The 53,344-nt window shown below is 71.2% G+C and carries 40 protein-coding genes and 2 pseudogenes; 16 read left to right on the top strand and 26 right to left on the bottom strand.

Going from position 1 to position 53,344, the window contains the following annotated elements:
• Window positions 1-198: 198 nt before the first annotated feature.
• The 4 genes from WBN91_RS21955 to WBN91_RS21940 form a co-directional block, all read right to left on the bottom strand.
• Complete coding sequence (locus tag WBN91_RS21955) at window positions 199-1,581, bottom strand: aminotransferase family protein (RefSeq protein ID WP_337725957.1); 1,383 nt, start codon at window positions 1,579-1,581, stop codon at window positions 199-201.
• A gap of 103 nt (window positions 1,582-1,684) precedes the next feature.
• On the bottom strand, window positions 1,685-3,298 hold the full coding sequence (locus WBN91_RS21950) for a DHA2 family efflux MFS transporter permease subunit (protein WP_337725958.1): 1,614 nt from the start codon (window positions 3,296-3,298) through the stop codon (window positions 1,685-1,687).
• Between the two features lies 1 nt (window position 3,299).
• A complete protein-coding gene (locus WBN91_RS21945; protein ID WP_337725959.1) occupies window positions 3,300-4,277 on the bottom strand; it encodes a carboxymuconolactone decarboxylase family protein in 978 nt (325 codons plus the stop codon).
• Between the two features lie 9 nt (window positions 4,278-4,286).
• Window positions 4,287-5,693 carry an MFS transporter gene (locus WBN91_RS21940; RefSeq protein ID WP_337725960.1) on the bottom strand — a complete coding sequence of 469 codons (1,407 nt, stop codon included), beginning with the start codon at window positions 5,691-5,693 and terminating at the stop codon, window positions 4,287-4,289.
• Window positions 5,694-5,891: 198 nt separating this feature from the next.
• Here WBN91_RS21940 and WBN91_RS21935 point away from each other — a divergent pair, with 198 nt between their 5' ends.
• Window positions 5,892-6,275 carry an SgcJ/EcaC family oxidoreductase gene (locus WBN91_RS21935; RefSeq protein WP_337725961.1) on the top strand — a complete coding sequence of 128 codons (384 nt, stop codon included), beginning with the start codon at window positions 5,892-5,894 and terminating at the stop codon, window positions 6,273-6,275.
• A gap of 165 nt (window positions 6,276-6,440) precedes the next feature.
• On the opposite strand, the gene WBN91_RS21930 is transcribed toward WBN91_RS21935, so the two are convergent.
• Both WBN91_RS21930 and WBN91_RS21925 read right to left on the bottom strand, forming a co-directional pair.
• Window positions 6,441-8,102, bottom strand: a complete 1,662-nt coding sequence (locus tag WBN91_RS21930; protein ID WP_337725962.1) for a GMC family oxidoreductase — start codon at window positions 8,100-8,102, stop codon at window positions 6,441-6,443.
• A gap of 71 nt (window positions 8,103-8,173) precedes the next feature.
• The gene (locus tag WBN91_RS21925) at window positions 8,174-8,704 is read right to left on the bottom strand and encodes a DUF5987 family protein (protein ID WP_337725963.1); all 531 of its coding nucleotides are present in this window, start codon (window positions 8,702-8,704) and stop codon (window positions 8,174-8,176) included.
• Window positions 8,705-9,424: 720 nt separating this feature from the next.
• On the opposite strand from WBN91_RS21925, the gene WBN91_RS21920 reads away from it, so the two are divergent.
• Entirely contained in the window at window positions 9,425-10,153 is a 729-nt protein-coding gene (locus tag WBN91_RS21920) for a helix-turn-helix transcriptional regulator (RefSeq protein ID WP_337725964.1), read from the top strand.
• 251 nt (window positions 10,154-10,404) lie between these two features.
• Here WBN91_RS21920 and WBN91_RS21915 read toward each other — a convergent pair whose 3' ends face one another.
• The 7 genes from WBN91_RS21915 to WBN91_RS21885 all read right to left on the bottom strand — a co-directional run bounded on the left by WBN91_RS21915 (window position 10,405) and on the right by WBN91_RS21885 (window position 18,759).
• The gene (locus WBN91_RS21915) at window positions 10,405-11,769 is read right to left on the bottom strand and encodes a cytochrome P450 (RefSeq protein ID WP_337725965.1); all 1,365 of its coding nucleotides are present in this window, start codon (window positions 11,767-11,769) and stop codon (window positions 10,405-10,407) included.
• A complete protein-coding gene (locus WBN91_RS21910; protein ID WP_337725966.1) occupies window positions 11,766-12,773 on the bottom strand; it encodes an enediyne biosynthesis protein in 1,008 nt (335 codons plus the stop codon). Before WBN91_RS21910 ends, WBN91_RS21915 begins: the two co-directional genes overlap by 4 nt.
• A gap of 5 nt (window positions 12,774-12,778) precedes the next feature.
• Window positions 12,779-14,704 carry a CRTAC1 family protein gene (locus WBN91_RS21905; RefSeq protein WP_337725967.1) on the bottom strand — a complete coding sequence of 642 codons (1,926 nt, stop codon included), beginning with the start codon at window positions 14,702-14,704 and terminating at the stop codon, window positions 12,779-12,781.
• On the bottom strand, window positions 14,701-15,681 hold the full coding sequence (locus tag WBN91_RS21900) for a DUF1702 family protein (RefSeq protein ID WP_337725968.1): 981 nt from the start codon (window positions 15,679-15,681) through the stop codon (window positions 14,701-14,703). The genes WBN91_RS21905 and WBN91_RS21900 overlap by 4 nt, the downstream gene beginning before the upstream one ends.
• A gap of 117 nt (window positions 15,682-15,798) precedes the next feature.
• Window positions 15,799-16,788, bottom strand: coding sequence for a DUF1702 family protein (locus WBN91_RS21895; protein ID WP_337725969.1), 990 nt, complete (start codon window positions 16,786-16,788; stop codon window positions 15,799-15,801).
• 6 nt (window positions 16,789-16,794) lie between these two features.
• The gene (locus WBN91_RS21890) at window positions 16,795-17,859 is read right to left on the bottom strand and encodes a cobalamin-independent methionine synthase II family protein (RefSeq protein ID WP_337725970.1); all 1,065 of its coding nucleotides are present in this window, start codon (window positions 17,857-17,859) and stop codon (window positions 16,795-16,797) included.
• Between the two features lie 24 nt (window positions 17,860-17,883).
• Window positions 17,884-18,759 carry a hypothetical protein gene (locus WBN91_RS21885; protein ID WP_337725993.1) on the bottom strand — a complete coding sequence of 292 codons (876 nt, stop codon included), beginning with the start codon at window positions 18,757-18,759 and terminating at the stop codon, window positions 17,884-17,886.
• A gap of 479 nt (window positions 18,760-19,238) precedes the next feature.
• Between WBN91_RS21885 and WBN91_RS21880 the strand changes: the two genes are divergently transcribed.
• The 5 genes from WBN91_RS21880 to WBN91_RS21860 all read left to right on the top strand — a co-directional run bounded on the left by WBN91_RS21880 (window position 19,239) and on the right by WBN91_RS21860 (window position 28,608).
• Window positions 19,239-24,962, top strand: coding sequence for a type I polyketide synthase (locus WBN91_RS21880; RefSeq protein WP_337725971.1), 5,724 nt, complete (start codon window positions 19,239-19,241; stop codon window positions 24,960-24,962).
• Window positions 24,963-25,421, top strand: a complete 459-nt coding sequence (locus WBN91_RS21875; protein WP_337725972.1) for an acyl-CoA thioesterase — start codon at window positions 24,963-24,965, stop codon at window positions 25,419-25,421.
• A gap of 4 nt (window positions 25,422-25,425) precedes the next feature.
• Window positions 25,426-25,923 (top strand): flavin reductase family protein, encoded by a 498-nt coding sequence (locus WBN91_RS21870; RefSeq protein WP_337725973.1) that lies wholly within the window; start codon window positions 25,426-25,428, stop codon window positions 25,921-25,923.
• Between the two features lie 88 nt (window positions 25,924-26,011).
• The gene (locus WBN91_RS21865; RefSeq protein ID WP_337725974.1) at window positions 26,012-27,019 is read left to right on the top strand and encodes an SDR family NAD(P)-dependent oxidoreductase; all 1,008 of its coding nucleotides are present in this window, start codon (window positions 26,012-26,014) and stop codon (window positions 27,017-27,019) included.
• 53 nt (window positions 27,020-27,072) lie between these two features.
• Window positions 27,073-28,608, top strand: coding sequence for an acyl-CoA carboxylase subunit beta (locus WBN91_RS21860; protein WP_337725994.1), 1,536 nt, complete (start codon window positions 27,073-27,075; stop codon window positions 28,606-28,608).
• Window positions 28,609-28,623: 15 nt separating this feature from the next.
• Here WBN91_RS21860 and WBN91_RS21855 read toward each other — a convergent pair whose 3' ends face one another.
• The 4 genes and pseudogenes from WBN91_RS21855 to WBN91_RS39200 all read right to left on the bottom strand — a co-directional run bounded on the left by WBN91_RS21855 (window position 28,624) and on the right by WBN91_RS39200 (window position 30,155).
• Entirely contained in the window at window positions 28,624-29,232 is a 609-nt protein-coding gene (locus WBN91_RS21855) for a 5-methylcytosine restriction system specificity protein McrC (protein ID WP_337725975.1), read from the bottom strand.
• On the bottom strand, window positions 29,229-29,588 hold the full coding sequence (locus tag WBN91_RS21850) for a hypothetical protein (RefSeq protein ID WP_337725976.1): 360 nt from the start codon (window positions 29,586-29,588) through the stop codon (window positions 29,229-29,231). Before WBN91_RS21850 ends, WBN91_RS21855 begins: the two co-directional genes overlap by 4 nt.
• Before the next feature lie 8 nt (window positions 29,589-29,596).
• Window positions 29,597-29,869, bottom strand: a pseudogene (locus WBN91_RS21845) (AAA family ATPase); the annotation flags it as partial.
• Between the two features lie 19 nt (window positions 29,870-29,888).
• Window positions 29,889-30,155 (bottom strand): hypothetical protein, encoded by a 267-nt coding sequence (locus WBN91_RS39200; RefSeq protein ID WP_443217768.1) that lies wholly within the window; start codon window positions 30,153-30,155, stop codon window positions 29,889-29,891.
• A gap of 499 nt (window positions 30,156-30,654) precedes the next feature.
• Between WBN91_RS39200 and WBN91_RS21835 the strand changes: the two genes are divergently transcribed.
• A complete protein-coding gene (locus WBN91_RS21835; RefSeq protein ID WP_337725977.1) occupies window positions 30,655-32,583 on the top strand; it encodes an RICIN domain-containing protein in 1,929 nt (642 codons plus the stop codon).
• Window positions 32,584-32,620: 37 nt separating this feature from the next.
• Here the strand turns inward: WBN91_RS21835 and WBN91_RS21830 are convergent, their stop codons facing one another.
• On the bottom strand, window positions 32,621-33,214 hold the full coding sequence (locus tag WBN91_RS21830) for a hypothetical protein (RefSeq protein ID WP_337725978.1): 594 nt from the start codon (window positions 33,212-33,214) through the stop codon (window positions 32,621-32,623).
• A gap of 338 nt (window positions 33,215-33,552) precedes the next feature.
• Here WBN91_RS21830 and WBN91_RS21825 point away from each other — a divergent pair.
• Window positions 33,553-33,768 (top strand): annotated as a pseudogene (locus tag WBN91_RS21825) (transposase); the annotation flags it as partial.
• Here WBN91_RS21825 and WBN91_RS21820 read toward each other — a convergent pair.
• Both WBN91_RS21820 and WBN91_RS21815 read right to left on the bottom strand, forming a co-directional pair.
• Window positions 33,754-34,173 carry a hypothetical protein gene (locus WBN91_RS21820; RefSeq protein WP_337725995.1) on the bottom strand — a complete coding sequence of 140 codons (420 nt, stop codon included), beginning with the start codon at window positions 34,171-34,173 and terminating at the stop codon, window positions 33,754-33,756. The pseudogene WBN91_RS21825 and the gene WBN91_RS21820 overlap by 15 nt on opposite strands.
• 46 nt (window positions 34,174-34,219) lie before the next feature.
• Window positions 34,220-34,876, bottom strand: coding sequence for a TetR/AcrR family transcriptional regulator (locus tag WBN91_RS21815; RefSeq protein WP_337725979.1), 657 nt, complete (start codon window positions 34,874-34,876; stop codon window positions 34,220-34,222).
• A gap of 72 nt (window positions 34,877-34,948) precedes the next feature.
• On the opposite strand from WBN91_RS21815, the gene WBN91_RS21810 reads away from it, so the two are divergent.
• A complete protein-coding gene (locus WBN91_RS21810; RefSeq protein WP_337725980.1) occupies window positions 34,949-35,935 on the top strand; it encodes a carotenoid oxygenase family protein in 987 nt (328 codons plus the stop codon).
• Between the two features lie 7 nt (window positions 35,936-35,942).
• Here the strand turns inward: WBN91_RS21810 and WBN91_RS21805 are convergent, their stop codons facing one another.
• Together WBN91_RS21805 and WBN91_RS21800 are read right to left on the bottom strand one after the other, a co-directional pair.
• Window positions 35,943-36,737 carry a TIGR03084 family metal-binding protein gene (locus WBN91_RS21805; RefSeq protein WP_337725981.1) on the bottom strand — a complete coding sequence of 265 codons (795 nt, stop codon included), beginning with the start codon at window positions 36,735-36,737 and terminating at the stop codon, window positions 35,943-35,945.
• 93 nt (window positions 36,738-36,830) lie between these two features.
• A complete protein-coding gene (locus tag WBN91_RS21800) occupies window positions 36,831-38,198 on the bottom strand; it encodes an alpha/beta hydrolase (RefSeq protein ID WP_337725982.1) in 1,368 nt (455 codons plus the stop codon).
• A gap of 110 nt (window positions 38,199-38,308) precedes the next feature.
• On the opposite strand from WBN91_RS21800, the gene WBN91_RS21795 reads away from it, so the two are divergent.
• Window positions 38,309-38,803 carry a metallophosphoesterase family protein gene (locus WBN91_RS21795; RefSeq protein WP_337725983.1) on the top strand — a complete coding sequence of 165 codons (495 nt, stop codon included), beginning with the start codon at window positions 38,309-38,311 and terminating at the stop codon, window positions 38,801-38,803.
• Between the two features lie 66 nt (window positions 38,804-38,869).
• Entirely contained in the window at window positions 38,870-40,072 is a 1,203-nt protein-coding gene (locus tag WBN91_RS21790; RefSeq protein ID WP_337725984.1) for a cytochrome P450 family protein, read from the top strand.
• A 683-nt stretch (window positions 40,073-40,755) separates the two neighbouring features.
• Here WBN91_RS21790 and WBN91_RS21785 read toward each other — a convergent pair.
• A complete protein-coding gene (locus WBN91_RS21785) occupies window positions 40,756-42,096 on the bottom strand; it encodes an endo-1,4-beta-xylanase (protein WP_337725985.1) in 1,341 nt (446 codons plus the stop codon).
• 464 nt (window positions 42,097-42,560) lie between these two features.
• Here WBN91_RS21785 and WBN91_RS21780 point away from each other — a divergent pair, with 464 nt between their 5' ends.
• Both WBN91_RS21780 and WBN91_RS21775 read left to right on the top strand, forming a co-directional pair.
• On the top strand, window positions 42,561-47,012 hold the full coding sequence (locus WBN91_RS21780; protein WP_337725986.1) for an nSTAND1 domain-containing NTPase: 4,452 nt from the start codon (window positions 42,561-42,563) through the stop codon (window positions 47,010-47,012).
• The gene (locus tag WBN91_RS21775) at window positions 47,000-47,866 is read left to right on the top strand and encodes a hypothetical protein (protein WP_337725987.1); all 867 of its coding nucleotides are present in this window, start codon (window positions 47,000-47,002) and stop codon (window positions 47,864-47,866) included. Before WBN91_RS21780 ends, WBN91_RS21775 begins: the two co-directional genes overlap by 13 nt.
• Before the next feature lie 205 nt (window positions 47,867-48,071).
• On the opposite strand, the gene WBN91_RS21770 is transcribed toward WBN91_RS21775, so the two are convergent.
• The 3 genes from WBN91_RS21770 to WBN91_RS21760 form a co-directional block, all read right to left on the bottom strand.
• The gene (locus WBN91_RS21770; RefSeq protein WP_337725988.1) at window positions 48,072-49,868 is read right to left on the bottom strand and encodes a trypsin-like peptidase domain-containing protein; all 1,797 of its coding nucleotides are present in this window, start codon (window positions 49,866-49,868) and stop codon (window positions 48,072-48,074) included.
• Window positions 49,868-50,512: a hypothetical protein gene (locus WBN91_RS21765; protein WP_337725989.1), complete on the bottom strand. Its 645-nt coding sequence runs from the start codon at window positions 50,510-50,512 to the stop codon at window positions 49,868-49,870. The genes WBN91_RS21770 and WBN91_RS21765 overlap by 1 nt, the downstream gene beginning before the upstream one ends.
• Window positions 50,513-50,622: 110 nt before the next feature.
• The gene (locus WBN91_RS21760; RefSeq protein WP_337725990.1) at window positions 50,623-51,534 is read right to left on the bottom strand and encodes a LysR substrate-binding domain-containing protein; all 912 of its coding nucleotides are present in this window, start codon (window positions 51,532-51,534) and stop codon (window positions 50,623-50,625) included.
• A 74-nt stretch (window positions 51,535-51,608) separates the two neighbouring features.
• Between WBN91_RS21760 and WBN91_RS21755 the strand changes: the two genes are divergently transcribed.
• Complete coding sequence (locus tag WBN91_RS21755) at window positions 51,609-52,511, top strand: DMT family transporter (protein WP_337725991.1); 903 nt, start codon at window positions 51,609-51,611, stop codon at window positions 52,509-52,511.
• A 97-nt stretch (window positions 52,512-52,608) separates the two neighbouring features.
• On the top strand, window positions 52,609-53,184 hold the full coding sequence (locus WBN91_RS21750; protein ID WP_337725992.1) for a dihydrofolate reductase family protein: 576 nt from the start codon (window positions 52,609-52,611) through the stop codon (window positions 53,182-53,184).
• Window positions 53,185-53,344: the final 160 nt, after the last annotated feature.

Raw genomic sequence — 53,344 nt, 5'->3', positions numbered from 1 at the left:
CCCTTCGGGCAGGCCATACGGGGATGACACAAGCAAGAAGCCCAAGTTGAGTTGTGTCCCCCTCGGCGGACTGCCACTTGCCGGCTTCGCCGGAGGGCCGTCGCTTGGGGGTGGATGTGGATGTGGGTGTGGGGGTGTGGTGAGGGCCGGTGAGGGGCCGCATCCTGTGGTGCTGGGTGAGGCCCCTCGTCGGCTGGTTCAGCGCGGGGCGACCTGGCCGTCTGCGCCCAGGCGGGACAGGACCTCGATGGTGGCCTCCGCCGTGCGGCGGACCTGGTCCTCGCCGATCACCAGTGGCGGCGACATCACGATGACGTTGCCGTACGGGCGGACGATGACGTTGTGTTCGCGGCGGACCGCGTCGGCCACGCCCTCGGCCACGATCGGGATCATCATCGGTTCCTTGGTCTCCTTCGAGACCACCAGTTCGATGCCCACCGTCGCGCCCACCACGCGGACGTCGCCCACCTGGGGCAGGTCGCGGGCCGGTGCCAGGGACGACTTGAACCAGTCGCCCACGGTCAGGGAGCGGCCGATGAGGCCTTCCTTCTCGATGATGTCCAGGTTGGCCAGGGCCACCGCCGCCGCCACCGGGTGGCCCGCGTAGGTGTAGCCGTGGAAGAAGCCCTCGTTGCTGGTCACGACCTCCGCGATGGCGTCGCTCATCAGCAGGCCGCCCATCGGGATGTAGCCACTGGTCAGGCCCTTGGCGATGGTGATCATGTCGGGCTGCATGCCGCGGGTGGCCGAGTCGAACCACGAGCCGGTGCGGCCGAAGCCGGTGACGACCTCGTCGGCGATGAGCAGGATGCCGTTGCGGCTGAGGACCTCGCGGACGCGCGGCCAGTAGTCCGCCGGGGGCTCGTGGACGCCGCCGCCCGCCATGATGGGCTCGCCGATCATGGCCGCGATGTTGCCCGCGCCGATGCGCTCGATCGTGCCTTCCAATTCGGCGATCAGCGCGTCGGTGATGTCGCCGCCGCCGTACATCTCGTGGTGGTAGGGCCACACCGGGGACAGCTTCTCGACGTTCGGCAGGTTGGGGCCGACGTAGGTCTGCATCATCTCGAAGCCGGTCGCGGTGCCGCTGCCGTAGGACGCGCCGTGGTAGCCGAAGTGCCGGGCCAGGATCCACGTGCGGTTCGGCTCGCCGCGCCGGTTGTGGTACAGGCGGGCGGACTTGATGGCCGACTCGACGCTGTCCGAGCCGCCGGAGGTCAGGAACACCCGGTCGATGCCCTCCGGGGACAGCTGGTTGAGCCGGTAGGCCAGTTCGATGGCCTTGTCGTTGGAGTAGTCGAAGAAACCGGTGTAGTACTCCAACGTCGAGATCTGCTCGGCCGCAGCCTCGGCCAGCTCGCGCCGCCCGTGGCCGACCTGGGACAGCCAGTTGCCGCCACCGGTGGCGTCGACGAGCTCGTTGCCGGCGGCGTCCCAGACCGTGGCGCCCTCGCCGCGGACGATCACCACCCGGTCGTTGCGGTCCATCCGCTGGTGCGGGTGCACCAGGAACCGCCGGTCGAGACCTGCCAGCTCGGTAGCGGACGCGGACTGCGTCGGCAACGCGGAAGAGATCGTCACAGTCTTCGTTCCTCACGTGAGAGCGGAAATTTCCGTCTGGGTTGACCAGGGAACGGCTGAAATCTAGCCACCCGCGAAGGCGGTCTCCTTCTCCGAGAATGCGCTACCGGAGGTCTTCTTCGAGGTTGCTGGATTTGTGGCGAATTGTGCCCGCGGGAGCGGTTTTCCGGGTCAGGCCCAGCGCCAGCAGGCCGCCCAGCAGGATGGCGCCCGCGGCGACGACCAAAGCGGCCCGGCTCGCGGTCAGGAACGCGGTGCCGAACGCCTCGCGGGACAGTGCCGAGAATTGCGCGGCGGTGTCGGGTGGCAGGCCGTCCGGGACGACCACGCCGCCCTGTTGGCCGGTGCCCAGGCGCAGGCCGTGGGCGGCGGCGTCCTCGAACGCGTCCAGGAACCGCGGCCGGTGTTCCGGTGGCAGCCGGGAGGCCAGGGCGGCGCTTTCCTCGCGCAGTGTCGACACCAGGCGGTTTTGCAGCACGGCCCCGATGACGGCGGCGCCCAGGGCGGCGCCGGTCTGGCGGGCGGTGTTGAGGACGCCGGAGGCCACGCCGGCGCGTTCGGCGGGGATGTCGCGCATGGCCTCGGTGGTGGCGGGCGCGAGCGCGAGCCCCATGCCGACGCCGACCAGCAGCATCGGCACGACGAACGTGCCCGGCGTGGACGTGGTGTCGGGCACGAAGGCGACGCCCAGGACGCCGGCGGCGTACAGCGCCATGCCGACGGTCAGCGGCAGTTTGCCGCCGACGCGGTCGGCCAGCCGCCCGCCCAGCGGCGCCACCGCGCTCAGCGCGATCGTCCACGGCAGCGCGGTCACGCCCGACATCAGCGGGCTCATGCCGAGCAGGGTCTGCGTTTCGATGACGAACACCAGCAGCAGCCCGTACACCGCGAACGACGAGATGAGCGTGATGCCGGTGGCGACGGAGTAGTTCCGGTCCCGGAAGAGGTCCAGCGGCACCAGGGGTTCGCGCTGCCGCCGTTCCCACCACAGGAACGCGACGCCCAGCAGCGCGCTCAACACGAGCACCGCCGGGATGCTCACCACCCCGGCGATCACGCCCCAGTCGTGCCGCTGGCCCTCGACCAGCGCGTACACCAGGGCCAGCAGCGCGCCGGTGGCCAGCACGACGCCCACCGCGTCGAACCGGTGCCGCCGCCCGGCGCGCAGGTCGGGCACGAACCGCAGCGCCAGCACCACGCCGACCAGGCCGAACGGGATGTTGAGCAGGAAAACCCACTGCCAGCCGAACTCGGTGACCACCAGCCCGCCCACGGTCGGCCCGCTCACCGCCGCGACGCCGGCCACCGCCGTGAAGATCCCGAACGCGGCACCCCGCCGCTCGGCGGGGAAGATCCCGGAGATCAACGTCAACGCCTGCGGGGTCAACGCCGCCGCGCCGACACCTTGCAGCACCCGCGCGCCGATCAGCACACCGGGCGAAGTAGACAGTCCACACAGGACGGACGCGGCGGTGAACACGGCCAGCCCGGCCACGAACACCGCCCGCGGCCCCACCAGATCGCCGACCCGGCCGAACACGATCAGCAGGGACGCGAACGCCAGCAGGTAGCCGTTGAGCACCCACAGCACCTCGTCGATGCCCGCGTCCAAGCTCGCCATGATGTCCGGCGCGGCGGTGTTGACGATCGTGGTGTCCAGCAGGATCAGGAAGTTCGCCAGGCACAGCACCGCGAGCGCGCGCCACGGCCGCTCCACCTCACACCTCCGTCGCGCGGTGCAGCAGTCCCGCCATCCGCCGGGCCGCCGCGAAGGCCGACCAGGACACCAGTTCCACCAGCCGGGCGTCGTCGCCGCCCACGGCGGCCACCACGTCGTCGTCCACCTGGTAGGAGGCCAGGGCCACCAGCAGCGCCAGGGTCGCCGCCGGGCGGTGCTCGGCGGGCAGGCCGGCCACCGCCTCGACCACCCAGGCGCGGCTCAGGCCCGGCGGGGTGCCGTCCCACGCGGCGAGCCGGTCCAGCACCAGCTCCCGCACCGGCGCGGGCAGTGCCCGGGAGCCGCCGGCGTCGAATGCCGCCGCGATCCGGGCCAGCGCCTCGCCGATCACCGGATGGTCGGACGACCACGCCAGGTCCGCCTGCGGCGTTCCCTCCGGCAGCAGCCGCAGGGACGTGCCGGGCGGTCGGTCGCCGCGCGCGCCGGCGCCCATGAACCGGCCCAGGAACTTCCGGGCCGGCGCGGGCGCGTTGGCGGGCAGCGGCGACTCGCCGAGGAAGACGTTGACCACGCGGTTGAGGTAGTGGAACGCGACCGCGACGCCGAGCAGCTCGGGCAGCTGGTCCACCGGCACCGGCCGCACCGGACTCGACCGGTCCGCCCACGCCTCGACGTCCTCGAACGTCGTCGTGGTGAGCCCCTCCAGCGTCGCGGTGTGCACGGTGACGCAGTACGGGCAGGCGTTCGAGCGCGACACCGACGCGGCGACAGCCTCCTTCACCGCCCGGGGCGCGCGTCCCGACGCGACCAGCGTCTCGCGCAGCAACGCCCAGGACGCGGCCAGCGCGACCGGCGCGGGGGAGTGCAGCGCGACCGGCGGCGCGAGCATCCCGAAATCGGCCTCCACGTCGGCGTACACGACGGCCACCAGGCCGGTCGCGGCGCCGGGCCGGACCGGCGCGACGTGGCGGACCTGGTTGAGGGAACGGCGCAGCGCGGTGCGGACGATCCTGCCCATGACGACTCCTTAGTCGACCCGAGGTACTTCGGCCACCACCGCCGCCCGGCGGCCCGGCATCCCGAGCGCCGCGACGCAGCCCAGCAGCGCGAACGCCGCGGCGACCCCGATCGCCGGCCCGAAGCCGGCGCTGAAGGCGGCGGGCGAGCCCAGCTCGCCGAACGCCCCGAACACCGCGCCCAGCACCGCGATGCCGAACACGCCGCCCAGGATGCGCACGACGCTGAGCACGCCGGAGGCCTGCCCGACCTCGGCCGGCGCCACCGCGACCACCACGGACTTCTGCGCGGCCGGCATCGCCATCGACACGCCCACGCCGCCGAGCAGCAGCGGCGGCAGCATCTCCGCGTACCCGACGGCCGGACCGGACACCGCGGCCAGCCACGCCATCCCGACGGCTTGCAACGCCAGCCCGATCACCATGAACCGCCGCTCGCCCCACCGGTCCGCGAGCGCGCCGGCGATCGGCGCGCACACCATGAGCGTCCCGGTCCACGGCATCAGCCGCAGCCCGGCATCCAGCGGGCCGTGGCCCAGGACCTCGTGGAAGTGCTGGGCCAGCAGGAAAAGCGTGCCGTACAGCGAGGTGTACAGGGCGAAGTTCGCCGCGTTCGCGCTGGTGAACGCGCGGATACCGAAGAAGCGCATCGGCATCATGGGCGCGGCCACGCGCTGTTCGTGCCGGACGAACACCGCGAGCACCACGACACCGGCCACCAGCGACGACACGACCTCGACGCTCGCCCAGCCCACCGCGTCCGACCGCACCAGCCCCCACGCGAGCCCGAACACGCCCGCGGTGACCAGCAGCACGCCCCACGGGTCCAGCGGGCGCACCGGACCGCGACCGTCGGCGATGTGCCGGCCGACCAGCCGGATCACCACCGCGCAGATCGGGACGTTCACCCAGAAGATCCACTGCCACGCGAGCCCCTCGGCCACGACCCCGCCGACGAACGGCCCGGCGAACGTCGCGATCCCGGTGATCCCGCTGAACAGCCCCAGGGCCTTGCCCCGGCTCCCGGGCGGGAACGCGGTGCTGACGATCGTGATCGCCAACGGCAGCATCAACGCCGCCCCGACGCCCTGGACCGCCCGCGCCGCCACCAGCACGCCCACACCCGGCGCCAACGCGCACGCCGCCGACGACACGGCGAACACCGCCATGCCGACGATGAGCACCCGCTTGCGCCCGTACCGGTCACCCAGCGCCGCGCCGGTGGGCAGCAGCACCGCGAACACGAGGCTGTAGGCGTTGATCGTCCACTCCAGCGTGCCCAGGCTCGCGTCGAGGTCGCGTTGGATGGAGGTGAGCGCGGTGGCCACCACCAGCACGTCGAGCGCGACGATGAACGAGGCCGCGGAGGCCAGGCCGAGCGCCCAGCGCTGGGTGGTGTCCATGCGGGGTGCCGTCACGCGGTAGATGCTGCCGCCGGGCGGCGCGGAACTCTTCTTCCAGGCTGCTCGGACCGGTACTGGTGGCCGCCCGGATCGGTGGTGGTGGCCGCTCGGGCCGGCGGTGGTGGCGCTGCGCACGCACGAAGATGGCGGCCGGGGCGGCCCTTGCGACGATGGCTGTTGCCGAGTCGCCCGAACCACGGAAGAGGAATGCCGATGACCGTCGCAGAAGTCGTGCAGGTACCGCAGCGGATCGTCTCCGCGTGGGCGGCACAGGACCCCGACGCGTTCGCCGACGTGTTCACGGAAGGGGGCACCCTCGTCCTGCCCAACGACGTCCTCCTCAAGGGCCGCGAGGAGGTGCGCGAGTTCATGAAGAACGCGTTCGCCGGTCCGTACGCGGGCACCACGGTGACCGGCGACCCCGTGGACGTGAAGCTGCTCGGCCAGGACGCGGCCGTGCTGGTGACCCAGGGCGGCGTCCTGGCCCCGGGCGAGACGGAAGTGGCCCGCGAACGCGCGATCACCGCCACGTGGGTCCTGGCCCGCGAGGAGGGCGAGTGGAAGCTGGCGGCCTACCAGAACACGCCGCGCTTCTGACCACCCCTGACGACCGTGGCCCCCGGCACCCCTGGCCGGGGGCCACGGTCTTGCCACGGGCCGGCTGAGCGGCGGAGCTCGGAGAGCGGAGCACGGACGGAGAGGCGGAGCACGGAACCGGCCGTGCGGATCGGGGGTCCGCACGGCCGGTTCCGGGTTTGTCGATCAGTCGCGCACGAGGTTGGGCAGCAGGTGCTGCACGCCCCGCCGGCCGCTGGTCTCGCCGTCCGGGGAGGGCGCGCCGTACTTGACGTCCACCCCGCGCTCCTGCAACGCGCGCACGATGCCGGGCATCGCGCGCTCCGCCAGAGCCGCGATGGTCAGCGCCGGGTTCACCGTGAGCGCGCCGGGCACGGCCGCGCCGTCGGTCACGAAGATGCCGGGGTGGCCGCGCAGTTCGTGCCGGTCGTCCAGGGCCGAGGTCTCCGGGTCGTCGCCGATGCGGCAGGACGCCAGGGGGTGCACGGTGTAGGCGCCCACCACGTCGTTGGTCCACGGCATGACCTTCGACAGGCCGTCCTTCTCCATGATCTGCTTGACCGCCGCGTCCGCCTGCTGCCACCCGTACAGCGTGTTCTCGGTGGGGTTGTAGCGGATCGGGCCCCGGCCCAGCATCTGCTGGGAGATGCGGATGGAGTTGCCGGTGGGCGGGGGAGTGCCGAAGACGCCCTCGTTGTCGTCCTCGGTCATCGAGAAGATGGTCAGCCACGACTGCCACTTCTCGACGATCTTCTTCTTGTCCGCTCCGAACCACGTGGGCATTCCCGGCATCGCGTCCGGGGTCTGCGCGAGGATCGTGCCGAAGCCGGGCGGGAAGTACAGCTGCTCCAGGCAGAACCGGGAGAACTCCGGCAGCGAGCCGTCGAGGTTGTCCCAGCTGGCCACGCAGGGGCCCTTGCCGATCTGGTTGGCCGCGTAGGACAGGTCGTCCTCGCGGGACAGGCCCAGCAGGTCGCGCGCCTTGTCCTCGTCGATGATCGCCGTGTTGAGGCGTTCGCCGTTGCCGGAGAAGTAGCGGCCCACCGCGTGGGGCATCTTGCCCAGGGTGTCCTCCGAGCGCTGGAGGATCACCGGGGTGGCGCCCGCGCCGGCGGCCAGGATGACGATCTTCGCGTCGATCTCGCCGCTGCCCACGCTCACCCGGTAGTCGACGTCGTGGATGACGTTGTAGCTGACGCGGTAGCCGCCGTCCGCGGTGCGGACCAGCTTCTGCACCTCGTGCATCGGCCGGATCTCCGCGCCGTTCGCGATGGCCGCGGGCAGGTAGTTGAGCAGCAGGGACCGCTTGGCGTCGAACTTGCAGCCGGCCATCATCCAGTTGCAGTTGGTGCACAGCGCGGTGTCGATGGCCACCGGCACCGGGTTGGCGGTGCGGCCCGCGTGGTTGCAGGCCGCGGCGAACAGGCCGCCCGCGTAGGTGACCTCGTCCCAGTCCTGCTTGGTGATCGGCAGCGCCTCGCTGACCTTGTCGTACCAGGGGTCGAGGGTGTCGCGGTTGATCGTCGACGGCCACATGCGCCGGCCGATGCTGCCCTTGCGCTCGAAGATGAACCGCGGCGCGCGGGGCATCGCGGCGAAGTACACGACGCTGCCGCCGCCCACGCAGTTGCCGCCCAGCAGGCTCATGCCGTCGCCCACGACGAAGTCGAAGATCCGGGTGTAGGAGGAGCCCAGCAGGTAGTCGTGCTCGAAGTCCTTGCTCTCCAACCAGGGACCGCGTTCCAGCACGGTGACCTTGGCCCCGCCCGCGGCGAGGTGGTACGCGGCGATCGCGCCGCCGAACCCACTGCCGACGATGAGGACGTCGGTGCTTTCGGTGCTCGTCATCGAAACTCCAATCGCCGGGCCCGACCGGCACGGCGGACGTGCGGGGGACGTCGCCCCCGCGGGTGGGCTGGTCAGGCCGGGTTGCCGGACGGGGTGGTGTCCGGGTGGCGACGGGCGAGGGGCTTGCCGTAGGAGTAGGCGGGGAACCGCCAGAGCCCGTCGGCGTCCGGCTTGGCGAACTTCATCGCGCGCAGACCGGGGTGGCCCGCCGCGATGGCGTCGAGGGTGTGCATGTGCGCGCCGGTGTCGAAGGCCATGTTGCTGAACAGGGCCAGCGCCACCCAGCCGTCCTTCTCGGGGTGGCCGGGCGCGACCAGCTTGGCCACCAGGGCGGTCCGGTCCTTGTAGGACAGCGACACGAACGGCGGCACTTCGCCGTCCAGCTCCAGGCCGTGCTCCGCCGCGTAGGCGGTGGCGTGCCCGTTGAGCATCGTGGTCAGGCTGTCCAGGCCGTCGACGATCCCGGCGGCGGGGGTCTCCAGCAGCTCCACCGCGCCCGCGACCACCGCCCCGTCGTCGTCGGCGGCGCCGGCGATGGCGCGGTCGTCGGGTGAGCGCTTCGCCCCGGGCACGATGGTGTCCGCGAACGCCTCCAGGGTCATGGTCCGTATGGCGCGATCCGGTGCGGTATCCGATTGCACGGCTGATCCTTCCTCCGGTCGGCGAAGAATGGGCCGACCGACGCCCGCATACCCTGGGCGGTCGACTCCGTAAATACGCCGAAGGCCGTCGCCCCGACGTTCTACACATCGTCGGGCCGAGGATCTTCGCGGCGCTTCTTCGTGCTTGCCCCAATATTGTTACCCGGCCATTCGTTGGCCGTTGGTGGGCCGAAGGGTCCACTGGCCGTTCGGCTGTCGGCAGGCTGGTCGGACGTGCGGGTGGGGGACCGCCGCAACTCCGCACAATTACCGGGTGTGGAGTGGTGGGATGATCTGCCAATGGTTACGGAGGAGACTTCTGTATCCACGCTGCGTGTTGTTGTTGAAAACTGTCTCGGACGCACCCGCCGGAGCCGCCGGGAAATGATCTTGCAGGGGCCTTACAAAGCTCGTTGGCGCACCTTGCGCAGGCTGTGAGGGCCATGTAGCTTGCAAGAATCATCGAATGGGACACAACTGGGGAAGCATCTAAGAGGTACTGGGGGTTGTTTCGTGACCGGGCGCCCAACGGCGTCGGGTCGTCCACGGCCCGTTCTCCGTCGCCGGCGGGCCGGCCGTGGTCGCGTGTATCCGTTTCACCTCTGTGTGCGTCTTCTGCGAATGGGGGTCGTAGTAGTGGGTGAAGTCCTTGAGCGCGCTGTCGGCAAGGTAATCGACTTCATGCACGAGAACATCGGTGAACAATTCACGATCGACGACATGGCGCGGACCGCCAATTACAGCAAGTTCCACTTCTCACGGGCGTTCCAGCGGGTCACCGGGGTGTCCCCGGGCCGGTTTCTGGCCGCCATCCGATTACAGGAGGCCAAGCGCCTGCTGGTCTCCACGACGTTGACCGTGACCGACATCAGCCACCGGGTGGGCTACACCAGCGTCGGCACGTTCAGCTCCCGTTTCCGCTCCAGCGTCGGCGTCTCGCCGACCACCTACCGCCAACTCGGCGGCTTCGCACCGCACATCCCGATGGCCCGCCGCGGGTCGGACCCGCGGACGGCCAGCGTGCAGGGCGAGATCGCCGCGCCGATCGGGGGCGCGCGGGGCCTGATCTTCGTGGGCCTGTTCCCGGACGGCATCCCGCAGGGTTCACCCATCCGCTGCTCCGTACTGCACCGTCCGGGGCCTTACGTGCTCACCAACGTCCCACCCGGCACCTGGCACCTGTTGGCGCACTCCGTGGCGCCCGGACGCGAGACCATGCTCGGCAACGGACCGTTCGCCGACGACCTGGCGTTGTCGGTGGCTTCGTTCGGTCCGATCACCGTTCGACCCGGCGCGCCCCTGCGGCACGCCGACTTGACCCTGCGACCCATCTGCGTCCTGGACCCACCGGTCCTGTTGGCGCTGCTGGACGTGCGCACCATCGCACTGGGGGCCGACGCCGCCAGCTGAGCGACCCGTCACCACGGGCGCGGCCGGCAGGCGAGGGCGAAAAACCGAATACCACGACACCGCGGACCACGAAATCGTGCGAAGGGCCGCCCCCGGGGACGGGGGGCGGCCCTTTCGGCGTTTCCGGGATCCGGGTGATTCGCCGGTCATCCGTGTCGAGTGTTCTCGACGGACCGTCGTGCACCGCAGACACGACAGGGGCGGTGGGCCGGGTGAACGAACCCCGACCCACCGCCCCTGTCGACCGGCTGCTAAGCCACCGGGTGGACTGTCATCGGCAGCCCGCCGCGCACGCGCAGCGAGAGCATCGGCTCGGGCACGACCTCGTACCCGGGCACCGTGCGCAGGTCCAGCTCCCGCGCGATCATGGCGATCGCGAAGGTGGCCTCCATCATCCCGAGGTGGTTGCCCACGCAGAACCGCGGCCCCGCGCCGAACGGGATGTAGGCGTACCGCGGCCGGTCGTGCGTCACCGTCGGGTCGAACCGCTCCGGGTCGAAGCGGTCCGGCTGGTCCCAGAAGGCCGGGTGGCGGTGCAGGGTGTACGGGCAGATGAGCACGTCCGCCCCGCGCGGCACGAAGTAACCGCCCACCTCGTCGTCGGCCTGCGCGGCCCGGGGCAGGATCCACACCGGCGGGTACAGCCGCATGACCTCCTCGACGACCATCGCCGTGTACCGGAGGGAGTGCAGGTCCTCGTACTGCGGCAAGCGGTCGCCCAGCACTGAACGCGCCTCGGCCTGCACCCGTTGTTTGACCTCCGGGTGCCGGTCGAGCAGGTGGAACGTCCAGCCCAGCGTGCTGGCGGTCGTCTCGTGGCCGGCCAGCATCAGGGTCACCAGCTCGTCGTGCAGCCGCTGGGTGCCGAACGCCGGGTCCGACTCCTGCGCCACCGACGCCATCACGCGGGACAGCACGTCGTCGCCGTCGGCGTTGCCGTGCGCCACCCGCCGGGCCGCCAGCTCGTCGACGACCCGGCGCAACTCCTTGCGCGCCTTGCGGAACCGGAGCTGGTGGGGGAGCGGCACCCACATGGGCACCGCGCTCATCGTCACCATCTCGAACATGGCCTGGTCCTGCACGGCCTCGAATGCGTGCCCGACCTGCTCGAACTCCGAGAGGTCCTCGGAGAGCAGGGTGCGCCCCAGGACGTCCAGGGTCAGGCCGGTCATCTCCTCCATCAGGTTCAGCGGCGCCCCGCCGACGCCGGCGCGCAGCCGGTCGACGAGCCTGCCCGCCGACTCGGCCACCGCGGTCGCCTGCCGCGCGATCCGCTTGTGCTGGAACGCGGGCTGCGTGGCGCGGCGCTGCTTGCGCCACAGCTCGCCCTCGCTGGTGAGCAGCCCGTCGCCGAGCGCGCGGCGGGCGTGCACCAGGCCGATGCCCTTGTGGTAGTTGGCCGCGTTGTCGGCCAGGACGTGCTTGGCGTGGTCGGGGTGGTTGAAGAAGTACAGCGTCTTGGGGCCGATGGCCATCTTGACCGCGTCGCCGTACTGGGTCGCGGCCGACGTCATCAGCGCCAGCCGGTCGCCGGCCAGCTTCTTGAGCAGGCCCAGAGTCGCGCTGCGCGGAGGCCCCGGGGGCGTCCGCCGGACGTCGGCCGCGATCCCGGTCATGTCGGCACGACCTCCGTCGTCTTCTTCGGCGCCCCGTTGCCGTTGAGCGACACCGCGGGCTCCTCCACGGGCGCCGCCGCGGCCAGGGCCTTCTGCTGGGCCTCCCACTCGCGCCGCGAGCGGTCCACGATCTCCAGCGCCCACAGGAAGCCGCCGCGGATGAGGCACACGATCGCCGTGGCGAAGAAGATGCCGTACGGGATCGACATGCCCATCAGCACGCCGTACACCGCCGCCACGCCGCCGCCGAACGCGATCTGCGACACCGGCCGCGAGGGGCTCGTGCCCGGGTCGGTGACCATGTAGTTGGTGAACAGCACGAACGCGACACCGGTCATCATCGCCAGGCCCGCGGGTATGGAGGTGTCCAGCAGGAACCCGCGGACCACCGCCTGGAGCGCGAACCCGATGATCCAGGCCATGATCAGCCACAGCCGGCCGGTCAGCATGCCGTTGAGCATGGTGCCCGCGGTGATGATGATCAGCGGGATCAGCCAGTCCACGAACGTGCCGACGTGCTCGGTGAAGTGGTAGGGCGGCGCGATGGACGCCCACGGGAACACCAGCAGGATGACGGCGATGCCGAAGTTCGACGGGTTCATGAAGTGCCGCATCCGGCCGCGCACCGGCGCCCGCAGCACCCACTTCGCGCCCACCGCGACGGTGACGCCGAAGATCATCGCCAGCAGGTTGTCGTTGACGTAGATCAGCATGTTCATCGCGAGGCTGGTGATGTGCGCGGGGAACAGGAACTCCATGAGCCCCTTGAACCCGTTGCCCGCGAAGCGCGGCGCGCGTCCCTCGACGCGGGCGCCGATGATCTCCAGGACGATCTCCACCGTGTACCCGGTGGCCAGCGCGATGAAGGGCCACAGCCAGGGCTGCTCGAACCCGAGGACGGTGTAGCCGAAGATGTTGAAGACGGTGATGGAGATAGCGAACCGGCGGAGCGCGGTGACCACCTTGGGGTCGTGCCGCGGCGGGCTCGGTTTCGTCTCGGCCATGTGCGTCACTTCTCCTTGGCCTGGTCGCCGAGCTGGAGGTCGTGCCAGCCCGCGGACAGTGTCAGGTCCTGCTCGTGGATCTTGCCGTCGGTGTCGCGCCACTTGATGTGCGCCGTCACCGGCCCCTTGGCGTCACCGAGTCCGAAGTGGACTTCGTGGCTGCGCTTGCCGGAGTGGCCGCTGCCGCCGTCGACCCGGTTCATCTGGGTGCGCCCGTCGGAGGTCTTGATGGTGACCTGCGCGCCGATGGCGGGCGCGCCGCCGTCCTCGTTGGTCAGCCGCAGGCCGAGGAAGCCGTTCGAGGACTTGCCGGTGTTGTGGTAGAACACCGGGTCCTCCCACTGGCGGGAGACGGCCATGTCCAGCAGGCCGTCGCCGTCGACGTCGCCGGTGGCGATGCCGCGGGTCGGGACGGGGACGTCCAGGCCCAGCTCGGGGGACAGGTTGTCGTAGCGGCCCTCGCCGTTCTTGACGAACAGCCGGAACCGTTGCGCGCCACCGACGTCGTCGCCCGCGGTCACGTACGGCCACCACATCGGGTTGGCCAGCAGGGCGTCGTTCGCGGTGGCCAGCTCCTGGAGCTGGGGCCAGCGGTTGACGTCGCCCTTGACGAACCCGGTGGCCTGCGCGATCTCCAGCTCACCGCTGTTGTCGAAGTCGGACAGCTTCACGTCCCAGCCCCAGCCCGACCAGGCCAGCAGCAGGGGCGCGCTCTCGTCCTCCCAGGGCGCGTCGCCCTCCTTCAGCGCGGCCTTGACGTCCGCACCGGTGCTCAGGAAGGCGAAGTGGCTCTCCTCGATGCCGAACGACGTCGTGATGTTGCTGACGTACATGTCGTAGATGCCGTCGCCGTTGAGGTCGCCGAAGTCGACGCCCATGCCCTTGAACGAGTCCTGGCCGACGTTCTTGGACTTCGGCTCGATCGGCGAGCGCGAGCCCTCGACGAGCGCGAACTCGAACTTGCCGGGCGTGGACTTGTTGTACAGCAGGCGGTCCGGGCCGAAGTCGTGCGCCAGGTACAGCTCGGGCAGCAGGTCGCCGTCGACGTCGTTGGAGCTGGAGGCCAGCACCCAACCCTTGGACGCGTCGTTCGGGACGGCGTCGTCGTGCTGCTTGAACGTCGCCGTGGGGCTCGCGCCGCTCGTGCCGCCGGTCCACTCGAAGATGTAGTCCTCGCCGCCGTTGAGCGCGTCGGACATCGAGGCGTTCATCTCCACGCCGCCGGACTTGCTCGGGTCGAGCACCGGGCCGTGCGGGAAGTAGTTGCCGATGTAGATGTCGGCGTGCCCGTCACCGTCGAAGTCCGCGACCGTGGCCGAGTTGGAGTTCCACTGCGGGCCAGCGTAGGTGCCGCTCGTCGCGCCGGGCACCAGTTCGGTGGCCTTGAACGAGTCCGCGGTCAGCTTCTTCTGGTTCTCCTTGGCCAGGTGCAGGATCGGCGTGCGGCCCCACAGGTAGACCATGAGGTCCATCGCGCCGTCCTCGTTGAAGTCGCCGGGGACGCAGCCCATCGGCGCCATCACGTCGTTGACCGGCAGGGAGCCCGAGCTGAGCGCGAACGGCGCGTAGCGCGGCTGCTTGCCCGACTCCGGGGCGGGGGTGACGATCACCTGGTCGATGCGCACGTCGACGAAGCAGATGTCGTTGGACAGGCCGTCGCCGTCGAGGTCGTTCATCGCGATGGCCGAGCCGACCGACGAGATCCACGCGTCGATGTGCTTGTAGTCCTGGTTGACCTTGCGGATCGACTGCTGGGTGTAGCCGCCGGGCAGGGCGATCGACTCGGGCGCGAACCCGAAGCTCGACGCGAGGTCCCGCTTCTCGGTGGCCGACGACTCGGGCAGGCGGGCGACCGAGAACGTGGCGGCGACCAGCACCAGCGCGACGATCCCGGGTAGTTGCCTGCGCAGCCAGCCGGTGGTGGCGCTCACGAACCGACTCCTTCCTGGTGGACGAACTCTCGGGCGATGCGCCGGCGCCAGACCTCGAAGGCCGGCTCGGCGCCGTCGGTGATCGGCGGCGCGGGCCGCACGTCCTGGGTGACCCGGGCGGCCTTCTCCGGCGTGGTGCCGCAGAACACCTGCGTGGCCAGGCCGGTGTGCGGGACCATCAGGCCCGCCTTCACGCGCGCCTCGGCGGCGAACGCGCTGGCCTGCGCGACGACCCCGGCGTGGCGCCCGGACCGCTGCCGGAACAGCTCCAGCTCGTCCTCGGTCACACCGCCCGCGTAGGTGGCGGCCAGGCCGGCGCCCGCGTACAGGTCCTCGTGGCGGTGCTCGGCGAACCCGTCGATGAGGTCCGCGACGTACTCGGCGTCGGTGCCGCCGACGAACCACATCGCGCGGCCGATGCCCTGGTCCAGCGCGCGGTTGGTGTAGGCGCGCGGACCCTCGGCGGGCCACGGGAAGTCTCGGTCGACGTACTGCCCGTGCACGTACTGCTCGGTCTTGAAGTAGGCCTGGTGGAAGCCGTAGCCGTCCAGGACCAGCCAGCGCAGCAGCGGGTCGGTGGACGCGCTGCGGGGCCAGCGGAAGCGGGGCAGCCGGGCCATCGCCCAGCCGATGCCCACGTAGACCATGTAGATGTGGTCGGCCGCCCGACCCTCCAGGAATTGCTCGACGTGCCGGGAGTGGCCGAAAGGCATGCCGTCCAGGACCGCGAAGCCCATTCCGGCGCCTTCGTAGGCGAAACCCTTGAACCGCGTGGGGAGCTTTTCCAGTTGTTCTTCGGCGTCCCGCGGGTGGCGCGCCTCGACGGCGTAGGCGTAGCCGGCGAGGAACATCCGGCCGACCGTCTCCAGCAATTCCTTGCCGGCCTCGTCCTTCACCCGGAATCCCCGGGTCTCCATCAGCGTTTCGGTCAGGCTCGGCGTCAACAAACGGCGCCGCAAGGCGCGCAAGGCACTCACATTCGTCCCCCCAACGTCGGGCGGCCAGGAAAGCGGGCTAGGATCGGGAAAATAGTTGCAGCGCGTCGCGCGGCGCGGCTACTTCAGACGTGCGGAGCAGCGACGATCAATGCGCGCTCAGGCGGAGAGATTCTTCGTTGCTGCGGTGAAACGCGCACGAATTCGACTGCGCCACACCTCGTAGGGCGGTACCGGACCCTCGGCGTCGGGCGCGACGGCGGTGGCGTCGGCGAGTTCCGACGCGGCTTCCGGGGTGATCTCCGCGAAGGTTTCGACGGCGGTCGAACTGTGTGCCGGGACGAATCCGGCGTGAATTCGCGCCTTGACCGCGAACACGGAGCCCAGGGCGAGTTCGGCGCGGTGCTCGCCCGCCGCGGCGGGCAGGGTGGCCAGCTCGTCGGGCGTGCCGCCACCGGCGAACGTGGCCGCCAGGCCCACGCCGCTCCACAGGTCGGCGTGCCGGGCCGGGTCGAACCGCGCCACCGCCTGGGCCACCTCGGCGCACTGCGCGCCGTGGATGAACCACAGGGCGCGCCCGATGCCCTGGTCGATGGCGCGCGGGAAGTAGTCGGCGCGGCCGTGCCACGGGTAGGGCGCGGGCACGCGCTGCTCGTCCACCCACTTGCGGGTGTGGAAGTAGGCCAGGTCGAAGCCGTAGCCGTCGACGGCCAGCCAGCTCATCGTCGGGTGGTAGGGCGAGCCGACCAGTTCGGGCACCACCTTGCGCCACAGGCCCCGCGGCAGGTGGTTCATGGCGAACCCGATGCCGATGTAGGCCACGAACAGGTGCTCGGCGCCCGGCCCGGACAACAGGTCCCGGGTCCGCGTGCCGCGCCCCATGACGTCGCGGATGGTGAACGCCATCGTCGCGCCCTCGTAGGCGAAGCCGCGCAGCTCCGGCTCGACGAACCCGAGCCTGCGCACGACCTCCCACTGGTCGCGCGAGTCGATGCCCCATTCGAAGCCGCACACCACCGATTGCGGGATGGCCTCCAGCTTCGGCGCGTACTCCGACGACGCGCCGGGAAAGCCGCGCGAGCCGAAGGTCACCTCCTCCAGGGAGGGCGCCATCATCAGCCTGCGCAGCGATCCCAGCGTCGTGGACATGATCCTCTAGACCCCCAATGTGTCTTCGGCCTTCTGCGTGCCCTCGACCCGGGCGGCGATCTTGGCGAACGCGGTGTCCCGCGAGGTCGAGGTGTCGTCGGAGAACGGCGCGAAACCGCAGTCGTCGCACGTCCCCAGCTGGTCGGGCGGGATGAACTCGGCCGCCTCCAGCACCCGCTCGCGCACCTCGTCGGCGCTTTCCACGCGCGGGTCGATGGGGTCGGTGACCCCGATGAACACCCGCGCGCCGGCGGGCAGGTGGTCGCGGATGATCGACAGCACGCGGCGGCGGTCCGGCTCGGCGGCCAGGGCCACGGAGAACTGCCCGGCTCGCAGCGTGAACAGGTCGGGCAGCAGGTCGGCGTAGTCGACGTCCGCGCTGTGCGTGGCGTCCCAGTCGCCGCCGGGGCAGGTGTGCACCCCGATCCTCGTCCGCTCGTCGGCGGAGAACCGGGACAGCACCTGGTTGTTCAGCGCGATCAGGTCGCGCAGGATCGACTTGGACGGGTCGAGCTTGATCGACAGCCGGGCCTCGGTGAAGTCCAGCTGCACCGAGTGCGCGCCGGCGTCCAGCGCTTGCCGGATGTCGGCCTCGGCCTCGTCGAGCAGGTCGGCCAGGAACTGCTCCCGGCCGTAGGAGTCGATGCCGCTCGCCGGGTAGAGCAGGCTCAGCGCCGACGGCGCGATCACCGACTGCTTGACCGGCAGGTCGGTCAGCCGCTGAGCGGCCCGCAACTGGTCCACGGCGTGGGCCGCGTACCGGAACGGGCCGCTGGTCAGCGTCGGCAGCTGCCGGGTGTGGCCGTCGGAGAACGGCACCACCAGGCCACCCGGGTCGAGGTCGGGCAACCCCGCCACCGGGTAGGTCAGGAAGCTGGACTTGGCTTGCTCGCCGTCGGTGACCACCGACGAGCCGGCGGCCTCGAACCGGGCGATGGTGTCGCGCACCGCCCGGTCGGTCAGCTCGTCGATCCGCTCGGCCCCGATGCGGCCGGCGGCGAAGTCGGCGTGCGCGCCGATCAGCTCCGCCGGGCGCGGGATGCTGCCGATCGGTTCGGTCGGAATCCCCATGTGGTGTTCCCCTTTGCGCGCGGGTCAGGCCCACGGCGCGGTGGGGTACCACGGGATGATCTCCCGCCGGGCCAGGAGCCGGACGTCCCAGTACAGGAAGGTGAAGACACCGGCGACGATCAGCGCGGCGGCCGTGATCACGGTCGCGCGGGTCGGCTTCTCGGTCAGCCACCGCTGCAACCGGCCGCCGGTGAAGTGCGCCAGCGCGAGGAACAGTAGGGCCATGATCACGATGTTGCCTACCGACTGAAGGGTGAACGCGGCGGCTCCGTAGAGTGGATTCCCGCTCTCCGCGGCGTCCCGGAACATCTTGCGGAACAGGCCGAACGGCCTACCGATGAGGAACCCGCCGATCAGCACGCCCATGAACACCATCGGCGCGTTGGGCCACCGCTGGGAGATCTTGCGGAACGGGTCCTTGACCACGCCCAGCGACGCCAGGCCCAGGTAGGTCATGACCACGCCGATCACGCCGAACACCACCAGCGACTGGATGCTGCGGCCGTTGAGGGTGCCCGCCGCGGCCTGCGCGGTGGAGAACTGCGGCATCCGCGTGCCGACGATGCCGACCAGGGCGCCGTAGAGGGCGGACACGCCGATCATGCCGACCGAGAGCCACCCCAGCGGCTTGAGCGAGGCCTTCAGCCGCGTCCACCGGCTGCCGGTCGAGCCCAGCATCGGCGCGACCGCGCCGAACGCGGCGATGTTGCACGCGGTGAACGAGCCCGCGATGCCGGTGGCGAAGGCGAACGCGATGCCCGCGGCGATCCCCGTGATCGGCGAGCCCTTGGCGTCCTGGCCCAGCAGGGTGTTGGCGACGTTGTCGCCGATCACCGAGTCCACGAAGTGGGCCGACCACACCACCGTGAGGAGGAAGCCGCCCAGCGCGCTGAGCGCGATGATCAAGCCGCGCCGGCGTGGGAAATGACCGTTGACCAACGTCGAGGTCGCCCGCGGATCGCCCCCGGCGGGCTCTTGGTGGTGGAGGTGGTTGGTGCCACTGCGCGTCATGGGCTCTCCTTGAGGTTGGTCGTCGGGCCGGTCGGTCGTCTGGCGCGGTCCTTTGATCGTTCGCCTCCGCGAGCGCACACCAGCATCCGTCGTGCCCCGCGGCCGGTCCTTCTCCAAAAATGCGCAGTCTGCGCCCGCGCGGGCAGTCTTGCGCCGGTCCGACGGTTGCGTCACCGCACCGACAATGAAAATGACGCTGTTATGGAATAGTCCCTGGTCGGAGGGCACAATCGGAGAAGCAACGCCGTCGGTGCTCCGGCAGGCTAGGTCGGGCGCGCATTCTTCGAAGCATCGCCGCCATTGTCGGCACAAAGTGCGCGATGTTTCTGCCGAGGGGATCGAACCGGAGTCGCGGAGACGGTGAAAGCATGAGCAGTGAGCGGATCGCAATTGTCGGCATCGGGTTGCGCTACCCCGATGCCGGTTCCACCGGAGAACTGTGGGAAAACGTGTTGGCCGGTCGCCGTGCCTTCCGCCGACTGCCTGACGAGCGGATGAACCACGCCGACTACTACTCGCCCGACCCGAAGGCGCCCGACCGCTTCTACTCGGCCAAGGCCGCGGTCCTGCGCGACTTCGAGTTCGACCGGGTCAAGTACCGCGTGGCGGGCAGCACCTACCGGTCGACCGACCTGACGCACTGGCTCGCGCTGGACGTCGTGGCGCAGGCCCTGGCCGACGCGGGCTTCCCCGACGCCGAGGGCCTGCCCCGGCGCAGCACGGGCGTGGTCCTGGGCAACAGCCTGACCGGCGAGTTCTCCCGCGCCAACATCATGCGGCTGCGCTGGCCGTACGTGCGCCGCACGGTCGCCGCCGCGCTGACCGCCAAGGGCTGGCCGGAGGACGAGACCGCGGGTTTCCTGCGCGAGTTGGAGGTGCAGTACAAGGCCCCGTTCCCGCCCATCGACGAGGACTCGCTGGCAGGCGGCCTGGCCAACACCATCGCGGGCCGCATCTGCAACTACTTCGACCTGCACGGCGGCGGCTACACCGTGGACGGCGCCTGCTCCTCCTCGCTGCTCTCGGTCGCCACGGCGGCCAAGTCGCTGGTGGAGGGCGACCTGGACGTGGCCGTCGCGGGCGGCGTGGACCTGTCCATCGACCCGTTCGAGGTCATCGGCTTCGCCAAGACCGGCGCGCTGGCCACCGGCGAGATGAAGGTCTACGACAAGGACTCCAACGGCTTCTGGCCGGGCGAGGGCGCCGGCGCGCTGGTGCTCATGCGCGAGGAGGACGCCCTCAAGCGGGGTGCGCGGATCTACGCCAGCATCGCCGGCTGGGGCGTGTCCTCCGACGGCAAGGGCGGCATCACCCGCCCCGAGGCCAGCGGTCACCGCCTGGCCATCACCAGGGCCTACGAACGCGCCGGCTACGGCGTGGAGTCCGTGTCCTACTTCGAGGGTCACGGCACCGGCACCGCGCTGGGCGACGCCACCGAGATCGAGGCGCTGTCCACCGCCCGCCGCGCCGCCGACCCGCACGCCCGGCCCGCCGCGCTGAGCAGCGTCAAGGGCAACTTCGGGCACACCAAGGCGGCGGCGGGGGTCGCCGGTCTGATCAAAGCGACCCTCGCCGTGCACCACCAGGTCATCCCGCCGGGCACCGGGCACTTCGACCCGCACCCGAAGCTGACCGCCGACGACGCCGTGATGTACGTGCCGCGTGCGGCCGAGCTGTGGCCCGCCGACCAGCCCGTGCGGGCCGGCGTGTCCGCGATGGGTTTCGGCGGTATCAACACCCACATCGCGCTGGAGCAGGCGCCCGACGCCGCCCGCCGGTCCGGGTTGGACGACCAGACCCGCGCGCTGGTCGCCTCCCGCCAGGACGCCGAGGTCCTGCTGTTCGACGGCGTGGACCTCGCGGCGGTGCGCGAGAAGCTCACCGAGGTGGCCGCGCTCCTGCCCAAGCTGGCCCTCGCCGAGCTGGCCGACCTGGCCGGCGCGCTGGCCGCGCGGCTGACCGGCGCGCCGGTGCGCGCTGCCGTGGTGGCCACCAGCCCCGACGAGGCCGCGCGCAAGGTCGGGCGGCTGCTGGAGCTGCTGGGCGGTGGACCGGTGTTCGACGCCGCCGACGGCATCTTCCTGGACTCGCGCCCGGAGGCGCCGCGGATCGCGTTCCTGTTCCCCGGCCAGGGTTCCGGGCGGGGCGCGGTCGGCGCGATCCGGCGGCGGTTCGCCGTGGCCGAGGACGTCTTCGCGGGCCTGGGCCTGCCGACCAACGGCAACCAGGTCGCCACCGAGGTCGCCCAGCCGCGCATCGTCGCCGGCGCGCTGGCGGGTCTGAAGGTGTTGCGGGAGCTGGGGATCGAGGCGGACACCGCCGTCGGGCACAGCCTCGGCGAGCTGACCGCCGTGCACTGGGGCGGCGCGCTCAGCGCCGGCCGCGTGCTCAACCTGGCCGCCGAGCGCGGTCGCGTGATGGCGTCGGCCAGCAAGGGCGGCGGCGCGATGGCGGGCCTGGCCACCGGTCCGGAGCGGGCGCTGGAGCTGGCGGCCGGCGAGGACGTGGTGATCGCGGGCTACAACGGGCCGACGCAGACCGTGCTGTCCGGTCCGGCCGAGGCCGTGGACCGGGTGTGCGCGGTGGCGCGGGAGGCCGGCGTGCACGCCACCCGCATCAACGTCTCGCACGCCTTCCACTCGCCGCTGGTCGAGCCGGCGGCGGTGGCGATGCGGGAACGGCTGGTGGACTTCGACTTCGGTCGCCTGATCCGGCCGGTGCACTCCACGGTCACCGGTGACGTGCTGGAGCCCGGCACCGACCTGCGCGACCTGCTGCGCGACCAGGTGCTGCTGCCGGTGCGGTTCCACGAGGCCGCGGCCAAGGCGGCGGCGCGGACGGACCTGGTGGTGGAGGTCGGCCCCGGGCGGGTGCTGTCCGGGCTGATGGGCGAGATCGCGCCGGCCAAGCCGGTGCTGTCGGTGGACACCGACTCCGCCTCGCTGGTGCCGCTGCTGACCATCGTGGCCGCCGCGCACGCGCTGGGCGCCCCGGTGCGGGTCGACGCGCTGTTCGCCGACCGGGTCCTGCGGACGCTGCCGCTGGACGGGGACATGACGTTCCTGGCCAGCCCGTGCGAGACCGCCCCGGCGTGGGACGCGGGCTCGGTCGTCTTCGAGGAGCCGACGAAGGCCGAGGAGTCCACTGAGGACACTTCGGGCGAGTCCACCCTGGAGTTGCTGCGCAGGCTCGCCGCGCAGCGGGTCGAGCTGCCGCTGGAGGCGATCAGCGCGTCCACGCACCCGCTGGACGACCTGCACCTGAGCTCGATCACGGTCGGCCAGCTGGTCAACGAGGTGACCCGCACGCTGGGCCGCCCCGCGCTGGAGGCCCAGCCGAACTTCGCCACCGTGCGACTGGGCGAGCTGGCCGAGCTGATCGACCAGCTGGCGTCCACCGAGCACGCCGAGGAGAAGGCCGGCGGCGAGGTGCCGGGCGTCGCGCCGTGGGTGCGGCCGTTCCTGGTGACCCACGTCGAGCGCCCGCACCCGGTGGCCGTACCCGCCGCCGCGGGGCAGTGGACGGTGTTCGCGTCCGAGGGGCACCCGCTGGCCGAGCCGCTGCGGACGGCGCTGCCCGGTGACGGTGTCCTGCTGATCCCGGCGGAGGGTGACACCAGCCTGTTCCTGGAGGCCGCGCGGGCCGTGCTGGCCGCGCCCGCCGGGACCAGGTTCGCCGTGGTGCAGGGCAAGCTGGGCGCGTCCGGGTTGGCGCGCACGCTGCACCTGGAAGCGCCGCAGGTGCCGGTGACCGTGGTCGAACTGGCCGACGACACCGACGCCGTGGCGCGGGTGGCCGCCGAGGTCGCGGCCACGACCGGGTTCTCCCAGGTCCGCTACGACGAGAACGGCGTGCGGACGGTCCCGGTGCTGCGGGCGGTGTCCGGCGCCAAGACCGGCACTCCGCTGACCGCGGACGACGTCCTGCTGGTGACCGGTGGCGGCAAGGGCATCACCGCCGAGTGCGCGCTGGCCATCGCCCAGGACTCGGGCGCCGCGCTGGCCCTGGTCGGCCGCGCCGACCCGGCGCAGGACCCCGAACTGGCCGCGAACCTGGCCCGCATGACCGCCGCCGGCGTCCGGCACCGCTACGAGCGGGCCGACGTCACCAGGGCGGCCGAGGTCGCCGACGTGGTCGACCGGTTCCGCGCCGAACTGGGCGAGGTCACCGCCGTGCTGCACGGCGCGGGCCGCAACGAGCCGCGCGCGATCACCGGCCTGACCGACGAGGACTTCGCCAAGACCCTCGCGCCCAAGATCGACGGCCTGCGGGCCGTGCTGGACGCGGTCGACCCCGAGCGGATCAAGCTGCTGGTCACCTTCGGCAGCATCATCGGCCGGGCCGGTCTGCGCGGCGAGGCGCACTACTCGACCGCCAACGACTGGATGTCCGAGCTGACCGTGGACTTCGGCCGCAAGTACCCGCAGGCGCGGGTGCTGGCCCTGGAGTGGTCGGTCTGGTCGGGCGCGGGCATGGGCGAGCGGCTGGGCGTGGTCGAGGCGCTGATGCGCGACGGCATCACGCCGATCTCCACCGACGCCGGCATCGCCGTGCTGCGCGAGGTGCTGGCCGACCCGGAGGTCGGACCGGTGCTGGTGGTCAGCGGCCGGGCCGCGGGCCTGCCGACGCTGGAACTGGAGCGCGAGGACCTGCCGCTGACCCGGTTCGTCGACCGCGTGCTGGTGCACTACCCGGCCGTCGAGCTGGTCACCGAGGCGGAGCTGTCCGCGGGCAGCGACCCGTACCTGGGCGACCACCTGCTGGAAGGTGACCTGCTGTTCCCGGCCGTGCTGGGCATGGAGGCCATGACCCAGGTGGCGACCGCGCTGACCGGGTTCAGCGTGCCGCCGGTGCTGGAGGACGTGGAGTTCCTGCGGCCGGTGGTGGTGCGGCCCGACGGGTCGCTGACCGTGCGGCTGGCGGCGCTGGCGCAGGGCGACGTGGTGGACGTGGCGATCCGGGCCGAGGACACCGGGTTCTCCGCCGACCACTTCCGCGCCCGGCTGCGCTTCCCGCGCCCGGAGATCCCCTCCGGCGGCCCAGTCGAGGAACCCGGCCTGCCGCTGGTGCCGGTGGACCCGGTGACCGAGCTGTACGGCAGCGTGCTGTTCCAGGGCAAGCGGTTCCAGCGGTTGCAGGGCTACCGGCGGGCCTCCGCGCGGCACGCCGTGGCCGAGGTCGCGACCACGCCGGTGGCGACCTGGTTCGCCCCGTTCCTGCCGCAGGACCGGCTGCTGGCCGACCCGGGCACGCGGGACGTGATGATGCACGCCATCCAGTGCTGCGTCCCGGACGCGACGCTGCTGCCGCAGCGGGTGGAACGGCTCTACCTGGCCCACCCGAGCGAGCAGGCCGCCGAGTACGTGGTGCTCGACGCCCGCGAGCGGTCCCAGGACGGCGACAGCTACACCTACGACCTGGACGTCCGCGACCCGGCGGGCAAGGTCGTGGAGCGCTGGGAGGGCCTGGTCCTGCGGGCGGTGCGCAAGCGCGACGGCGCCGGTCCGTGGACGCCGACCATGCTCGGCTCCTACCTGGAGCGGTCGCTGGAACGGGTGCTGGGCGGCAGCCGCGCGGTGGTCGTCGAGCCCGACCCGACCGACACCCAGTCCGACCGGCGCACGCAGACCGCGCTGGCACTGGGCCGGGCGCTCAACCGGCGGGTCGAGGTGCGCTACCGGCCCGACGGCAAGCCCGAGGTCGACGGCGCGGAGGTGTCCGCCTCGCACGGCGCGGGGTTGACCCTGGCCGTGGCGGGCTCGGGTCGGCTGGGCTGCGACGTCGAGACCGCCGTGCCGCGGGCCGAACAGGACTGGGCCGACCTGCTGGGCGCGGACCTGATGGCCGTGCGCGACCTGCTCTCCCACGAGGCCGCGGAGACCGCCGCGGTCGCCGGGACGCGGGTGTGGGGCGCGCTGGAGTGCCTGCGCAAGACCGGGTCCACGACCCAGGCCCTCACCGTCGATCGGGTGCACCCCGACGGCTGGGCCGTGCTGTCCGCGGGTGACGCGAAGGTCGCCACCTGGGCCACGACCGTGAACGGGCGCACCGAGCCGGTGGTGTTCGCGGTGCTCGTCGGGAAGGAGGGCTAGATGTCGGACTACTACGAGATCCGCCACACCGTCGGCTTCGAGGAGACCAACCTCGTCGGCAACGTCTACTACGTCAACTACCTGCGCTGGCAGGGCCGGTGCCGCGAGATGTTCCTCAAGGAGAAGGCGCCGGCGGTGCTGGCCGAGGTCCAGGAGGACCTGAAGCTGTTCACGCTCAAGGTCGAGTGCGAGTTCTACGCCGAGATCACCGCGTTCGACGAGCTGTCGGTCCGGATGCGGCTGGAGGAGCTGACCCAGACCCAGGTCCAGTTCAGCTTCGACTACGTGAAGGTCACCGACGGCCAGCAGCTGCTGGTGGCCCGGGGCCGGCAGCGCATCGCGTGCATGCGCGGCCCGAACACCGACACGGTGCCCGCGCGGGTCCCGGAGGAGCTGCGGCGGGCGCTGGCGCCCTACGCGGAGACCCCGGTGCTGGCGCGTGCCGGACTGGGGGGATGACCCGATGTACGACGCGGTGCCCACGATGGAGGAGACGTCGTTGCGGGAAGCCATGTCCCGCTTCGCGACCGGCGTGACCGTGCTGACGGTCGGGGGCGAGCACGCCCACGGCATGACCGCGAACTCGTTCACCTCGGTGTCGCTGGACCCGCCGCTGGTGCTCTGCTGCGTCGCGCGGACCGCGGTCATGCACGAGGCGATCAGCGGGGCGAAGCAGTTCGCCGTCTCCGTCATGGGCGCCGACCAGGAGCGGACGGCGCGGTACTTCGCGGACAAGCGCCGTCCGCGCGGGGCGGCCCAGTTCGACGTGGTGGACTGGTTGCCCGGCGACCACACCGGCGCGCCGCTGCTGTCGGGGTCGCTGGCGTGGCTGGAGTGCGAGCTGGAGCAGTGGTACGAAGGCGGTGACCACACGATCTTCCTGGGTCGGGTGCTCAGCTGCCGGCGCGGTGCGGGCACGCAGGCGCTGCTGTTCTACGGCAGCGCGTTCCACCAGGTGTGACGTCTTGCCCCGGTCGGGTGACCCGTTGCGGTCACCCGACCGGGGTTTCGGGTGTGCCGGCCGCGCGGGCCGGCGGAGGGGAGCGCACATGCTGGTGACCGTCACCGGCGGCAGTGGTTTCGTCGGGTCCCACACGGTCGCGGAGCTGGTGCGGTCGGGACACCGGGTCCGCCTGCTGGTCCGCGCGGAGTCCGCTGTGGACACTGCTCTGCGTCCACTGGAGGTGCCTTCGGGCGCGGTGGACGTCGTGGTCGGCGACGTGACCGACGAGTTGGCCGTCACCTCGGCGGTGCGCGGCGCGGACGCCGTCGTGCACGCGGCCTCGGTGTACTCGTTCGACCGGCGGCGGCGTGCGGAGATGCTGCGCACCAACGTCCGCGGCACCGAGGTGGTGCTCGGGACCGCGCGTCGGTTGAACGTCGGGCGGATCGTGCACGTGTCGAGCATCGCCGCGTTGTTCGGGCCGGGGGTGCGGGTGATCCGCGAGTCCTCGCCGGTCGGGACGACCCGCGAGCCTTATGCGGCAACGAAAGCCGCCTCGGAGGCGGTGGCGCGCCGGTTCCAGGACGAGGGTGCGCCGGTCGTCATCAGTTACCCGCCGGCGTTGCTCGGGCCGAACGACCCGAAGGTGGGTGACCAGACCGAGCGGCTGCGCAACACCTTGCGCGGCCTGATGCCGATGTGGCCCTCCGGGGGTTTGCAGATCGGCGACGTCCGGGACACGGCCGCCCTGCACGCGGCGCTGCTCGGTCCGGACGTGACCGGTGGGCACTTCGGGCCGGGTCGCTACCTGACCACCCAGGAGTACCTGCGGACCGTGCGGGAGGTCACCGGGCGGGCGTTGCCCGCGGTGTTCCTGCCGGCGGTCACGATGGTCCCGGTGGGCAAGCTCGTGGACCTGGTCCAACCCCTGTGGCCGTGGCACATCCCGGCCGAGTACGGGGCCATCGCCACGGTCGGCGCGGCCACCCGCGTGGACGCCTCGGCCGGCACGCTGGACTTCAAGCCCCGGCCGTTCGCCGACACCGTGGCCGACACGGTCCGGTGGCTCGGCGCGTCCGGGCTGCTCACCGCGCGACAGGCGGGTCGCCGGTGACCACCTCCAACGTCGAGCACGTCGACCTGCGCCCCGAGTTGCCCCCGCGCACGATGGAGTTGCTGCGCGAACGCAACGACGACCTGCGCTCCCGGGCGGTGTCCGGCGACGGCACCCAACGCCAACACGCCCTGGGCAAGCGCACCGCCCGCGAACGCCTGGACCTCCTGCTGGACCCGGACTCGTTCGTCGAGGTGGACCTGTTCCGCCGCCACCAGGCACACGGCCTGAAGGTCTCCGACCACCGCCCGCACACCGACGGCGTGGTCGCGGGGTCCGGCACGATCGACGGCCGAAGGGTGTTCGTCTACGCCCAGGACTTCACGATCTTCGGCGGTTCCCTGGGCCAGGCGCACGCAGCCAAGATCCACAAGGTCATGGACATGGCCCTGGCGACCGGCGCCCCGATCATCGGCCTCAACGACAGCGGCGGCGCACGCATCCAGGAGGGTGTGATGGCGCTGGACGGGTATGGCGGGATCTTCCGCCGGCAGGTGGAGGCGTCCGGCGTGATACCGCAGATCTCGGTGGTGCTGGGACCTTGTGCCGGCGGTGCCGCTTACTCGCCCGCGTTGGCGGACTTCACTTTCATCGTCCGCGGCACCGGCCAGATGTACCTGACTGGTCCTGACGTCGTGGCTGCCGTGAACGGGGAGCGCGTGACCCATGAGGAGTTGGGCGGTGCTGCTGTACACAGTGGACTCTCAGGTGTGGCCTCCTTCGTGCACGACGACGAGGAGAGCTGTCTGGCCGACGTCCGCTACTTGATCTCCCTGTTGCCGTCGAACAACATGGAACCCCCGCCTGCTTACGAGCCTTGTGGTGCTAGCCAGGACATCCGGCCGGCGTTCGCTTCTCTGGTGCCCGTGGAGCCCAACAAGCCTTACGACATCCGGGACTTGATCGTCGAGCTGGTGGACGACGGGGAGTTCTTGGAGGTTCACGAGGGGTGGGCGGCGAACGTGGTGTGCGCGTTCGGTCGGGTGGATGGTGGTGTGGTTGGAGTCGTAGGCAACCAGCCGATGGTGTTGGCCGGGGTGTTGGACATCGAGGCGTCCCAGAAGGCGGCCAGGTTCGTGCGTTTCTGCGACGCTTTCGGCATCCCTTTGGTGTCTTTGGTCGATGTGCCCGGTTTCCTGCCTGGAACGGACCAGGAACACCACGGTGTCATCCGGCACGGCGCCAAGCTGCTGTACGCGTACTGCGAGGCGACCGTGCCCAGGATCCAGGTCATCGTGCGCAAGGCTTACGGCGGTGCTTACATCGTCATGGACTCGCGGTCCATCGGCACGGACTTGTCCCTGGCGTGGCCGACGAACGAGATCGCGGTGATGGGGGCGGAGGGAGCTGTCAACGTCATCTTCCGCAAGGAGCTGGCGGCATCGGCCGACCCGGTGGAGCTGCGGGCGGAGTTGCTGGCGGAGTACTCGGAACAGCTGGTGCACCCGTACTACGCGGCAGAACGAGGCCTGGTAGACGACGTCATCGACCCCTCCCACACCCGAGCCTCGGTAGCCCGAGGCTTGTCCATGCTCCGCGACAAACGCCGCACCCCAGCAGCCCGCAAACACGGCAACGTCCCGCTGTAGGGCGACCTGGCCCGCTCACGTCCAGGCGGAGCGGGCCAGGTCGGTCACCTGGGCGAGGATCTCTTCCGGTGGCGCGGTGAGGTCGAGCGAGCACTTCGTGATCGTGACCGGTGAGTTGAGCACGCGGTGGTCGGTGACGGTGACACCGTTGCCCGGGTAGACCAGCCAGGCCCGGTCGACTTGGAGTGCGGTGCAGTAGGCGAGCACTTGGTAGACGTCCGTGGTGGGCGACTTCCTACGACGCTTGTACTTCGCATCCACGACGAACCGCGGCCGGCCGTCGACGAAGTGCACGACGTCCACCTTCATCTTGATGAGGCCATCGGGGTCGAGCGCGGTCCAGAACTGCCGCTCGGTCCGACCACCGACGGTTCGCCAGGCCTCGGTCAGCGCGGCGGTCAGGAAGTCCTCGAAGACCGTCTCCATGTTGACAACGAACGACGCAATCGACAGCTTGTCCTTGCCCACCTCGAAGGACAGCGACCGCAGCACGAGGTCCGCCAGCCGGAAGCTCGAGCCCGTGCGCCGGACGCTGACCAGTTCCGACTCCTGGAGGCGGGCCACCTGGGCGGAGGTCAGCGACACGGTCTTGCCCGTGCTGTCGTTCTCGTCCAGCTCGATCACGGCAGCCGGCGGATCGCGTCGAGGCCGAACGTGTCGTGGACCTCCTGCCGGCCCATGCGGTCGTAGTAGTGCTCTTCGAGCAGCGGCAGGATGGAGTGTTCCCACACGATGTCCAGGCCGTCGTCGGCGTCCGGCTTCATCAGGTACGACGGCCCGATCTTGAACTCGCGGTCGGTCCCGATGACGCGGTTGAGCTTGGCCGGCAACCCGGCCCGACCGTCGTCCTTGCCGTTGGCCGCGGCCCACCGCGTCAACAGGCCCTGCACCGGCGGGTGGTCGGGGTGCAGTTCGACGAAGGCGAACCGGCGGCGCATCGCGGCGTCCACCAGCGCGATCGACCGGTCGGCGGTGTTCATCGTGCCGATCACGAAGATGTTGGCGGGCAGCTTGAACTGGTTGCCGGAGGGGAGTACTGGAGGTCGACCGCCTCGTCCCGGTACTCCAGCAGGAAGTACAGCTCGCCGAACACCTTCGGGAGGTTGGCGCGGTTGATCTCGTCGGTGATCAGCACGTGCGGTTGTTCCGGCTTGTCCAGGGCGTCCTGGGCCAGCCGCAGCAGCGGACCGTCCACCAGGCCGAAGCCGACGGTGTCGCCGCCGGTGACGGGCCGGAACCCCTGGAAGAAGTCCTCGTAGGTGTAAGTAGCCGTTTCCGAGCTAGGGACGTTGAGCGAGTCGGCGGCTGGTGATGCGGATCATGGACCAGCGGACCATGTCCTCGTGGTGGTGGGGTAGGCGTTCGTAGTCGCGGACGCAGCGGCGGTGTCCGGTGATCCACGCCAACGTCCGCTCCACCACCCACCTCCTCGGCAGCACGGTGAAGTACGGCACCTGTGGACGTTGGACGATCTCCACCACCAGCAGGCCGAGAACCTTACGGGCCCAGTCGATCAGCGGACCGGTGTAGCCGCCGTCGGCCCACACCAGCGCAACCCGTCTCCTGTGGGGTGCCAGAACTCTGCACTGAGCTGCTGAGCTGCGGTAATCGTGCACCATGTGCCCAAGCGCCTACGCATACCGCCTGCACCCGGACGTGACACCGACACCTCGTGGCGAGGGTTCCTGCGCGCGCAGGCCCTCGCTCGGCTGATCACCAGCCGGGACCACTGGGCCGACACCGGGGTCGTCCACTCTCCGGACGGGCCGGTCCGGGTGGCTTGGCCACCGGTTCAGCCGCAATCATCGGATCAGTGGTTGCGCCGATGCCGCCTCGTCACGCATTATTCACGCACTTTGCAGCACGCGGGCTCCGACTGGGGTAATTCATCCGACCTATCGCATGGAGGCGATACGAGCGGTTCGGGTCAGAAGGCGCCCGCTGAGTCCACCGCAACGATCCGGACCGGCGGCGCAGCGCAGGACACCACCACTGTCACCACCGCACGAACGGAACACCGTGCAACAGTCCATTCAGGAGACCTACATGTCCTCTGGTCAGCCATCACGACGTAGTTTCCTGGCGTTCACCGGGGCCGCCGCCGTGCTCGCGGCGCTGCCCGCCGGCGCGCGCACGGCATACGCCGACTCCCCCCAGGCGAACCTCGACAAGCTGGTCCAGCTGAGGTTCGGGATGTTCAACCACTTCAGCCTGGGCACCTTCACCAACCAGGAGTGGGCCGCACCCAACCAGAGCCCCACCCTCTTCGCTCCCCCGAGTGTCAACTGCGGGCAGTGGGCCGACGCGGCGGCTGCCGCGAAGATGAGCTACGGCATCCTGACCACCAAGCACCACGACGGCTTCGCCCTGTGGCCGAGCGCCTATGGCACCCAGAACGTCGCGAACAGCTCCTACAAGCACGACGTGGTGCAGGCCTACTGCGACGCCTTCCGGGCGAAGGGGCTGAAGGTCGGGTTCTACTACTCGATCTGGGACCGCACCTTCGGCGTCGAGGCGTGGGAGAGCCGGCACAAGGTCGCCGGGCTGGAGATCACCGATGCCATCCAGCCCGGCGACATGACCTTCATCCTCGGTCAGATCCGCGAGCTGCTGACCAACTACGGCACCATCGACATGTTCATGACCGATGGTTACGCGTGGCAGATGGGGCAGCAGGCCGTCTCCTACCAGAGGATTCGTTCACTGGTGAAGGAGCTCCAGCCGGACTGCGTCATGCTCGACATCGGCGGGCTGACGGAACCCTTCCTCAGCGACGCGATCTTCTTCGAGGAGCCGCTGGGCATCACGGCGCCGGCGGGCAACACCTACGCCGGCATGCAGGGACAGACCATCAGCAACGGCTGGTTCTGGCACCCCTCCACCCCGACCGAGGGCCTCATGAGCAGGGACGCGATCCTCGCGCACCTGGCCGACCTGGAACCGAAGTACACCTCGTTCATCCTCAACTGCCCGCCCAACCGCAACGGCCTGCTGGACACCAACATCGTCAACCGGCTCGCCGAGGTCGGCGCGGTGTGGAGCCCCGACACCTCCCGGCCGCCGCTGCCCACCCAACCACTGCGCGCCGAACACCCCGTCACACCGGTCAACGCGTACGCCACCGCCTTCCGCACCCGCGAGGGCCCGCTCCACGCCATCGACGGACTCAGCGACGCCCGCTACGAAACCTGCTGGTCGACTTGGGGCCTGCCGCTGCCGCAGTCGATCACCATCGACCTGGGCGGGGTGTGGAGCAACGTCTCCACCCTGGAATACCTGCCCAAGCAGTGGAACCGCACCAACTCCACCGACGGCGACATCACCTCATACACCATCCTCACCAGCACCGACGGGATCACCTTCACCCAGGTCGCCACCGGCACCTGGGCCGGCAACGGCAAGTACAAGGTGGTCGAGTGGCCCAACCGGAACGTGGGCTTCGTGCGGATCCAGGTCAACGCGGCCACCGGCGGCTACGCCAACATCGGCGGCCTGAGGATCGGCGGCCGGTCGGTCAAGCCGGCACTGGTGTCCACCACGCTGCCGGGTGACGGCACGGTCTACCGGCTGGTCGCCCGGCACAGCGGCAAGGTCGCCGACGTGCAAAGCTCGGGCACCGCCAACGGCACCAACGTCCTGCAATGGCCGTGGCGCGACCAACCGAACCAGAAGTGGACCTTCACCAACACCGGCGACGGCTACTACAAGATCAAGGGTGTGGGCAGCGGCAAGCTGCTGGAGGTCGCGGGCCTCTCCCGCGCGGACGGCGGCAACGTCGGCATCTGGTCGGACGCCAGTGCCCCCCAACAGCACTGGGCCGTCACACCCACCGGTGACGGGCACTACTTCCTCGTCAACCGCTACAGCGGGCTGTCCCTCGCCGTCGACGAGGCCGGCACCGCCAACGGAGCCAACATCGAGCAGCAGCCGTACGCGTCGCGGACCGAGCAACAGTGGCAGATCATCCCCTCCTGATCCTGACTGGAACCGCCGGATGCGCCCGCGCTGCCCGCTACAGAGATTGAATGGTCAGGATCAGGGTGGCTCTGGGGCGAGGTGAGTCCGGTCTGGGCGAGGAAGCCGGTCGAGAGGTCGGTGGGGTTGAGGTCGGGGCGTAGGCGGGTAACTGGATGACGTGCAGCCAGTCTCGGCCGGTGACCAGTCGCCGGATGGCGGTGCTGATGTGGGTGGTGAAGTCGGTCCAGGGCGCGGTTTCGGCCTTGTCGACCGGTCCGTTTCCCTGGACCGCTTCCCGCACCCGGCGTGCCCGTTTCCGGGCACCGGGCGCTCGGCAAGCCCTGTCCGAAGTCTGCGTCTGGTTCCTCAGTTCGTGATCGGCCACGGTGTCGGGATCACTGCTCCACGGTAGCGGTGTCGCGTGGCGGCTACCTTTGCCGGGTTGAACAGCGGCCTGTCCTCCGGGGCCGGCCACCAACCGGCAATCGCAGTACGGACCACCGGGTCCTCGGGCGATGTGCTCGTCCAGGACCGTCAGGGCTACGTTGCTCAGCAACGGTGAGAGGATCGAACCCTGCGGGGTTCCGGCGCGGTTCTCCCTCAGCAGGCGGTCCTCGCCGAGGATGCCCGCCTTGAGGAATGCCTTCACCAGTACCAGGACGCGCTTGTCTCCGGCTCGCGCCCGCACTCTGTCCACTAAGGACACGTGCGATCTCGTCGAAGCAGGCCGTGATGTCGCCCTCTACGATCCACTCATACGAGCGCGAGGAGAGGTAACGAACCTCGGCCACCGCGTCGTGAGCGCGGCGGTTCTGGCGGAACCCTTAGTGCCCGTTTCCGAGCTTGGCAGGTGAAGGCGCTTTGATGCGCAGACGAGGGAACTCCTGGTAGATCGGACGTTGTCGAAGCGCCGTTCTGCCAGGAGTTCCGTTGTCATCGTGCCCGATGCCCGCGGGCGGACCCACCGCGGGTGCCCTCTGCTGCCGCCTGGCCGCGTCCCACCAGCCCACCGCGCGGACGGCTCGGTATCCGACCGGCGTCACCGACGCCCAGTGGGCCGAGCTCGACCCGCTGCTGCCTGATCCGATGTGCCTGGCCGGTCGGGGCGGGCGGTGGGAGAAGCACTGCCGCCGGGTGATCGTGGACGCGATCCTGTACGTGGTCGACAACGGCATCAAGTGGCGGGCTCTACCCGCGGACTTCCGCGGCGCCGTACCCGGGGACCTGGAGCCGGAGCCGGATCTGCTTGGTGGAGTTGCCGTCCGAGGTCTGGCCGATCCTGCCCTGCGCGCGGCTGAGCTGCCGGCGGAACTGCTCGATGTCGGCCAGGTCCGCCAGTTCGACCCGCTGGTCCAGGATCGTGCGCTGCGACTCGGGCAGGCTCCGGGTCCGGCTGGAGTCGACGACCCCGTTCACCAGCGCGGCACCCAGGTCGCGGAGCCGGCCGAGCAGCAGTTCCAGCGTGCGGTTGTACTGGGGGTTGCGGCCGTTCGGGTAGCCGGTGGACTTGCCGCTCGCGCTCCTCATCACCAGCGAGAGCAGGTCACCTTCCGGTTCGACCTCGAACTCCGCGTCGAGCAGCACACCCGTGTCGTCTGTTGCCTGCACACGCCGATCGTATGCAAGACAAGCCGGGCTGCCGGGCGGAACGGGGTCAGACGGAGATCTCGGTGTCCAGGCGGGTGCGGGAGTCGGCTACCGAGCGGGTCGCGGTTTCGGGTTTGTCGCCGGCGCTGACCATCATGTTGACCAGTTGGGATTCGAAGATGCGGTCGGCGTCGTAGGGCTCGAACAAGTAGTCGCCCAGTTCCAGGGTCACCAGGCCGTGCGTGGTGATCCACATGTGGTGGGCCACCAGTTCCGGGTCGCCTGGTTCGAAGCGGCCCGAGGAGATGCAGCGGCCGGCGCAGCGGGCCACGTTGGCCAGGGTGTAGCGGCCGTGTTGGCGGTCCTCGTCGGACAGCGTGAAGCCGGCCAGGGAGAAGCCGCCGAACATCACCGCGTACAGGTCCGGGTTGGCCAGGGCGTTGCTGCGGTAGGCACGGCCCAGCAGCGCCATGTCGGCCACCGGGTCGTCGGTTTCCGTGACACCGGTCAGGTAGCGCTGCAACCGGGAGAAGCCCTCGTGGACCATCTCGCGCACGAGGCCTTGCATACCACCGAAGTGCGTGTACACCGCCATCGTCGAGGACCCGGCCTCGGCGGCGATCCGTCGGGTCGACAGCGCCTGGGGCCCCTCCTCGCCGAGGAGGCGGGCGGCGATGTCGACGAGCGTGGACCGGGCGTTGGGGTCCGATCGGCGTGGGCTCACCTTGACAGTATTCCATAACGCCGCTATAAATTGTAACCAGAACACTGTTATGGAATGCGGGAGGTGGGGGTCGTGGCCGCGCCGACACGGGAAGCCGAAGTGGGTCTCGACGTGCGGGGCGAGCTCCCCGCCGCACTGGACGGCGCCTACGTCCAGACCGCCGCGCGCGGGGTGTGCGGCATCCGGCTCGGCGGCGGTGGGGCGCGGTGGTTCCGCGGGCCCCGGCCGGTCGGGCTCGTGCCCCCGGACCCGTTGGTCGCGCGTCCGGTGTTCGACGGGAAGCGTTGGCACACCGCGATGTCGCACCCCGGGCTGGGGTACGCGGAGCACGTGGTGCGCGGCACCGGTGGCGAGCTGAAGTCCGCGACACCGTTCCCCGCAGCGGGCGTGCCCGTCCTCGCGGTGGCCGGGAGGTTCGTGGTGGTCGTCGAATCCGGCCCGTACTACAGCCGCGCGGCGGAGCTGGTCGGGGTGCGGGACCCGTACGTGCACCGCGACGACCGTCCCGTGCGCATCGGGCTGATCGACGGCGGCGAGCCGTGCTGGTTCGAGGTCGGCACGGGCGAGGTGTGGCACGCCGTCAACGCCCACACCGAGCTGGGCCGGGTCGTCGTGGACGCCGTGTGGGCGCCCGGTGTCCTCCGTCGCTGCACGCTCGACCTCGCGACCGGCGCCGTGCGCACGACCACGTTGCCGTCACTGGACATCGGCGGCGTGGACCCGCGCGTCGCCAACCGGCGACACCGGTTCGTCTTCGGCTCCGCCGGCAACTCCCTGGTGCGCTACGACGTGGCCCTCGGCCACCGCAGCGTGCGCGAGCTCCCGACCACACCGTCCCAACCGGTGTTCATCCCACGCGGCCAGGACGAGGGCGACGGCTGGCTGATGTCCCTGGTGGGCGACCGCCTGCTGGTGCTCGACGCCGAAGACCTCGCCGCCCGCCCGGTCGCCGAGGTGACGCTGCCCTTCGCCGTGCCCGCCACGCCGCGCGCGCAGTGGGTGACGGCCCTGGAACTCCACACGGCCCCGGAACTCCGCGGGGAGCACCGGGGCCGCTGAAGCAGGCTCAGTCCAGAGTGGACAGTGCGAACTGGCCGGGGCGACGACCCTCCCCGGCCGGGCCGCGGTAGGCCTGGGCGATCTCCAGCCACCTCGTGGCCAAGTCGCCCTCCGCCTTCACGTCCAGGTCGGAGTGGTGCCGCCGACGCGTCACCAGCAGGCAGAAGTCCTCCGCCGACCCGGTCACGCGCTGCGCGGCGTCCTCCGGCCCGTACTCCCACCGCGCGCCCGAGGGCGCGGTGATCTCGAACCGGAACTCCTCCGCCGGCGGCTCCTCGCCGCGCGCCAGGTAGCCGAAGTCCTTGGTGCGCACCGCGAAACCGACCAGGTAGCCCAGCCGGTCGTCCCACTCGCGGTGCACGCCCAGCGCGTCGGCGACGTCCTGACCGTGCCCGAACAGCTCCATCATCCCCGCGCTGGCCAGCACCGACGGCGGCAGCGGGTTCACCAGCCACGGCACCACGGTGTCGGCGGGCACGGCGGCCAGCGCCGCGATCGCGGTGGACTTGGTCTTCTGCCACCGGTCCACCAGCGCGGTGGTGTCCAATGCGAGGTGCGGCGCCATCGCGCCGGTCACGTTCGCGTCGAAGTCGGCGGACAGCCCCGCGATCATCGCGCGGAACCGGTCGCCGTCGGCCGCCGCGAGACCCGCCATCGCGAAGATCGCGGTCAGGTGCGCCACCTGGTGCTTCACCGTCCACCCGGGCGACGGCGTGGGCAGCGACCACGCGGTGTCGTCGAGGTCGGCGATCATCCGGTCGAAGTCGTCGCCCGTGGCCCGGAGCGCCGTGATCACGTCCATGCGCATGTCCTTCGGTCGAGTTCGCTGGGCTCCGACGATGCCTCAGCGCGCGGCCGATGTCTTCTCGCGTCGTGCTCTTAGGGACGTTGTGCTCTAAGGGCTTGGCGGCGACACCAGGTGCGCCACCTCCCGCGCCAAGGTCACGGGATCGTTGAAGTACGCGGTGTGGCCGACCCCCGACCAGGTCAGCAGCTGCGAGCCGGCGATCTGCCGGGCCAGGCCGCGTCCCCACACCATCGGCGTGGCCGGGTCGTGCTCGCCGCTGACGACCAGAACGTTCGCCACGCCACTGACGTGTTCCCGCCGCCACGGGTTCGCCGCCGGGATCGGCCACCCGGCGCACCCGGCCTGGACGTCCCAACCCTCGACGTACCCGCGGGTCACCGGTGCGATGCGCCGGATCTCCCGTTGCCGCACCGCGAGGTCGACGAAACCCCTGACGTCACTGGGGAAGTCGTGGCACGCGATCACCCGGTACGCCGGGTCGGTGGACTGGGCGGCGAAGGGGGCCGCGTCGGTTTCCGCGTCCCGCAACAACTCCGCGAGCCGGGACCAGTTGGCGGGGGAGTACAGCGCCGAGTACGTGCCGTACCCGAGCTGTTCGGCGGGAACGCCGTTCGGGATCCCTTGCGCCGGAAGTGGTGCGCGGTCCAACAGCGACCGGTAGTACGCGGTGACGTCCTTGTCATGCAAGGCGCACTTGACTTCCTCTGCGCACCACTGCGCGAACCGCGCGAACACGTCTTCTGTCACGCGTGCCTCGTCCGAGGCCATGCGCCGCGTGCCGACGGTGTGGTCGACCGCGCCGTCGAACACCGCCGCGCGGACGCGGTCCGGGAACAGGCGGGCGTAGGTGGTACCGAGCAAAGTCCCGTAGGACAGCCCCAGCCAGCTGACTTGCCGTTCTCCCAACGCCTTCCGCACCGCGTCGAAGTCGCGGGCGGCACTGATCGTGTCCACGTGGTCGATCAGCGGACCGGTGGCACGGCGGCAATCCTCGGCGACGCGCCGGTTGTGCGAGACCAGCCGCTGGTACTGCTCGGCGGTGGCCGGGAACTGCGTCACAGCAGGGTCGAACGGCGGCGTCGGGCAGGTGATCGCGGGCCGGCTCTCCCCGACACCGCGCGGGTCCACGCCGACGATGTCGAACCGGTCGCGCAGCTCGGCCGTGAACACGTCCCGCGCGTAGTCCCGCACCATCGGCACGCCGGGACCGCCCGGTCCGCCGGGGTTGATGAACAGCACACCGATCCGCCGCGCGGGATCGGCCTTCACGCGGGACACGGCCAGGGTGATCCGCTCACCCGGGCGGTCCCAGTCCAGCGGCACCCGCACGGAACCGCACTCGGCCCCCTGCTCGCCGCACGCCCGCCACGCGATGCCCGGTTCGGCCCGCGCCACGGCGGGCGCGATCGCGGCGGCCAGTCCCAGTACGACCGCCAGCGCGGTCTTTCCCCTCATGTCGTCCCCTCACTCGTCGTGCCGGACGATCATGTGGCGCTCCTCGCCGCGCGGTCGTCAGCCGGCGGGATGACGGGCGGTCATCCCGTGGTCGGGGTATCAACGTCGGTATGAGAGTCGTGGTCCTGTCCGACACGCACGCGCCCCGCCGGTGGAAGAGCTGTCCGCCGAGGGTCGCGGAGCACCTGCGTGACGCCGACCTGATCCTGCACGCCGGGGACGTGTGCGTGCCGTCCGTGCTGGACGAGCTGGCGGCGTTCGCCCCGGTGGTGGCGGTGTGCGGCAACAACGACGGGCCGGACGTGGTCGCGTGGGGAGCGCCGGAGGCGGTGGAGCTGGACGTGGACGGCCTGCCGGTGGCGATGATCCACGACAGCGGCCAGGCGAAGGGGCGCACGGCCCGGATGCGGCGGCGGTTCCCGAACGCGCGGCTGGTGGTGTTCGGGCACTCCCACATCCCGCTGGACGAGACCGGCGACGGCGTGCGCATCTTCAACCCGGGTTCGCCCACCGACCGCCGTCGTCAGCCGCACGGGACGATCGGCGTGCTGGAGGTGGCGGCGGGCGAGCTGGTGTCGGCGCGGATCGTGCCCGTCACCGATTAGCCCCTTGTACGCAGTGTCATGGTGTGGTGACTATGGGTTTCCTACCGTCGATAGTCTGGAGACCTGATGGCGTTCACCCTCGACCCCACCGGCCGCGACATCCACGGCGAGGCGGAGGTGTTGCGCGCACGGGGCCGGCTGACCCGGGTCGAGCTGCCCGGCGGGATCACCGCGTGGTCGGTCGGGGGCCTGGCGGACCTCAAACGGCTGCTCGGCGACGAACGGCTGTCCAAGGACCCGCGCCGGCACTGGCGGGCGTGGCAGGACGGCGAGGTCCCGGACGACTGGCCGCTGCACCTGTGGGTGTCGGTGCGCAACATGTTCACCGCCTACGGCGACGAACACCGCAGGCTGCGGGCGTTGGTGTCCAAGGCCTTCACCCCGCGGCGGGTCGAGGACCTGCGTCCGGGGGTCGAGCAGATCACCGCCGACCTCCTGGACGCACTGGCCGCCGGACCGGACGTGACCGACCTGCGCGAGGGTTTCGCCTACCCGCTGCCGATCGAGGTGATCTGCCGGCTGTTCGGCGTGCCCGAGGACCTGCGACCGGGGCTGCGGAGGGCGGTGGACGTCATCTTCGACACGACCGCCTCGCCGGAGGTAGCCGTCGCCAACCAGCAGGACCTGTACGCCTTGCTGCACGGGCTGATCGAGGCCAAGCGGAGCAACCCCGGCGACGACCTGGCCGACGGCCTGATCGCGGCGCGCGACGAGGACGGGACGCGGCTGACCGAGCAGGAGCTGGTGGACACGCTGATCCTGGTGCTGGCCGCCGGCCACGAGACCACGGTGAACCTGCTGGACCACGCCATCACGGCTTTGTTGACGCACCCGTCGTGGCTGGGGCGGGTTGTGGCGGGCGAGGTGTCGTGGGCGGATGTGGTCGAGGAGACCTTGCGGTGGCAGGCGCCTGTGGCGCACTTGCCGTTGCGGTATGCGGTGGAGGATGTCGAGGTTGACGGGGTGGTGATCGCGCGGGGGGAGGCTGTGCTGGCCGGGTATGCGGCGGCCGGGCGGGATCCTGAGCAGCACGGTCCGACGGCGGCGGAGTTCGATCCGGGGCGGGCGGACAAGACGCACTTGTCGTTCGGGTTCGGCGCGCACTACTGCTTGGGTGCGCCGCTGGCGCGGATGGAGGCGGAGATCGCGCTGCCGGCGTTGTTCGGGCGGTTCCCGGGGTTGGGGCTCGCGGTGCCGGCGGAGGAGTTGCACCCTTTGCCGTCGTTCATCTCCAACGGCCACGCCTCACTCCCGGTCCGACTGCGCTAGCCGGCGTCTGCGTGCTGACCGGCGGCCTCCGGCCCCCGTCTCCATTGTCCCACGGGGGACCGACAATTCCGGCCGGTGTCGCGTGCGCTGGGCTGCGGTGCTGTGGGCGGCGGCAGGCTCGTGCGGTGGGCGACGGGGGAGGGGACCGAGGGGCGCGGGCGCGGCGAGCGCGGGTGAGTGGGCGCAAGTACACGGGTTGATGCGCGGCGGCAGAGGGCGTGGCGGCAGAGGGCGTGGTGGAAGGGGGCGTGGTGGAAGGGGGCGTGGTGGAAGGGGGCGCGCGGAGAGGAGCGCGTGGGAGTGGGCGCTGCGGAGGGGCGCTGCGGAGGGGCGCTGCGGGAGGCGGGAGGGGTGCGGCAGGACGGGCGCAGGAGAAAGCGCGGCAGGGAAGCGGCCCGGGGAGGCGCGGGTGCCGCGTGGGCAGATGACGCGGCGGGGGAGTTAGTGGCGCGGGTGCTGCGTGGGCCGGGTGCGACGGCGGCGAAGGGCCGGGGTCCGAGCGCGGCTGGCGTGGGAGTGCGGCTGGCGTGGGAGTGCGGGCGGGGTGGCAGCGTAGGTGTTTGCGTGGGGTTGGCGTGGCCTCCGGCCCCCGTCTCCATTGTCCCACGGGGGACCGACAAATCTAGGCGGGCGAAGGTGGGCCGGGATGCCCAAGGGGAGGAGGGCATCCCGGCCCGGTTCACTCAGGAAGCGGTGCAGGTCGGGTTGGGGGTGCCGATGGTGCCGGTGCCCTGGAAGCCGAATTCCGTGTACTGGCCGGCTGCCACGCTGCCGTTGTAGGCGACGTTGGACCACTGGTCGCCGCTGCGCTGGACGTTCCACGAGTTGGTCACCGTCGAACCGGACGGCAGGCCCAGCGTGACGGTCCAGCCCCGGATCGCCGTCGCGCCGGCCGTGACCCTGACCGTCACCACGTAGCCGCCGTTCCACGCGTTCACCGACGTGGTCGCGGTGCAGCCGCTGGGGATCGGGTCACCGGAAGTCGTAGTGGTCGTGGTCGGGCCGACGCTGTTCAGGGCGTTCAGGACGGAGGTGTACGCGGGCTTCTTGTTGCCCGAGCCGTCGAACAGCAGCGGGGTGCCGGACGAGCGCCACGAGTCGGTGTCGCGGATGCCCCACACCGTGATGCCGGTGCACCGGGTGACGGCCAGGCAGGCCTTGGTCACGCGCTCGTAGTTGGCCGCCTGCGTGGAACCGGAGCCTTCGATGTCGAGTTCGGTGATCTGGACGTCGACGCCGAGGTTGGCGAAGTTCTGGAGGGTGGTCTGGTAGTTGGAGGGCACCGGGCTCTGCGGGTTGAAGTGGGACTGGAGGCCGACGCAGTCGATGGGGACGCCGCGGGACTTGAAGTCCTGGACCATGCGGTAGACGGCCTGGGTCTTGGCGTGGGTCCAGTCGTCGGTGTTGTAGTCGTTGTAGCAGAGCTTCGCGGCCGGGTCGGCTGCTCGCGCCGCGCGGAAGGCGGCTTCGATCCAGTCGTTGCCGGTGCGCTGGAGGTTGGAGTTGCGGCGGGCGCCGGAGGAGCCGTCCTCGAAGGCCTCGTTCACCACGTCCCAGGCGTAGATCTTGCCCTTGTAGTAGTCCGCGACCCGGGTGACGTGGTTGAGCAGCGCCGACCGCAGCGCGGAACCCTCCAGGCGCGTCATCCACGCCGGCTGCTGGGAGTGCCACGCCAGCGTGTGGCCGCGCACCCGCATGCCCTGCGCCAGCGCGTGGTTGACGATCCGGTCGGCGCTGCCGAAGGTGAACTGGTTCTGGCTCGGCTCGGTCGCGTCGATCTTCATCTCGTTCTCGGCCGTGACCATGTTGAACTCGCGGTTCAGGATGCCCACGTACGTCGAGTCGCTCAGCTTGAACCCGGCCACGGCCGTGCCGAAGTAGCGACCCGACTGGGCCGCGGACGCGCCGAGCGTGGTCGCGGCGTTCGCGGAGGTCGCCACGAGCGCGGCGGCGCTGAGCGCGACGGTGGTGAGCACCGTCGACACCAACGCGGCGCGCGACACTGACCTCGATGTCAGCTTCATGTTTTGGCACCTTCTGGGGAGCACTGGGGACAGTCGTCTCGTTCCAGGCCTGAAACTTTTAGCAGTATTGACCGAAACAGATAGCGCCGGCAAGCGCCTAATGAGACACACTTCCGGCCCTGACCAGGCGAACAAGCAGGTCGGGCCAATCGAAATGTTTCGAAAGCTATTCGACGAATTCCCCGTGTTTGCGCCGGAACGGCCAATCGTCGATACGCCGACAGGCTTTACGCCGCGAGGCGTTCGGTGGCGTGCGACGCGGTCGCCACCGCGTCCCGGACGCCCCGGGACCATCCACAGAGGACAGACGAGCGCATGCCGGCCAGGGCCGGATCCCGGCCCCGCGACCCCTCAGGAGAAGATCTCCCACGCGGGGACCGGCGCGCGCCCGGATGGCGTAGGAACCCGAGGGGGCGTCGGGGGATCTCAGTAGGGTGGACCGATCGCGAGATGGGGGAGTGGCGGTGACCGACGAGGCCGACTTCGGGCCGTACCGGATCCTGGGCATGCTCGGCCAAGGCGGCATGGGTGTGGTGTACCGGGCGCACGACACGGTGAACGACCGGGTCGTGGCGCTCAAGAAGCTGCCCGCCTCGGTGGCCGACCCCGAGTTCCGCGCCCGGTTCCAGCGCGAGGCGCGGCTGGCGGCGTCGCTGAGCCACCCGAACATCGTCCCCGTGCACGACTTCGGGGAGATCGACGGCCAGCTCTACCTGGACATGCTGCTAGTCGACGGCACCGACCTGCGGCGCATGATGGGCCAGGGCCAGGTGGACCCCGACCGCGCGCTGGCGGTGCTGCGCCAGGTCGCCCGCGCCCTGGACGCCGCCCACGAGGCCGGGCTGGTGCACCGGGACGTCAAGCCCTCCAACATCCTCGTCGACGGCTCCGGCCGCGCCTACCTCGCCGACTTCGGCATCGCCCGCGAGACCTCGGCGGACGCGACCGTGCTGACCCAGTCCGGCGACCTGATCGGCTCGTGGGACTACATGGCCCCCGAACGGCTGTCCCGCAGCGACGTCGACGGCCGCTCCGACCAGTACTCCCTGGCCTGCGTGCTGTTCGAGTGCCTGACCGGCCGCCTGCCCTACCCGGCGGTGGACATGGCGGCCAAGGTCGCGGGCCACCTGCTCCAGCCGCCGCCCGCGCCCTCGGTGTTCCTGCCGACCATCACCCCCGCGCTGGACCAGGTGGTGCTGCGCGGCCTGGCCAAGGACCCCGCCCGCCGCTTCCCGTCGGCCACGGCCCTGATCACCGCCGCCGAGGCCGCCTCCTACTCCGGCGGCACGGTCCGCTCCGCGAACCCGACCCTGCCCGGCCCGTCCAAGGAACGCGACCAGGGCCGCCTGGTGCGGGCGATCATGCGGGCCCAGGAGCGCAAGCCCGGCACCCGCCGGATGCCCTACAGCAGCAAGCCCGTCTGCCCCTACCCCGGCCTGTCCGGGTTCGACCGCGCCGACGCCGCCCTGTTCCACGGCCGCGACCACGTGGTCACCGACCTGCTGGTGCGGCTGGCCGAGCAGCTCGACGGCGGCGAGCCGGTGGTGGTGGTCGGCGCGTCCGGCTCGGGCAAGTCCTCGGTGCTGCGCGCCGGCCTGCTGACCGCGCTGGCCGGCGGCGACGGCCCCGACCTCGCCGACTGGCCCCAGATCGTGCTCACCCCCGGCCCGGACCCGATCCGCGGCCTGGCCACGGCGATGGCCGCGCACTCCGCGCTGGACGCCGAGGAGTGGGTGCGGGTGATCCGCCAGACGCCCGCCAAGTTCGGCGAGACGTGCGCGCGCTCGGTCGGCGAGACCGCGACCCGGCCGGTGATCCTGGTCGACCAGTTCGAGGAGCTGTTCACCTACGGCGCGCCCGAGGCCGACCGGATCGCCTACGCCACCGCCCTGACCTCCGCGAGCCCGGCCATCGTCGTGCTCGCCGTCCGCGCCGACCTGGTCGACCGCTGCATCGAGCTGGCGCCCCTGCGCCCAGCCCTGCAAGCGCCGATCGTGCTCGGCCCGATGGACGCCACCGAGCTGCGCCAGGCCATCGTCGTGCCGGCCCGGGACGCGGGCCTGGAGGTCGAGGCCGGCTTACCGGAACGGCTCATCGCCGACCTGGGCGTGCGCGGCGAGATCGGCTACGACCCCGGCGCCCTGCCCCGGCTCGCGCACGCCCTGCGCGAGACGTGGAACCACCGCGAGGGCAACATGCTCACCCTCGCCGCCTACCGCCGGGCGGGCGGCATCGACGGCGCGGTCGCGCGCACCGCCGACGAGATCCACGACCGCCTCGACCCGCTGGGCCGGACCCTGCTGCGCACCACCTTGCTGCGCATGGTCACGGTGTTCGACGACGGCACCGCCGTGCGCCGCCGCGTGGACCCGCGCGAACTGCCCGCCCCGGTCATCCTCGACCAGCTGATCAGCGCCCGCCTGGTCACCGTGGACGGCACCGGCGCCCGCCTGAGCCACGAGGCGCTGCTGTCCGCGTGGCCCCGGCTGCGCGGCTGGATCGACGAGGACCGCGCCGGCCTGATCCAGCACCGCCGGTTCACCGACGCGGTGCGGGTGTGGCTGGAGTCCGGGCAGCACGCCGACGACTTGTACCGGGGCGTGCGGCTGGCCTCGCTGACCGCGTGGCTGGACTCCGCGCGCGACCGCGTCCGGCTGCAACCGGCCGAGCAGGAGTTCCTGGCCCGCTCCACCGCCGCCGAGCAGGCCGGTCAGCTCGCCGCCCGCAGGCGGACCCGGCGGCTGCGCACCCTGGTCGCCGCGCTGAGCGTGCTGCTGCTGGTCGCGGCGGGCGCGATCGTCGTGGCCACCAACCTCGGGCAGGACGCCCGCGCCCAGCGCGACCGGGCGGAGGAGTCCGGGCAGCTCAACCTGTCCCGCCAACTGGCCGCCGAAGCCGCCCTGGCCCGCGGCGTGGACCCCCGGCGCAGCGCGCTGTCCGCGCTGGGCTCCTGGCAGGCGGGCGAGACCGTGGAGAGCCGCAGCGCCCTGCTCAGCGTCGCCGTGGACGGCTACCGGGGCCGGATGACCGGCCACAAGGGCGTGATCTCCGCCGTGTCGGTGTCCGGTGACGGCAAGGTCCTGGCCAGCGGCGACAACGAGGGTTCGCTGCGCCTGTGGGACGTGGAGAAGCGCGAGCAGATCGCCGAGCTGGACGGCGGTGGCGGCTGGTTCCGCACGGTGTCCATGAGCGCGGACGGCAAGCTGCTGGCCACCGCCAACACGGAGAAGAAGACCGTCTCGCTGTGGGACGTGGAGAAGCGGGAGAAGGTCCGCGACGTCCCCGGTGAGGGCATCGACACCGTGCTGTCCCGCGACGGCACCCAGGTCGTCACGTTCAACGACCGCGGCCTGGTCGTCTACGACACCCGGAACTTCGCCGAACGCGCCGTGGTGCCGATCACCTCCCCCTCGATCTTCATGGCGATGAGCCCGGACAAGAGCCTCCTGGCGTTGACCGACCGCCACAACGTGCAGATCCGCCGCATCGCGGACGGGGCGACCGTCGCGACGCTGACCGGCCACACCGACAACGTCCAGGCGATGGCGTTCGACCCGGCCGGTCCCACCCTGGCCAGCGCCTCGACCGACGGCACGGTCCGCCTGTGGGACACGAACACCTGGACCGCGCGCGACACCCTCTCCTCACCCGAGGGCGGCCTGACCTCGGTCGGCTTCAGCGCCAACGGCAACGCGATCGTCGCCAGCGGCAACGGCACCAGCGTCTACTCGTGGGACCCGAGCAGCCTCGTCCTGGTGGCCCGGCTCGCGACCCGGTCGGTGACCACGTTCGGCATCACCGTCTCCGCCGACGGCCACACCATGATCGGCGGCGACTCCTCGGGCGAGATCACCGTGTGGCAGCTCGGGCAGACCGTGATGGGCGACCGGCACGGCTCGGCGATCGGCGTCGCCATCCACCCCGACGACAAGCTCATGGCCACCACCGACGGCGCCGGGTTCCTGGAGCTGTGGGACACCACCACCGGCGACCTGGTCAAGCGGGTCAAGGCGCACGAGGGCGCGGCCTACGACGTCGACTTCACCCCGGACGGCAAGGAACTCGCCACCTCCGGCGAGGACGGCGCGGTCGTCGTGTGGCGGGTCTCCGACGTGGTCGAGCAGCGGCGGTTCAGCAGGCCCGGCACGGTCATGGCCAGCATGCGCTACAGCCCGGACGGCAAGCAGATCGCCGTCGCCGGCCGCTCGCCCGCGACCTCCACCGAGGACCGCGACGAGATCCTGCTGCTGCGCGCCGCGGACCTGTCGCTGTCGCCGCAACGCCGCTCGACCCGCGGCGAACCGCGCAACGACGAGGGCAGGGTGCTGTTCAACAACCACCCCACCGGCATCGCGTTCAGCCCGGACGGCAAGACCCTGGCCGTGCCGCTGTCGGCGGGCAAGGTGGGCCTGTGGAACCTGGTCGACCCGGGCGCGGAGCTCACGATCCTGCCCGGCCACGACGGCATCGCCATCGACTCCGACTTCAGCCCGGACGGCGCCCTGCTGGCCACCGGCGGCTCCGACCGGGTCGTGAAGCTGTGGCGGGTGCGCGACGGTCAGCTCGTCGGTGAGCTGACCGGCAGCGACTCGACCATCCGGCGGGTGGCGTTCAGCCCGGACGGCAAGTCGCTGGCCACCGCCAGCCAGGACACCGTGGTGCGCCTGTGGAACGTCGAGGACCGGCGGTTCCTGGCCCGCCTGGACCGGCACGAGGACCAGTTGAACGACCTGGAGTTCGACAGCGGGGGGAAGCGGTTGGCCAGCGTCGGCGCGGACGGCGTCGCCCGGGTGTTCCACCTCGACCCGGCGCACGGCACCGAGGTGCTGTGCGGGTTGCTGGACCGCGAGACGCTGGCCGACGAGTGGAACGCGCTGGGCCCGGACCGGGGGAAGGCGCCGACGTGCCCGGAGTGAACGGCGTGCCCGAAGGGGTCGAAGGCGTCACCATGCCCACGGTCGTCGTGCGGGCGGCCGGTGTCGGCGCGGTCGTGCTGCGGCCCGGCGAGTCGCTGGTGTTCGGCCGGGCGCCCGTCGTGGGCCGACCCGCGCCCGGCCGGGTGTCGCTGACCCTGCCCGACTGCGCGCCGCACGTGTCGCGGCTGGTCGGGGAACTGGTCGTGGGCACCGACACCGTGGCGCTGCACTGGCTGGGCGCGGGCGAGGCCCAGCTGTCCAGCCTGTTCGACGCGCCCGGCGGCGCAAGGCGGGTCATCCTGGCCCGGTCGATGTCCGCGCTGCTGGACCGGGGCGAAAACCAGTTGGTGCTCCTGCTGGGCCGCCAGGGACCGCTCGGCTTCACCGACCTCGTGCTCAACATCGACGTCTCGGCGTCGGAGACCACCTCCGAGCTCGACGCGCCGGAGGGCGAGGTCACCGGCAAGGGGCCGAGCCTGCAACGCGGCAGCCGCGACTGGTACGTGGCGCTGGCGCTGTGCGAGCCGTGGCTGGCGGGCAAGGACGACTACCCGCGCCCGCCGTCGAACAAGGAGATCTACGAACGCGTCCTGCACTGGCACGGCTACGCCTGGAACCTGCACCGGCCGCAGCGCGTGGACGACGCCATCCGGGCCATCTCGGCGGTCGCGTTCGGGGTCGCCGACGACCCCTACCTCGCCCCGCACGAGGGCCGGTTGCAGAACGTCCGGTTCGCCGTGGCGCGGCGGGCGGCGGAGACCCGCCTGGTCACCGCGGCGGACCTGCACGAGGTCGAACGGGCCGCCCGGAACCGGAAACTTCCACCCCCGGCACCCGGAACGCACGGCACGTAGTCCTGCTCAGACGTGGTGGGCCGTTGTGGTCCACCACTGTCGAGAAAGGACTGTCATGTCGCAACCGGTGGAGCGGGCGAGGAAGAGCGGCGCGACCATCGCGCTGCTCGTGCTGTTGACGCTGGCGAACGTGTTCGTGCTCATGGCCGGCCTCGTCGGGTGGGTCGACGAGGCCGAGCACGGCGGTGACTGGGACGACGGCGCGCTACCGGCCTTCGCGTTCGCCACCCTCATGAGCCTGGTCGCCCTCGTGGGGCTGGTCGGCGCCTGGATGACCCGCAGGTGGGGTCCCCGGCTGTACCTGGTCGCGGCCGGCATCGGCCTGGTCGTCGGGCTGGTCCTGGCCGGTGGGGACGTGTCGCCGTTCAGTTTCCTCGGCATCGGCCTGGCCGTGGTGCTGTGGTTGACCGCCGAGACCAACTGGTAGGACGTCGTGCCTGGTCACCTTGTCGGTGGTGGCTTCGGAGGCGGGGACGCCCGGCGCGAACCCGCCTCCTGGCGTCGCCGGCTGCGGCGACTGCTGCGGCGGGGACAGCCCGGGTCCCGAGGCGAACCCACCGGCCGGCGTCGCCGGGGCGAACCCGCCGCCGGGCGTGCCCTGGCCGGGCGTTGCCGGGTTGGGCGTTGCCGGGTTGGGCGCGCCGAACCCGCCGCCGGGTGTCACCGGGAACCCTTGGGGCGCCACCGGAATCCCGCCGCTGGGCGTTCCGCCGCTCGGGGTCGGCGTGAAGGCGGGAGCCGGTGCAGCCGCCGCCAGGCGCTTGCGGCGGGTCAGCAGGACGGCGGTGCCCGCGGTGGCCGTCGCGACGGCGATCCCCGCGCACAGGAAGGCGAACACGATCAGCAGCGTGGGCGCGCTGCCGGGCTTGCCGCCCTTGTCCGCCGCCAGCTTCCGGTACTCGGAGGCCTGCTGGTGGCCCGGCGACCCGGCGAGCACGGCGTCGAAGTACTCGACCGCCGCGTCGTAGTCGCCCTCGAAGTACTTGTCCAGCCCGGTGCGGTAGTCCTGGTCGTGGTCGCCGAGGGCGGCGGTGATCTCCTTGCCCTTCAACACGTCCGCGAGGGTCTGGGCGGAGGCGGCGAGGTTGAACGACTGCGTCTCGCCCGGCGAGCCCTGGCTGACCAGGCCGACGATCCCGCCGTCCATGTCCACCACCGGCCCGCCGCTCATGCCGTGCGTGGCGGCGGCGCTGAACTCGTAGAACGGCCGCCCCTGCTGGGTGCGCCGCGCGGAGATCTGGCCGTTCTTGCTGCTGGGCTCCAGGCTCGGGTCCACCGCGTCGCTGGTCGAACCGGGGTAGCCGATGGCCAGGATCGGCGTGCCGACCGGCGTCTGGTCGTCGCGGATCGGCACGGCGGGCAGGTGCTCGCGGGGCACCTTCAGCACGGCGATGTCGCCGTCCTCGGGCGCGACCAGGTCCACGACGGTGGCCGGCGCGATGTCGCGCACCTGCTCGGACCCCTTGACCTCCGCGCGTTCCACCTGGATCGCCCGCTCGACCGGGCTGTCCGGCGACGCGCCCTCGGCCTGGCCGTGCTCGGCGAGGTCCCGCTCCGCCTTGGCCTGGTCCTTGACCCGGCCGACCTTGGTCAGGTCCGCGACCGCCGCCGCGATCAGCGCGCCGCCGCCGCCCAGCGGTCCGGTGTGGACGCAGTGGCTGGCGGTCGCGATGTGCCCGTCGGACGTGACGATCGCGCCGGTGCACGCGGTCTTGACCTCGTAGCCCGCCGAGCCGCCGAACACCTCGCCGGTGCGCTTGTCCCGCACCCAGCCGTGCCAGGTGACGGAGATGTAGACGATCCCGGGCCGCGCCAACGCCGCCGCCCGCTCCTCGGGGCTCGACGGGGCCGCCGCCGCTGCGAGGTTCGGCGCCAGGGCGAGGAAGGCCGCGCCCAGCAGGACCACCGCGCGGCGCGTGGTCCGGCCACCCCCGCCGAGCGGGGTCGTCGCGCGGTGCGTGGTCCGAGCACTCCCGCCGAGCGGGGTCGTCGCGCGGCGCATCACCCGTACACCCCCGCCCCGTCGATGCGGACCCACACCGAGCGGTAGCCGTTGGCGGCGTTCTGCTCGGTGAACTGGTTGCCCTGGCAGGTGTAGTCGTCGACCTCGTTGACGTCCGCCTTGACCTCCTGCGGCGTGGTGCCGATGAGGCCGCGCTGGTCGTAGGAGTCGTACTTCACCGTGGTCTTGGTGCGGGCGAGGTAGGTGACCTGCTTGTCGTTGGCGGTCCAGGTGAACTCGGTGGCGCCGTTGCCCACCAGCCGCAGCTCGTTGCCCTGGTAGTTGCCGACCAGCGTCCAGTTCTCCTGGTACTCCGTCGCGGTGCCGTCCGGCCGGAACTCGTACCGGCGGCCCCCTCCGCTGAACGGGATGCGGTCGGCGTCGGTGTAGAACTTCAGCATCAGGCTGTCCTCGACCGTGCGCCACGTGCCGACGATGCACATCGGCAGGCCGGGCGCGCGGGTCGACGACGTGCGCGGGGTGGGGGAGGGGCGTTCGCCCACCGCGACCGGGTCACCCCCGGCGGGTCCGCCGTCGGCGAGGGCCACGGCCGTCAACGCGGACGCGCCGAGCAGCGCGCAGGCGGCGACGGAGAACAGGACGACGACGGCGGGTCTTCCTGGCGGCCGGGGGGAGTCGCTCACGCGCTCATCGTATTGATCTCACCGGCCCGAAGGATGCGGAACGTACCGGAAGTTTCCGCCCGCCGCGCGCCGATGGCCCGTACGGCGCAACGGATTCTGGGCTGCGCTGCTCAAGTCAGGTGCTGGAAGCGTTCCGACGCGACGGTCAGCGCGTCCACGCACGCCCGGATCGCGCCGCGCTGGTCGTCCTCGGACCGGGTGACCGCGTAGATCGTCCGGTTGAGCGCCGGCCGGGTGGCGACGACCCGCACCCCGTCGGGCACCGAGTCCCGGCCCAGCCTCGGCACGACCGCCGCGCCCACGTTGCCGGCGACCAGTGCCAGCTGGGTCGGGTAGTTGCCGATGGTGCAGCTGATCCGGGCGTTCACGCCGTGCCGCCGCAGGACGTGGGTGAGCCAGTCCAGGCAGCCCGACCCGGCGCTCCAGCCGATCCACGGCACGTCGTCCACCTCGGCCAGGTCAACGGTCTTGCGGTGCGCCAGCCGGTGGGACGCGGGCAGCACCAGGTCCGCCACGTCGTGCAGCAGGGTCGTGCGGGACGTCGTGGCGGGCACCGCGACCGGCCGGTGCTCCCAGCTCTCCAGCACGGCCACGTCCAACGCGCCCTCGACCACCCGCGGCAGCGTCTCCTCGGCCTCGCCCTCCTCCAGCGTGACCTCCAGCCCGGGGTGCCGGTCGCGCAGCAGCGCCAGCGCGGGTGGCAGCAGGGCGTGCACGGTGGTGGGGATAGCGCCGACCCGGACCGTGCCGGTGACGTCGTCGCGCAGCAGCTCCAGGTCCGTGCGCGCCTGCTCGACCTGGGCGAGGATGCGCTCGGCGTGCCGGGCCAGGACGTGCCCGGCGGTGGTCAGCCGGACGCTGCGGCCGTGCGGCTCCAGCAGCCGCTGCCCGGCCTCCCGTTCCAGCTTCGCCAGCTGCTGCGACACCCCCGAGGGCGTCACGTGCAACGCGACCGCCGCCGCCGCGACCGTGCCGTGCGTGGCCACCGCGTGCAGCGCCCGCATCCGCTCCAACCCGAACACGAAAGCGATGCTACCGATTTCCGCTCACGAACCTTCGCTTGTCCTTGACAGTCGCGCGGGCGAGGCTGGGCACCGTGACCACGACCGAAGCCCGCCCCGCCGAGGCGCGCCTTGCGCCGACGCGAGTCCACCCGGCCCTGCTGGCCGCCGCGGGCAGCTTCTGCATCGCCCTGTCGTCGGTGTTCATCAAGGTGTCCGGCACCACCGGGAGCACCAGCGCGTTCTGGCGGTGCCTGATCTCGCTGCCCGTCCTGCTGGTGCTGGTGTGGTTCGAACGCCGGCGTGGCACGGCCCGTCGCCGGATCGCGCTGCCGTTGCTGGCGGGTGTCGGGCTGGGCGTGGACTTCGTGCTGTGGGGCGACGCGATCGCGCTGGTCGGCGCGGGCGTGGCGACGGTGATCCTGTCCATCCAGGTGGTGATCGTGCCCGTGGTGGCGTTTCTCGTTTTCGGGGAGCGTCCGTCGGGCCGGTTCGTCGTGGCGGTCCCGGTGCTGCTGGCCGGCATCGTGCTGGCGGGTGGCCTGGCCGGCACGCCCGCGTTCGGCCCGGACCCGGTGTTGGGCGCGGTCCTCGCCCTGGGCGCGGGCGTCGGCTACGCCGCGTACCTCCTGCTGATCCGCCACAGCGCCGGCCCTGGCGCCCGCGAGCACACGTTGATGCTCGCCACGGTGTCGGCGGGTGCCGTGGCGGCGGCCCTGGGCGTGCCCACCGACCGCTTGGACCTCACCCCCGGTTGGCCCGCGCTGGGTTGGCTGGCGGCGCTGGCGCTGGTCGGCCAGGTCGTCGGGTGGATGCTCATCTCGACCGCCCTGCCGAGGATGTCGAGCTCGACCGGGGCGACCCTGATGCTCCTCCAGCCGGTGGCGGCGATCCTGCTGGGCATCGCGCTGCTGTCGGAGCGTCCCAGCGTGCTGCAACTGGCGGGCTGTGCGATCGTCCTGACCTCGGTGGCGTTCGTCGGCAAGGCACGCCGATGATCATGTGGCAGCCGTCACAGTGCAAGCTGTCGATCCAGACGGTGCTCGTTCGACGCACCAGACGAGAGCACCCGAGATCGACCTGAAGGAGCACCCGATGCGCACCCTGATCACCACCGCTTTCGTCTCCCTCGACGGCGTCGTCGAGGCCCCCGGTGGCGAGCCGGGCTACCGCAACTCCGGCTGGACCTTCCAGGACATCGACTTCGACCCGGCCGCATACGAGCTCAAGAGCCGCGAACAGGACGAAGCCGCCGCCATGATGATGGGCCGCGTGAGCTACGAGGCGTTCTCACCGGTGTGGCCGACCATGACCGAGGAGTTCCCGCGCTACAACGCCATGCCCAAGTACGTCGTCTCCACCACGCTCACCGAGGGTGACCTGGTCTCCAACTGGGGCGAAACGACGATCCTGCGCTCCCTGGACGAGGTCGCCGCACTGAAGGAGGGTGAAGGTGGCCCGATCATCGTCCACGGCAGCGCCACCCTCAACCGAGCCCTGTCCGACGCGGGCTTGATCGACCGGTACAACCTGCTGGTGTTCCCGGTGCTGCTGGGGGCGGGGAAGCGGCTGTTCAGCGGGGCGGACAAGGACAAGCAAAGCCTGAAGGTGATCGAGTCGGAGACGTACGGCAACGGCATCCAGAAGTTGGTCTACGACGTCGTGCGGTGATGCCGTTCAGTCGACAGGCACCCTGACGACGTCACCGGAGTGGATAGCGTCCGGCCGCCGGCCGCCAGCCGCCGGCCGTCAGGTGCTACGCGCCGAAGGCGCGAGCCGAAGCGGCTAGCGCCCACGGGAAGGGCCTCGGTTTCTTTCCCCGTCCGGCCTG

It is taken from the genome of Saccharothrix sp. CCNWYY140, from assembly GCF_037401995.1.
In the GTDB taxonomy this organism is placed as follows: Bacteria; Actinomycetota; Actinomycetes; order Mycobacteriales; family Pseudonocardiaceae; genus Actinosynnema.
Note: the sequence above shows the minus strand (reverse complement) of the source record. Positions and strands in the feature narration are given on the sequence as shown.

Coding starts and splice junctions, on each gene's coding strand:
- WBN91_RS21800 (WP_337725982.1), bottom strand. CDS start 38,198: ATGAGGGGAAAGACCGCGCTGGCGGTCGTACTGGGACTGGCCGCCGCG.
- WBN91_RS21860 (WP_337725994.1), top strand. CDS start 27,073: ATGGAGTTGCTGCGCGAACGCAACGACGACCTGCGCTCCCGGGCGGTG.
- WBN91_RS21945 (WP_337725959.1), bottom strand. CDS start 4,277: ATGGGCAGGATCGTCCGCACCGCGCTGCGCCGTTCCCTCAACCAGGTC.
- WBN91_RS21865 (WP_337725974.1), top strand. CDS start 26,012: ATGCTGGTGACCGTCACCGGCGGCAGTGGTTTCGTCGGGTCCCACACG.
- WBN91_RS21910 (WP_337725966.1), bottom strand. CDS start 12,773: ATGGCCGAGACGAAACCGAGCCCGCCGCGGCACGACCCCAAGGTGGTC.
- WBN91_RS21785 (WP_337725985.1), bottom strand. CDS start 42,096: ATGAAGCTGACATCGAGGTCAGTGTCGCGCGCCGCGTTGGTGTCGACG.
- WBN91_RS21795 (WP_337725983.1), top strand. CDS start 38,309: ATGAGAGTCGTGGTCCTGTCCGACACGCACGCGCCCCGCCGGTGGAAG.
- WBN91_RS21805 (WP_337725981.1), bottom strand. CDS start 36,737: ATGGACGTGATCACGGCGCTCCGGGCCACGGGCGACGACTTCGACCGG.
- WBN91_RS21890 (WP_337725970.1), bottom strand. CDS start 17,859: ATGGGGATTCCGACCGAACCGATCGGCAGCATCCCGCGCCCGGCGGAG.
- WBN91_RS21925 (WP_337725963.1), bottom strand. CDS start 8,704: ATGACCCTGGAGGCGTTCGCGGACACCATCGTGCCCGGGGCGAAGCGC.
- WBN91_RS21880 (WP_337725971.1), top strand. CDS start 19,239: ATGAGCAGTGAGCGGATCGCAATTGTCGGCATCGGGTTGCGCTACCCC.
- WBN91_RS21930 (WP_337725962.1), bottom strand. CDS start 8,102: ATGACGAGCACCGAAAGCACCGACGTCCTCATCGTCGGCAGTGGGTTC.
- WBN91_RS21850 (WP_337725976.1), bottom strand. CDS start 29,588: ATGAACACCGCCGACCGGTCGATCGCGCTGGTGGACGCCGCGATGCGC.
- WBN91_RS21750 (WP_337725992.1), top strand. CDS start 52,609: ATGCGCACCCTGATCACCACCGCTTTCGTCTCCCTCGACGGCGTCGTC.
- WBN91_RS21870 (WP_337725973.1), top strand. CDS start 25,426: ATGTACGACGCGGTGCCCACGATGGAGGAGACGTCGTTGCGGGAAGCC.
- WBN91_RS21875 (WP_337725972.1), top strand. CDS start 24,963: ATGTCGGACTACTACGAGATCCGCCACACCGTCGGCTTCGAGGAGACC.
- WBN91_RS21935 (WP_337725961.1), top strand. CDS start 5,892: ATGACCGTCGCAGAAGTCGTGCAGGTACCGCAGCGGATCGTCTCCGCG.
- WBN91_RS21835 (WP_337725977.1), top strand. CDS start 30,655: ATGTCCTCTGGTCAGCCATCACGACGTAGTTTCCTGGCGTTCACCGGG.
- WBN91_RS21790 (WP_337725984.1), top strand. CDS start 38,870: ATGGCGTTCACCCTCGACCCCACCGGCCGCGACATCCACGGCGAGGCG.
- WBN91_RS21895 (WP_337725969.1), bottom strand. CDS start 16,788: ATGTCCACGACGCTGGGATCGCTGCGCAGGCTGATGATGGCGCCCTCC.
- WBN91_RS21915 (WP_337725965.1), bottom strand. CDS start 11,769: ATGACCGGGATCGCGGCCGACGTCCGGCGGACGCCCCCGGGGCCTCCG.
- WBN91_RS21770 (WP_337725988.1), bottom strand. CDS start 49,868: ATGCGCCGCGCGACGACCCCGCTCGGCGGGAGTGCTCGGACCACGCAC.
- WBN91_RS21920 (WP_337725964.1), top strand. CDS start 9,425: ATGCACGAGAACATCGGTGAACAATTCACGATCGACGACATGGCGCGG.